Origin of the sequence: Vibrio sp. dhg (assembly GCF_003443775.1) — a bacterium.
In the GTDB taxonomy this organism is placed as follows: Bacteria; Pseudomonadota; Gammaproteobacteria; order Enterobacterales; family Vibrionaceae; genus Vibrio; species Vibrio natriegens.
Window position 1 is genome coordinate 2,018,249 of the sequence record NZ_CP028943.1, and the last position, 57,671, is coordinate 2,075,919.

Below are 57,671 nucleotides of genomic sequence, written 5' to 3' on the forward strand. Positions count from 1 at the left end.
GTTTCAATGCCTTCAAGTCCTGGTGAAGAGTTAACTTCCATCACAACAGGCCCGCGTTCCGCTCTTAGAATATCGACACCACACACTTTAAGCCCCATCACTTTAGCCGCAGCGATCGCAGTAGCACGTTCTTCTTTAGACAGTTTGACTAACGTTGCTGAACCACCCCGGTGTAGATTTGAGCGAAACTCACCTTCTGCGCCTTGTCGTTTCATTGCAGCGACAACCCTCTCACCGATAACGAAACAGCGAATATCAGCGCCACCCGCTTCTTTGATAAATTCTTGTATCAGGATATCGGCTTTTAGCCCCATGAATGCTTCAACGATAGCCTCTGCAGATTTTGCGGTATCCGCTAATACAACGCCAATACCTTGCGTCCCCTCTAAAAGTTTAATCACACATGGTGCGCCACCAACGTTTCTGATTAAATCTTTCACATTGTCTGGTCGGTTAGCAAACCCTGTACGTGGTAATCCAATACCCTTTCTTGAGAGAAGCTGCATAGAGCGTAATTTATCTCGTGAACGACTGATAGCGACGGATTCATTGACACTAAAACTACCCGTCATCTCAAACTGCCTGACTACTGATGTTCCGTAAAACGAAATGCTCGCACCAATTCGTGGAATAATCGCGTCGTAATGCGGTAATTGCTCACCTTTGAACCTCACTGCAGGTTTGCTGCTGGTGATATCCATGTAGCAGTGTAACGTGTCAATAACGTCTACTTCATGGCCGCGAGCCTCTCCTGCCTCTTTTAATCTGCGCGTGGAGTAAAGGTTCTTATTCCTTGATAAAATAGCGATTTTCACTTTTACATCCTTCTTCTTGTAGAAATTGATGATTTAAAGTCGACTCCAATAAACCTATGGTTAAACACCTTTTGAACTTTCCAAGACTGTGTACAATCAGCATAACCGACGTACAAATTTAAAAGGTTATATAAACAATAGCCCACCCACAGGAGCATACAACGTCGCAGATCAACCTGAGTTAGAAGATCTCATGCCAAATGTACCGCAATCACTACCCTTACGTGATATTCCGATCTATTTATTTACAAAAATCATTGAAAATTAAGTGATAAGCCAACGCCCACATCTTTTACGCTAGAGTATTTAGATAACTTAATTTTGTATTCCAGATTGGTGCAATGGCATGGATGTATAGCGTTGATTTTCTGATTTTTAAAATAATCCAGAGTCCCTTCCGATTGTATTGGACTTGGCTGAATCAAGTGAAAGCCACCGATAACATCTATGATTCGATTATCGCCACAAACTTTTTTTGAATACTCAATAATATTACAAATACCGGAATGGGAGCAGCCCGTTATAATCACTAAGCCTTCAGGCGATTTATATACTAACGCCGAGTCATCTTTCACATAGTCATCGCCCAGAGAGCCATCTCGTTCACACCTTCCTACCGGGTCGATATTCTCAAAGTCATTCGTTCTTTCGATTTCTCCTAAAAAAACGATGTTGTCAGTTATCCAGAATGGCTCTTTGGATATTTTAGTACCAAAATATCTACCTATTCTCGTTTCATCTAAGATAGAGCCGATGTCATCGCCTGAATACTCTTTATATGCAAAGGCATCTGGATGGGCGACAACTATTGGATTTACGTAGCTTTTCCCCTCAGCTTTCGCCTCAGAGTAATGCTTAACAAGTGGAACCAAACCTCCGGTATGATCATTGTGCCCATGTGAAATTACAACGTAATCTATATCCATTAGTGACTCAGCCATTTTCTTTGCATTTTGAATAAACACGTCTGAATAACCTACATCAAATAATATTTTTATATTCTCATCAGTAATCAGATAAGACACGGCTGGTTCGGCTAAAAAATAACGATCAATTATTGTGTTGTTATCAACTAATACTTTTAATTCCATTATTTTCCCTAGCTTTAAAATTATTTCTTAAAGTAAAACGTTTTTCATGTCTGGCGGTGGGCTCGATACGACTTTCCAATGGATACATGAGAAGAACTGACACACTAAAAACGCCGCGTGTAGGGAATCAAGACAATGCTGTACACTGGAATCTTAGAGACGCGCCAAGATGCTGAAATATAACACCAAACTTCAAACTCTGAAGCCAGATGAACCGCCACTAAACGCAAACCAAAATTAAAAATGCGAGTCGCCTAAAAGAATTAAGTGCAAACCACTCTATTTCACTATTTTAAAAATAAGGAAAAGGAGAAAAACTTCGATATTGAATACTCGCCGTTATTAAAGCGCCTTTCTGTGTAGAAGACATCGGCACCAAACAAGCTTTGCTCAAGAATTGCTCGAGAGTTAGAAACAGTAGAAAGTGGAATGACAGCAGACGCTAAACACATAGGTCGAACGTGTGGAGTCGCTCTAGAAGCGTTCTGGCTGGTGATTCTGAATCAGCAAGAACGCTTTCTAATTTAGCAACTCTAAATCGTCAGTATCTCAACACCGTTTGATTGCGACCATTGTGTTTAGCTTGATACAGTGCATCATCAGCATTTTTAAGCACTGCGTTGATTGGCTCATTCGTTCCATCCCAACGGGATATGCCAACCGAAATCGTTACATTCCCAACGGTGTCAAATTCGTGAGATTCAATCGATTTTCTTACTCGCTCTGCGACCATAAATGCCTGATCCAGATCGGTTTTGGTCAAAAAGACAATAAATTCTTCTCCGCCAGAGCGACACACGACGTCCCCCTTTCTCGCTTGATCCTGAATCAAACTCGCAACACTCTTTAATAACGCATCTCCCGCATCATGGCCGAAGGTATCATTTACTTTTTTAAAGTAATCAACATCCAGAGCCAGAACAGAAAATGGCGTATTTTGCTCACGCAGACTTTCTACCGCCTTGTCTAATCCTCTACGATTCAATAACCCCGTCATCGCATCCGTTAAGGTATCTAGATGAAGCTGATCAATGGTGTTAGATACAATATTCATTGCACTTAGAAAACTGCGTTTCAGATAACTCGCTTCAAAATACCATGGCTTAATCTGTGTAAAATCGTTGTCACTCGAAGTATGGTTCTCGAAGTTCTTTACAGCACTGGCTAACTGCCACAATGGCTTGGATATAAAAACGGAAGATACCCAAATAAGCAACAGTGTGAGCGCGCCAATAGGCAGTGTCTCAAGAAACACGGTCCACATTTGGTCATCGAGTACGGATAAGGTGAGATTTTTAGGCTTCTGTGCAACGATGCCCCACCCGGATTGATTTACTGGCGCATAACCGGCGAGCATTTCGATTCCCAGAGAATTTACAATGTCCTGCTGCCCTTTTTGGCCCTCAACAACCGCATTGATCGCATCATTGTTGACGATTTTTTGTCCGATTCTGCGCTTGTCTGGATGGTAGATCAGCGTGTGATTTTGGTCGACAACATACAGGTAAGACCCATCTTTGTAGCTATGTTGTCCCAATAAAGTATTCAGTATGTTTTTTTGTTCTAAATAGATGGTGCCCGCGACATAACCCAGATATTCCCCACTTTCAGAGAAAATAGGATATGACATACTGGTTAGATAGTTCCCTGCAGGAGAGACAAACGGGTCTGTAATTTTTGGCGCTTGCGAGTGCAGGGATTGCAAGAAACGCTTACCGCTTAGACGCATGCCTTTTATTTGTAGGGTTTCTGGCGAAACAGAAACGATAACCCCTTCTGCATTGACGATGAGCACAGAGTTAAAGTAATCGGTTTGGGTTCTTAAGCGATTAACTTCTTCTTCCAGGACATCAGGATCAGCCATTTTCGTGCGGAGGGTATTTGCACTGTATTCAAGCTGAGACATTGCAGAATCAATAAAAGCATCCGTCATTTCCGCCATCTTCTCAGCGTAAACACGGTTGGATTCCATTGTATTGCTGATAATCAGATTATGTTGCACTCGATAAATAGAGTAAAAAGCATTAAGTAATGTGACTACAACGCTGAACACACATAGGATCAGGATTAACTTTCTTAAATTCAATTTGTCCCACATCTGCCAACTCTCAACCACGCTTTTTAATACTGTTTTGGGTAATCTAAACGTTCAAGGCAAGCACTGCAACTGATAAACACAAAAGAATCAATACCTTAATTTTTGTAATGAATACTCAAACGAGTGAATATTCTTAGAAAAGATAGCAATGACCAGATTTATTCATGCGATTGCTCATAGCGACTAAACTCACTTTAGAATTATTAATCTTCCATGACTATGTAATTTCCGGTCTGTTATTTGCTTTTATTCTTATTACTGTCATGAGATAGATGCATGCTTATGCAATAAATAAAGAATAAAACTAATCAAAACAGGAACATCAAATCTCGCCGGTTTTTTCTTTGAACATCTAAAGTTGCTGCTAGGGATAAAAGTGAAGTACGGCCGGGAAGTGAGTTCAAAAGCAAGAGGATGGATCCCCGCTATGAGTAAATTAACCGAAGGGTACGACAGTGGAGAGTACTTTGACGAGCTGATCGACAGCTCAGGTAAATACAGAGACTCTTCATGCAGACTGCTGAGCTATATCGATAGCTTACCCCCAGAAGAGCTTGATAAACGTAAGCTGGCGGCGGAAGCTACAATTCAGGAAATGGGTATCAGCTTTACTGTCTATACCGAAGAAGGCAACATCGATCGCGCTTGGCCGTTTGATATTATTCCCAGAACAATAGATGCAAAAGACTGGGAAACTGCAGAGAAAGGACTCAAGCAGCGCCTTACCGCACTAAACCGCTTTATCGACGATCTTTATCACGACCAGAACTGTATTAAAGACGGCATTATCCCTGCTCATATCATTAAAGAATCGAAAAATTTTCGTCCTGAGTGTGTCGGTGTCTCGCCCCCTTTTGGTGTGTGGGCGCATATATGTGGCACCGATTTGGTGCGTGCCGATGATGGACAGTTTTACGTGCTGGAAGATAACCTCCGAGTTCCTTCAGGCGTATCTTATATGTTGGAAAACCGAGCCGTCACGAAAAGGGTGTTACCAGAGCTGTTTGAAAACGACAATATCAGAAAAGTGGACTCCTACCCTTCTCAGCTTCTGGATACGCTACAAGCGCTCTCACCAAGAGATATCCCGCGACCAGAAATCGTCGTTTTAACCCCTGGCATCTACAATTCAGCCTATTTTGAACACGCATTTCTCGCGCAGCAGATGGGCGCAGAGTTAGTCGAAGGCGGAGACCTCTATGTCGGTAAAGACGACTGCGTCTATATGAAAACCATCTACGGCCCTGAACGCGTGGATGTGATCTATCGCCGCATCGACGACATGTTTTTAGATCCTGAAGCATTCGACCCAGACTCTATGCTTGGTGTTCCTGGACTGATGCGAGCATGGAAGCAAGGCAACGTTGCGCTAGCGAACGCACCAGGTGCAGGTGTCGCAGATGATAAAGTGGTGTACGCCTATGTGCCACAACTTATCAAATACTATCTGGATGAAGAGCCAATCCTGCCTAATGTCGAAACCTTCTTATGTGAAGATAAAGATGACAGAGAATACGTGCTGAAAAACTTAGATAAGCTCGTAGTAAAACCTGCCAATGAATCTGGCGGCTACGGCATGTTAGTCGGCCCTCATTCCAGCAAAAAAGAACAGGCCGTGTTCGCCGAACTTATTAAGAACAACCCTCGCAACTATATCGCCCAGCCGACTCTTAAGCTTTCCACAGCGCCGACACTGATAGAAAAAGGAAAACTGGAGCCGAGACACTTGGATCTACGTCCGTTTATTCTTCAAAGCAAGAAAACCTATGTGACCGCTGGTGGCCTTACCCGGGTCGCGATGAAAAAAGGCTCTTTGGTGGTGAATTCCTCTCAGGGTGGTGGCAGTAAAGATACCTGGATCGTAAAAACAGAAGGAGATAAGTGATGCTATCAAGAGTTGCTGAACGACTGTTCTGGAGTGCCCGTTACCTGGAACGCGTTGAAAATATTGTCCGTCTGATCAGTGTTTACGATGAGCTATTGTTTGATTTACCAAAGGATGTACGTATTTCATGGTACAACCTGATAGAGATAAGCGGCAGTGCGCAGGAGTTTAATAAAAAGTACAAAGATAAGAACGAAAGAAACGTGGTGCGCTTTCTTCTTGCCAGTGAGGATAACCCATGCTCGATGTTATCTTCACTGAAAATGGTACGTGAAAATATCCGTACCACCCGAGATGTCCTTCCCGAAGAGATGTGGGAGCTGATTAATGAGCTGGACATCTATGCTCGCAAGAATCTACAAAAGGGAATAAATCGGGGTGAGCGCTATGACTATCTAAACAATGTGCTTGAAGGCTGCCGAAAGATCATTGGTTTGCTGAGCAACGCCATGAGCCGAGATGCCGCATGGAGCTTTATTATTATGGGACGTTATCTCGAGCGGGCGGATATGAATACGCGCATTCTGGATTCCGCTGTCAGCTTAAAGATAAAAGCCCTACCGGAAGAAGAGGTCTTGCTAGAACAGATTATCTGGCCGAAGGTGCTCAAGTCGCAAAGCGCTTATCAGAACTACCTGAGAACCATGCGCTGTGGTATCGATGGTGTCAATACCACAACCTTCTTACTTACTGACGAAGATTTTCCTCGCTCGCAAGCATTCTGTCTGAAGCAAATCAAAAGCGCGGCAATGTATCTGCCACGACACGAAGAGATCATCCTGCACATAGAACAGTTGTTGGATACCACCTACAGCATTGAACACAACGAAAGTATCTGTCAGGCGTTCAGTGACTACCTGAACGATATTCAGTTGGCATTGATTAGCCTGCAAGCAGAGATTGGTGAAACTTGGTTCCACTTTGATCACGGAGAAGCGGCATGACCATACGTGTAGCTATTCAGCACAAAACCTCGTATAAGTTCGACCGCGACGTGAAGGTATCACCTCACCTATTGAGGTTGAGACCGGCCCCTCACTCACGTACTCATATCCATGGTTACTCACTCAAAGTAGAGCCGGAAGAGCACTTTATTAACTGGCAGCAGGACCCGTTTGGCAACTATCAGGCCAGATTGGTCTTCCCGGAGAAAATGCGCGAACTGAAGTTTGAGGTCGAAGTTATCGCCGATATGACGGTGATTAATCCATTCGACTTCTTTATCGAAGAGTACGCTGAGAACTTTCCGTTCAAATACGACGATCTCCTACAGGAGGAACTTGCACCTTACCTATCGGTGACTGAATCGAGTCAAGAACTCGAAAAATGGCTGGCAGATGTCGACCGCAGCAAAAAGCGCATCGTCGATTTTCTGGTAGAGCTAAACAGCAAGTTGGCTGGACAGATTGAGTACGGCATTCGTATGGAACCAGGTGTACAAACCTGTCAGGAAACGCTAACCCTGAAAAAAGGCTCCTGCCGTGATACCTCTTGGTTGCTGGTTCAGATCCTTCGCAGTCTTGGGCTGGCTGCACGCTTTGCTTCTGGTTATCTGGTTCAGTTGACCTCTGACATTAAATCTTTAGATGGGCCATCCGGGCCGGAAGAGGACTTCACTGACCTGCACGCCTGGTGTGAAGTTTACCTGCCTGGCGCTGGCTGGATTGGCCTTGACCCAACCAGCGGGTTGTTTGCCGGAGAAGGACATATCCCCCTTGCCTGTACCGCTGATCCTGTCTCGGCCGCCCCTATTACTGGTGCGACCGACGAATGCGAATGTGAATTTGAATACAGCAATACGGTGATTCGAATCCATGAAGACCCGCGAGTAACCAAACCTTACACGGATGATGAGTGGGAAAACATCAAAGCGCTCGGTTGCGCGGTGGAAGAGCATCTGGATGAGATGGACGTGCGCCTGACTATGGGTGGTGAACCAACCTTTGTCTCGATTGATGATATGGACTCTGCGCAATGGAACACCAAAGCGTTAGGTGCGGATAAGCTCAAACTGGCAAAAGATCTGCTCATCAGCCTGAAGGACAAGTTCAACACCCACGCACTGTTGCACTACGGTCAAGGTAAGTGGTATCCCGGCGAAGAGTTACCACGTTGGGCGCTCGGCTGCTTTTGGCGTACCGATGGTGAAGCACTGTGGCACGATCCGTCTTTGCTGGCACGTGTGGACAAAGATTACCAACATACGATTGAGGATGCCGAGCGTTTCGGGCAGTTGCTTTGTGATGGGTTGGGCATCCATAACCAATATTTGCAACCGGCCTATGAAGACTCGCTTTACTATCTCTGGCTAGAACGTTCCTTGCCAGAGTCAGCGAATCCGAAAAAAGCCAAGCTGAGCGATGATTTGGAAAGACGTCGTCTGGCAAAGCTGCTAGGACGAGGCCTAGAAAGCATCAGCGGCTACGTGCTTCCGGTTTCATTTGACGAACAAGGCTGGCAGAGCTCGCTATGGCCAATGCGAAGTGACGTGATCACGCTTATCCCCGGAGACAGTCCAATGGGGTACCGACTTCCGCTGGACTCTCTGCCGCAGGTCAGCGAAGAGGAAATCCCGCCGGAACGTGACCCGTTTGAAGCCAGAGAGGCATTGCCTGTCTATTCGTTGACAGAGAATGTCGCGCAACGTCAGCAATCTCAACGATCTCCGCTCGAAGACAAGGAAAGTAGCAAAAAGACGGTTGATGTTATCCGTACTTCAATTTGTGTCGAGCCGAGAGATGGCCGACTACATCTGTTTCTACCACCAGTGACCCATCTCGAGCATTATGTTGAGCTCATCTATCAAGTAGAAGCGACGGCAAGCGCGCTCTCCATTCCGGTTGTCATTGAAGGTTACGAGCCACCGAAAGATTACCGTTTGCAGAAATTCCTTATCACACCCGATCCGGGCGTGATCGAGGTGAATATTCACCCTGCAAAAAACTGGCAAGAGTTGGTGGCGAATACCGAAACGCTCTATGAACAAGCGCACCAATGCCGACTTGGGACAGAGAAGTTTATGCTGGATGGCCGTCATACCGGAACTGGCGGTGGCAACCACATTACGCTTGGCGGCCTCACACCAGCGGACAGCCCTCTATTGAGAAAACCAGATCTGTTGAGAAGTCTGGTTAACTACTGGCAACACCATCCAGGTTTGTCTTACCTCTTCTCCGGCATGTTTATTGGCCCGACAAGTCAGGCACCACGCCCGGATGAAGGAAGAGACGAAGCCCTGTACGAAATGGAGATAGCCTTCCAGAACTTCCCGGATGGACTGGTCGATCAGCCTTGGCTGGCCGACAGACTGATGAGAAACCTTCTCGTGGACGTGACGGGGAACACCCACCGATCCGAGTTTTGTATCGATAAGTTATATGCGGCAGGTACCAGCAGCGGCAGACAAGGACTACTGGAATTCCGTGGTTTTGAAATGCCACCGCACGCCAGAATGGCATTGGTACAAACACTATTATTGCGCTGTTTAGTTGCACGCTTTTGGAAAGATCCTTACCACAAGCCTTTGATACGTTGGGGAACTACCCTGCACGATAAGTTCATGATGCCCTACTACGTCTGGCAGGATATCAAAGAGGTAGTGGACGATCTTCAACAGCACGGGTTCCCGTTTAAATTGGAGTGGCTGGCACCGTTTGAAGAGTTCCGCTTCCCTCATTACGGAAGGCAACAGATAGATGGTATTGAAATCGAACTGCGCTGGGCAATCGAGCCTTGGCATGTTCTCGGTGAGGAAGTCACGCAGACTGGCACCAGCCGCTTTGTCGACTCGTCGGTGGAGCGTCTGCAAGTTCGCCTGACGGGAATGACGGAAAGCCGTTATGTACTAACGTGTAACGGCCGTCGGATACCATTGAGACCGACGGGCAGACAAGGCGAATTCGTGGCTGCCGTGCGATACAGAGCCTGGGCTCCGCCTTCTGCGCTACACCCAACACTGGGAATAGATTCTCCACTGGTGTTCGATTTGATCGACAGCTGGAACGGTGTCTCGATTGGCGGCTGTACGTACCATGTCAGCCACCCCGGGGGAAGAAGCTATGAAACCTTCCCAGTCAACGGAAACGAAGCTGAGGCTCGGAGGGTGAATCGTTTCTGGGATCACGGATTTACTCAGGGAACGTTTAACCCGCCACCGGAGTTCAACGCTCTGCGCAAATTCTATGAAAACAAGACTGCGCCGCGCCCAATGGCACCACCCAAAGAGGAAATCTGCCACGAATATCCAAACACTTTGGATCTTCGCAAACGCAGTCGACGTATTGGATGAGATCATCGCGAAAATTGAATCGTATAAACTCTACTCAGCTGGTTGTCTTTTCCGAGTGGTATATACTAGGCAATAACTCACAAGGTAGTAGCAAAAAATAGTATGAGTCAATTCGTTTCAGACTTCGCTGGGGCGGGAGAAAACCCGCCCTTGATTGGTCCTTATCAGGCATCCAAAAAGGCCTACGATGAGGCGTATGATGACATCAAGCAAACCAGACTGCACTGGCAGCCTCTCTTTACGCATTTAGAGAAACTGGAAAATGGTAATCTGGAAGATTTACAAAAGCGTGCTCAGAGAATTCTGAGAGATGACGGTGCGACTTATGATCTTAAAAACGATCCACTTTCGCCTACAGTTTGGTCTCTGGACGTGCTGCCTAATATCATCGCTCAGAGCGAATGGAAAGATACAGAACAAGGTCTGGCACAACGCTCAGAGTTATTTGATCGGATATTAAAAGATATCTATGGCGAACAACGCCTTATCAAAGATGGTGTGATACCGGCAGAGATTATTTTTTCTCACCCTGGCTTTTTACGCCAGTGCTTTGGGATTGACATTCCAGGGCTAAAAAACCTTATCTTTCATTCCATCGATTTAGTGCGCGACTCAGACGGCTCTTACGTGGTCATCAGTGACAGAACTCAAGCGCCTTCAGGAGCGGGCTATGCGTTGGAAAACCGAACCGTCATCTCACGAGTGCTGCCATCCGTATTTCGTCATAGTAATGTGAGACGTCTTTCCAGTTTCTTCCAGACCATGAGAAACACTCTTAACCAACTTGCTGCACATAAAACCGACGAACCTAGAGTTGTTCTTTTAACACCGGGATCATCAAGTAGCACCTATTTTGAACACACCTATTTAGCCAACTATTTAGGATACCCGCTGGTGCAAGCTGGCGATTTAACGGTAAGAGGCGGAAAAGTTTGGCTCAAGTCCCTCTCTGGTTTAACGCCAGTTGATGTAATTTTGCGCCGTACGGACGACAACGACTGTGACCAGTCAGAGCTGCGACCTGACTCTCTTTTTGGTATTCCTGGACTGTTAGAAGCGGCACGCAGCGGCAATGTGGTATTAGCCAACCCGCTGGGAAGCGCAGTTCTTGAATCTCCAGTACTGATGGCGTTTCTTCCGAAGATATGTGAATACTTGCTGGGTGAGCCTTTAAAACTCCATAGCGTTGATACTTACTGGTGCGGTGTTGACGGAACCATAGAGTTTGTTGAACAAAACCTCGAAAACCTGATTATCAAGCCTTCATATCGAAAAGCTCGCAGCCAGACAATTTACGGCCACTGCTTATCGGCGGAAGAAAAGATAAAAACGCTGGAGATGATTAAGGCAAATCCAAAACAGTATGTTGCGCAGACTTATATCCCCGGCTCTACGGTGCCTGTCTGTTCCGGCTCAAAAATAAAAAACCGACATAGCCTGTTGAAAGCCTTTACTGTCGCTGACGGTGATCGATACTGCGTGATGCCAGGTGCATTAAGTCGGGTGACTCAATCCGATGACGACTACATCGTTACCAGTTTATCGGGTGCTCGCAGTAAGGATACCTGGGTAACAGCCAGCAAGCCTGATCTGACTCATCAGTCCCTGCTAGACGAGCCTGGTTTTCACGTTGCTCAGCACGGGAATATACCAAGCCGCGTAGTCGAAAACTTCTTCTGGTTTGGACGCTATGCGGAACGCGCTGAGTTAAGCATTCGCCTTATGCGGGTATTATTTAAGCAACTGAATGGTATCGAAGAGCTCTCACCTCAAGCAAGGACGACCCTTTTAAAGGCGATCTCTCTACAGACAAATTGCCTGCCGGGATTTGTTGAGGGGAATGCCGAACTGCTGGAAAATCCAGATACCGAACTGGCCGACTTGGTGGTGAATGGCAAACGAATTGGCAGTATAAAATCCAACTTACTGGCCATGCTTTCTTGCAGTGATAATGTGCGGGATCGCCTGTCTGCCGACACCCGAATAGTACTGAACAAGCTACGTGACCACCTTAACGAGCTGGATAGAGCCTACACCAGTGGCCTACCTGAAGCGCCAGAAGAATCACTGGATAATTTAATGACCATGCTGTTGGCACTGTCCGGATTGAGCAACGACAGCATGCTTAGAGGAGAAGACTGGATATTTCAGCAGATTGGCCAGCGTACCGAAAGGGCAATTCAGACCGCAAAACTGTTCCAGTCAACGCTAAGTATCAAGCTAGAAAGTTTGTCGCAGCAACAAGTGCTGGAGTCGGTACTCCTCAGCATGGAAGCGCTCATTTCTTTCAGAAGACGCTATCGCACCCGAGCTCGTGTAGCGTTTGGCTTGGATCTGCTCATGGTTGATCCTTCGAACCCGCGCTCATTGGTCTACCAGACCGAAAAGCTGAAAGAGTTCCTGGATATGCTACCGGATAACCATGCCTTTATTCCCGGCGGACTCACCAGCGAAACCAGGCTGATCCTACTCACGCTGAACGACATTCAACTTACGGATCTCGAACAACTCGCTAAGGCGAATCCAAATAACCAAACCAGAGAAGAGTTTGGCGCTCTGATGGATAAGATAATCGGCCAATTAGAGCAATTTACTTCACTGATAAGCGACAAATACTTTGATCACACAGCTGGACCGCAGCAGTTGATAAAACCCAAATGGAAATTGAATGTATGAGATATAAAGTCCAGCATAAAACGACCTACTCCTACAGTTCTCCAGTGACCCTGTGCTACAACATGGCTCACCTGTTGCCGAGGGATACTGAAAATCAGCGCTGCTTTAACCGAAAGATTAGAGTGACACCAAGGCCGTTGTACCAAAACGAAGGCCAGGATTATTTTGGTAACGAAACGTTTTACTTCTCTATTCAAGAGCCACATAAGGAACTCACCATTGATGTCACCAGCTTTTTAGAGGTAAAGCCTCACAACTGGGCCGACATCATCGAGAACCATCAGCTTACCTGCGGTGAACTCCGGAGTATCATGGCTAATGCTGAAAGTGCGGACATCAGGTTAGCGCAGGAATTTTGCCTCGACTCACTACAAATCAAACGCTCCGAAAATTTAAGGCAATATGCGCAAGAATTGTTTAGTGACAATCAGCCCGTGTTAAAAGCCGCCTTGGCATTTACCCATAAAATCTTTACCGAGTTTACTTTTGATCCAACCGCAACCGACGTAACAACGCCAACCGAACAGGTTCTGAAAGAGAAACGGGGCGTGTGTCAGGATTATGCCCAACTGGCGATAGGCTGCCTGCGCTCTGTTGGCCTAGCAGCACGTTATATGAGTGGTTATATAGAGACTCTGCCGCCTCCAGGTCAGGAAAAGCTCGTTGGTGCTGATGCTTCTCACGCCTGGTTTGCGATTTTTGTACCGGATCTTGGCTGGGTCGAATTTGACCCGACGAACGACCTCATCGCTAACGATCAACATATTGTTACTGGCTGGGGACGCGACTACGCCGATGTGCCACCCTTGCAGGGAGTCGTGTTTGATGGTGGTGAAACTCACAACCTGAGTGTTTCAGTCGATGTAGCTAGAGTATGAATCTGAAGTTCTTAAAATCAGATTACTCAAGCGCTAATTTACCGTAAATGTACGCCAGCTCTGCGACCGTTTTGGCGGAGAATTTTTTCAACAAACTGGCTCGATGTACCTCGACGGTTCTCATCGCAATACACAGTTCATCTGCGATACGGATATTGCGCTTACCTTCGATGATTAAACGTAAAATATCCCTCTCTCGCGGCGTTAGAGACTCATACGCCAACTTTGCTCCAGCCATATCGAAACTTGCTGCCGACTGTACCTGCCCCTGTAAAATAGCTTGCGCCAGTGCATCACCTTTGACGGGTTTTTGGAAGAAGTTCACCGCCCCAGCCTGCAATGCATCAACCGCCATCGGCACATCACCATGACCAGTCAGATAAATCACCGCAAGTGGGCTATTGGCATCGTTAAGAATTTGATGCACTTGCTGACCACGAAGATTGGGCATTCGGCTATCGAGAATCACACAACCCGCCTGATGAATGTCTACCGCATCGAGAAAGGCTTGCCCATCAGCGAAGGTCGTTACACTGAAGTCATGCTCTTCCAACATAAAAGCCAGCGAATCACGCACCGATTCATCATCGTCAACGACATAAACAGGTAACTGTTTTTCAGTACTACTCATGAATGCTCCTAGTACAGGTTAGTCTTGATATGGAAACACAAGCTCAACCAGACAACCGTGTGGCGTGGTCGATTGAATAAGAAACTCACCACCGTGCAATTCCATCACGTCACGACAAATCGCCAAACCTAACCCAAGTCCTTCTTCCTTTGTGCTCACAAATGCTTGAGTAGGGTTTTCTTGCTGTAACCCTGTCCCGTTATCCAATACACGAATAGAAAGCTGATGGGTCTGATAGTCACTGTGCAGGGCAATTTTACCTTGATAACCGGACGAGTGATATTTCCCCTGAAACAAAGCGCAAGCATCAATCGCGTTGTTGATCACATTAACCAAAACCTGTTGAACACCCACGGCATCGGCCAAAATGTGGCGAACCTCCCCTTCGCTACTGGTCACAACCGATACATTTTGCTTTTGCAGTCGGAAATGGAGCAACTCAACCGTGTCATCAATTAACGCTTGAATATCACAAGACGCTTTATCAACGCTACGCTTGCGGATTAAGGTTCTTAGACGTTGAATGATCGCGTCGGCTCTCTCTACTTGACCCTGTATCTTATCAAAAACAGGAACAATATCTTCGTAAGGGCGCTTCTTAGCTAAACGCAGCAAACCGCCCTCACTGTAATTTCGAATCGCCGCCAATGGCTGATTTAATTCATGAGCGAGACTGCTGCCGATTTCTCCGACAATGGCAACTCTCTGAGAATGCTCTAACTGCTCACTTTTCTCTTTCAGCCTCAGCGAAGTCTGCTCCAACGCCTGCTTGCTTTTACTAAAACGATATTCAAGCCAAAAGTGGTAAGCGTTCAACACAATCACAAAAATGAACAGCGCCCACGCCCATTCCTGATGGTTACGCAGCCAACGCAGTGCCTCCTGCCACCAAGGTTGCTGCAAGGGATGCAAATCTAAAGCTTGATAGAGTTTATCAATGCTCAACAAACTCACTGGTGACGTCCATCCTGATGCGCCAGCAGCAATAATCGCTGGATGTTCTGGCGGCATCGCAAGCAATACCTGAGCGACTTTTTTCGCCACAAGAGAAGAGCCTCGCTCTGTTTTGGCAAATGACCAGTTGGGATAAAGCGGAGTCGACACCGCACAGGAGGAGTGTTCATGCGGCTGTTGATTTAAGACTCTGAAACCGCCTTGCTGTAACAGACCTTCATCTTGCATCTTCTCCAATAAACAGGCGGGCACCACAGCGGCTTCGACATTGCCATCACGTAATTGATAGAGGTTGGCGTCAATAGGGAAGCCGAGAAAGCGAACGTCTGCAAAAAAGTCGTTCGGGTCAAACCCCATTTCAACTATCTGGTAGCGCAAAGTTAAGTAACCACCAAAAGCTTTTTCCGACACCGCGGCCACTGGCAACCCAGACACCGCTTTTAGTGTTTGATACGGAGAGTTTGCCCGCACCACCAGCGCTGACCCAATGCCATAGTTTGAGTTTTGTGGGGCGCGACTGGTCAAGGTCGCCATCCAGGAAAGCGCGTATTGTCTGCCTAATCGAACCGCTTGTCCGGGATTGGTTACGATGAAATCCATGGTCTGAAATTTCACCGCTTCTCCCATTTCATCTAAGTTCAGAGGATGAAGAACAAAGTGAACTTCAGAAATTTGCTTATTTAACCAATCAATAGTCGGTTGCCACCTCTGCTCCGCATAGAGATGACCACGTATTGCCAAAACACCGACGTCAACTGTCTGCTTAACCTCATTCTGCTCCAGTTCAGGCTGTTTCACGCTTTGTTGCTCAATTTGTACCGAAGGCGTTGCCTGAACCAAAGAGGAGAATACAGCCAAGAAAAGAATCCAAACCTGACACAGCAGCGATGTTTTTTTCATGATGAGGTTGAATATTCCCTAAGTAAATGATGGAACAAGAATAACAGCTACATTCCCTAAACCACATTTGTTTTAGATCAACTTTGATCTGGGTATGTGGAAATCCACTATATCGACCTCGCAGCGCATTTCTCACAATGGAATCAGTCAGTTCAAATTCAACTAAGCAGGTGAGTTATGGATTCCACCAAACGTCGCTTTCTCAGCGCTGTCACAGCCGGTGCCGCGCTGATCCCAATTGCAGGTATTGGCACTGCCACGGCGGGTAATGTCATTCGAAATAACCACTCCCCCGACCGAAAAGGACAGGTCGGGAAACGTTACGCTATGGTGATTGATTTACGCAAATGCATCGGCTGCCAAGCTTGTACTGTAGGTTGCAGTATCGAAAACCAAGCGCCTATCGGACAGTTCCGAACCACGGTAAAACAATACGAGGTGACGCTCGATGATGGTTCTACCGCCACTCAAGAGTCTAAATCCTTTATGCTTCCTCGGCTTTGTAATCACTGTGACAACCCGCCATGCGTGGCAGTGTGTCCCGTTCAGGCTACTTTTCAGCGCGAAGATGGAATCGTTATGGTGGACAACAACCGCTGCGTCGCCTGTGCGTACTGTGTACAAGCTTGCCCTTATGATGCTCGTTTTATCAATGAAGACACACTTACTGCTGACAAATGCACCTTCTGCGCACATCGATTAGAAAAAGGGTTATTGCCAGCTTGCGTGGAGACCTGTGTGGGCGGTGCTCGCGTGATTGGAGATTTGAATGACCCATCAAGTGAAATCCGCCGCTTAATTGCAGAACATCAAAACGACATCAAAGTGCTCAAGCCCAAACAAAGCACCAAACCGCACGTTTTTTATATCGGCATGGATGAACGCTTCACCGACCACATAGACGGACAACCAGCGATTTACGACCCACAAGGAGAACACGCATGAACATCACCGAAGTGTTAGTCCAACCTCAAGCGATGCCCTGGCTCCCGTGGGCAGTGCAGTATTTCTTCTATATCGGTTCTGCTTATGCGGCAGCCATTCTGTTTTTGATTGCTTTACTGTTTGAACAATACACCAGCCACCGGCTGCGCGCTGCATTGGCACTAACCTTGGCCATAGGCGCTATCGTGGGACCATTGGCGTTAACGGGCGATCTACACCAGCCGGGGCGCGCTTGGCATTTTTACGCGCATTTCACCCCGTGGTCGTGGATGTCTTTAGGCTCGCTGTTCCTGCCCGTATTTTCTGGTCTAGCCGTGATGACAGCCTGGCTGTACCTGCGTCAGGATCTGACCAATTTGCGTGAGCAACCGGGGAAAATACTGCCTTTATTATCGAAGTTATCGTTTGGTGAGTGGCAAATCTCCCGTAAAGCCATGCTGATGATATCTATGATCACCGTGTTTTCTGGCTTAACCATCGCACTCTATACGGGTGCAGAAATCGCCGTCGTTCAGTCACGCTCTTTATGGCATCAACCTGCTTCGCCTATTCTTTGGTTCGTCACTGCATTTATGGGCGCAGTTGGTTTTGCTCTGCTGATCTGGCTACTACTACCAAACTACTCAAAAAGCCTATCCTCAGGCGATACCAATTTAATGAAAAAGTCTGTGCTAATGAGCGGAGGCTTAACCCTGATTCTCATGCCAATTTGGGCATCCAATAACTCGACATTCTCACTTTATTCAAGCGACCAATGGGTACAAAACATAGCCCTGCTCACCTTGATAATTTTAGGCAGTGTGTTACTCGCGTTCATTACGTTGAGAGACAGTAAAACGTCCACATCTTCTCACTTTCGCCGCATCTTTGGGTTGTCTTGCATGTCATTAACCTCACTTGCAAGCGCGTGGCTGGTTCGCTGGTTCACCATCATGGAAGTGCAGACCATCGCCAAATTCGATGCCGGTCTGTATCCGTACCAATTGACCATGAATGGAAATGGCTGGCTCGGCATTATTGGCATGTTCGGGTTGTGGCTAGCGCTGGCCTTACTCGGCTCAGAACTGGTTCAGTCCAAACAAAACACCCATAGCAAAACGACTTCACTCACCTTAACCGAACGCTAATCAAAGAGGATTTCATTATGGATAACAAACGCCGTCAGTTTTTGAAATCAGGGCTTGCCGTTGGTGGGCTTGGCGCATTCGCTGCAGGTTATGCCACCACCACTAAACATATGGTAGAAGGTGCGCTTGAAGGCACTGCGGGTAAAAAGACTCGCGATAGTCACCACGGCAACTCTCTGGAACCTGAATACACAGTCAGCAACAAAGGCAATCTGATCCCGAATTCAAATCAGCGCGTTGCACCGTCAATGTGTTTTGGCTGCTGGTCACTGTGTGGATTGCGCGTGCGCATTGACAACCGTACTGACGAAATTTTGCGTATCAGTGGCAACCCATATCACCCACTCTCTCAACAGCAACATATTCCCTTCGAAACGCCAGTCAAAGACGCCTATTTAAGTTTGGCGGGAGAAGCAGGTCTTGAAGGTCGCTCGACGGCATGTGCTCGTGGCAATGGCATGCTAGAGATTCGTAACAGTCCGTACCGTATAACCCAGCCACTCAAACGAGCAGGAAAGCGAGGCGAAGGAAAATGGACTCCGATTAGCTACGAGCAGTTGATTGAAGAAGTCGTCGAAGGCGGTGATTTATTTGGAGAAGGTCATGTCGATGGCTTGCGTGCAATTCGAGATTTAAAAACACCTGTCGATCCTGATAATCCAGAATATGGCCCCAAAGCCAACCAACTATTAATGACGAATGCCGGAAACGAAGGCCGGGACGACATCTTTAAACGTTTCGCTTTTAACAGTTTTGGGACGCGTAACTTCGGTCACCACGGTTCATACTGCGGCTATGCATTTCGCGCTGGCAGCGGCGCATTCATGAATGATTTAGATAAGTACGCGCATTTGAAACCAGACTTTGACAACGCGGAATACATTATCTTCATCGGTATGTCACCCGCTCAAGCCGGTAATCCATTTAAGCGTCAGGCTCGGCAACTCGCCAATGCGCGAACCAACGGCAAACTGGAATACAACATCATCACGCCAAGCTTGCCTGCGGGTTCGTCAAGCTTGGCGGCGGGTGACAACAACCACTGGATTCCGATTAAACCCGGAACCGATTCTGCCCTTGTGCTTGGTATGATCCAGTGGATCTTGGAAAACCAACGCTACAATAAAACCTTCTTAGCGCAGCCGGGCGCAAACGCAATGAAACGCGCAGGCACCACGCACTGGTGTAATGCCACTCATCTGGTGATCAGCGATGAGCAGCACCCTAGGAACGGGACGTTTTTACGTGCGTCCGATCTCAACCTGCCATTCGATGGCGATGTGCTTTCTGACTCAGACCCATATGTCATTGTCGATACCCAGAGCGGTGAATTGAGTGTTCATACTCAGTCCGATGAAGCAGAACTGTTTGTCGATAAAACCGTGACACTCACATCGGGTGATGTTCGGGTAAAGTCGTCGCTGCAAAGACTCAAAGAAGAAGCGTTTAAATACAACCTGGAGTTTTACAGTCAGCAGTGTGAAATCCCTGTCGAACAAATTGTGGAATTAGCAACGCGATTTACCAGTCACGGTACAAAAGCAGTCGTCGATACCCACGGTGGCAACATGCACACTAATGGTTTCTACAATGCGTTTACCATCATGATGCTCAACGCACTGATTGGTAATATCAACATGAAAGGCGGCGCGATGGCGAAAGCGGGTGGCTATCCAACCTCCGCCAATGGTCCACGCTATGACTTCACCCAATTTCAAGGCAAAGTCGGTCCGAAGGGCGTTTTTCTCTCTCGCAGTAAATTCCCGTATCACAAGACCAGCGAATACAAGCGTCGTGTTGAAGCTGGTGAATCCCCTTACCCAACACGCGCGCCTTGGTATCCATTTGCGGCACCACTGCTTACTGAGCACTTGTCGGCAGCCATCGATGGCTACCCATACCGAGTAAAAGCCTGGGTCAATCATATGGCGAACCCAATGTATGGCATCCCAGGTTTAAAAGCATTGCTGGAAGACAAGTTAAAAGATCCAAAACAGCTTGGTTTAATTGTCTCCGTCGATGCGTTCATCAACGAAACCACCTCGTTGTCGGATTACATTGTGCCAGACACCGTCACCTATGAAAGCTGGGGTATGGCAACACCTTGGCATGGCGTACCCGTGAAAACCGTGACTGCTCGCTGGCCGATTGTGGAGGCAAGAACCGATAAAACTTCCGACGGCCGCTCAATTTGCTTAGAGAACTTTTTGATTGATGTCGCTAAGAAAATGCAACTGGGCGGATTTGGTGACAAAGCAATTCCGGACGCTCAAGGTAACTGGCACGCTCTCCATAGCGCAGAAGATTTCTACCTACGCTCTGCGGCAAACTTGGCTTATGTGAAAGGCGGCGTTCCCGAAGTGTCGGCAGAGGATATTGCATGGTCGGGCTTAGAGCGTTTGATGCCAGCCATGCAAAAAACACTCACCGCAGAGGAGATGAAACGCGTAGCCTTTATTTTTGCTCGTGGTGGCCGATTCGAAAACACGACAGAAGCCTATCAAGACGAGCAAATGAAACATAAGTGGACGCGTCCAGTTGCGATATGGAACGAGCGTGTTGGTAGCGCAAGAAACACCATGACGGGCGATTTCTATTCCGGATGTCCGACATGGCATCCGCAGAAACTGGCGGACGGTACGCCTTTGGAGGAAAAATACCCGAGTTCTGAGTGGCCTTTTAGCCTGACGAATTTTAAGTCCAACATTCACAGTGCAGTGTCAAATTTATCGCCAAGATTGAACTCGATCAAAGGGGTTAACCCGGTGTACATCCACCCTATCGATGCCGAGCGAGCAGGTCTTGAAACCGGCGATGAGTTTATTATCGAAACCCCGTCGGCAAGCACCAAAGCGCTCGCGATGGTAGTTAGCGGCATTCGTCCGGGAACTCTCGGCTTTGAACATGGATTTGGTCATACCGAGTTAGGACAACGCGCGCACTGGATTGGCGATAAGCAGCAGCCAGTGAAAACTCGCCGCCAGGATGGCGTCAACATCAATGACATTGGCTTGATAGATCCAACCCGGAAAGGAAAAGGCGTGTTATTGGATTGGGTGGTCGGCGCGGCGGCACGTCAATCCCTGCCAGCTAAGATAGTCAAAGCTTAACCTTCGGGGCTGTCCTTTTTGGGCAGCCCTCGCACGTTCTCAGCGTCAAATATGTGGAAATCCACAATACCGCCACTTATTGACAAGGAAGACAATATTGCGATTCTAAAAAAGACAAAGTGAGTCAGCATGTCAAAAGTTCTATCAGTGGTCGCAGCCAGTTTGCTGGCAACCACAATGAGCGTAAGCGCCTCGTCTATTCCTGAAAAAGCTGGTGTGTGTAGCGGTTGCCATGGTCAAGATGGTATGGGCCAGGCCAATATCGCCCCAATGATTGCCGGTTTAAATGCTAATTACCTCAATTCTCAAATAGAGCTGTTCCTTAGCGGTGAGCGACAAAATGCGGTCATGCAAGGTATGGCTCAAGAAGTGAGCGATCCGAGCGTTCGCAAAGAAGTACTCGAATACTACGCAAACTTACCAAGCTATGAGTTCACAAACCCAGAGAAACGCGGCGACCAAGCCAACATTCTCAGCCCTTATCGCAAGTTAATTTTCCAGGGAGACTGGGACCGCAACATTCCAGCCTGTGCAACTTGCCATGGTGCCAGCGGTATGGGGGTCGATAAGTTCCCTCGTCTCGCCAGTCAGCACGCCGATTATTTAAAAGCACAATTAATGGCTTGGAAAAACGGAACTCGCAGTGGTGACCCGCTCAATATGATGAGCACCATCGCGAAGAATCTCACCGATAAAGAGATCGAAAACCTTTCCTACTACTTTGCCTCACTGCGTTATTAGGAGCAAACATGAAACTTTTCTATTCTTTATTCGTGTTGCCTGTGGTTTCTGCTGCTGCGATAGCAAACGACCAACTGCCCGATCGCCAAAAAGAACTGCCAGCGGTTGAAAAAGAAAGCCACAATAAATACCTCAAGCCACGCGATCTCAGCACCATTGCCAACACAGAGTTTGGCGAGCAAGTAAAACGTGGCTATTCGTTGTTTGTGAACTCGCAACAGATGCGCGAAACGTACGTAGGCAATGAGCAAAACTGTGTGAACTGCCATATGGAAGCCGGACGCAAAGCCAATGCGGCACCTTTGTGGGCAGCTTACATGGCTTACCCTGCTTATCGTAAGAAAAACGATCGCGTCAACAGTTACGCCGACCGCATTCAAGGCTGCTTCGAATATTCCATGAACGGTAAAGCACCCGCTTATGATTCACCAGAGATTATCGCACTGAGTTCTTACGCCTACTGGCTAGCCATGGGTGGCTTGCTGGACCAGTATGGCATGAGCGATGAACCAATTCCTGAGATAGACGCCAAAACATTGCAAACGGGCGGAAAGGCGCCAGATTTCCCACTGCCAGAAGCCATTGCTCAGGCGTTACCTGTGGAAGAACGCGGCAACCTTGCCGGACGCGGTTACCCGAAAATACCGGCACCAGAGCAAACCCCATCACCAGAGCGAGGCGCATTGGTTTACGCAAAGAACTGTGAAACCTGCCACAGCGTTGATGGCTCAGGCATCAAAGGCAGCGATGGTCACTCTTACATCCCACCTCTTTGGGGGGCAAACGCGTACAACTGGGGCGCTGGTATGCACCGTATCAACACCGCGGCTTACTTTATTTACGAGAATATGCCGCTTGGCAAAAGTGTGCAGTTGACAGAGCAAGAAGCATGGGATGTGGCCGCGTACGTCAATAGTCACGAGCGCCCTCAAGATCCTCGCTTTAAAGGCAGTGTTGCCGCGAACGCTGAAAAGTACCACCAACACCAAGGCTACTACGGTAAAACGCTGAATGGTAAGCAAATCGGCGCTAATGCGTTTGAAAGCACTACTGTTAAATAGGTAACAATACCTGCTCCTTAATTGGGAGCAGGATTTCTATTCCACCAACTGAGATAGGGTTAGCCATTCGACAGGTAACCCCTTTCATACAAAGGTTAACCTTGAACACATCCTCTATTTTGCGCTCAATTTATTTGCGCGCAAAATAACTACCATGCTAGAAATCACCTACACCAATTAGTCACTAAAATGCAAGTAGAATTTGTGTTAAAATCTTTGCCTTATATAAGTATCTGCTGTAAAACAGAGTATTCTTTCGGGCAAATGATTTACAATCCTATTCCATGAGCACTCAACCAAACTCAAGTCAGTTAATAGCATGTGAAGAATGTGGTCTTGTTGTCCGTATTCCTAAGATAGAACAGGGGCAAAAAGCACAGTGCCCACGCTGTTCACATTCACTCACTAAAGTGAATGCGAAACCGTATCAAAGTGTCATTGCTATCTCGTCGGCATGTTTGATTATGTTAGTACTCAGCGTTTCGTTTCCATTTATGTCTTTCAGTGTGCAAGGCTTATCTCAAGAGATCACGTTACTGCACGCAGCCAAAATGCTGGCCGAATTCAAAAATGTCCTACTTGGCGTACTGCTGTTGGCGACTGTTGTTGTTCTGCCAACCATCTACGTGGGCTTAATTCTTTTCCTCCATCTTGAGGCACTGAAAACGCTCAAACACTCCCCCTCTAAAAAGCAGCAGAGGATGACAAAAGTCTTGTGCCGTATTCTGTTTAAGGTCGAGCCCTGGCTGATGGTGGATGTCTTTTTGATTGGTGTACTGGTTAGCTTGATCAAAATTGCTTCTCTCGCCGATATCGGTATGGGAACCTCTTTCTGGGCTTTCTGCGTTTACACCGTTTTAGTCGTCAAGTGCATTTCGATGGTCGATAGAAGCTGGCTATGGGGTCACTTTATTCCAGCCGTAGAGGTGCCTGGAGTAGCAGAAGGTGATACCCACCACAATCACAATCATATTGGCTGCCATACTTGTCATCAGATAAACCGCATCGAAGATAAAGCCTGCATTCGCTGCAAAAGCCCGCTCCACAGATACAATCCTACCGACAACTTACAAAAAGCGTGGGCTCTACTTTTTGCGTCGATAGTTTTTTATATCCCAGCGAACCTCTACCCGATGATGTACACCGTTAGCCTTGGGCATTCAGAAGGCTCTACCATTATGGAAGGGGTAATTTTGCTCTGGCACTTGGGCTCCTACCCAATCGCTATGGTAATTTTCTTTGCCAGTGTTTTCATTCCGATGGCGAAAATGTTCGCTCTGGCGTGGTTGTACATTCAAGCTCAGAAAGCGCGATACCTTCCACCGGAAGAAAGTATTTCACGCTTAAAGATATATCGCTTAACTGAATTTATTGGCCGCTGGTCAATGATTGATATTTTTGTCGTCGCTATTTTGGTTGCACTGGTTCAGTTGCAAAACCTGATGGCGATTTATCCCGGCCCTGCTGCGTTGTCATTTGCTGCAGTGGTTATTTTCACCATGCTCTCTGCCATGATTTTTGACTCACGCTTATTGTGGCAATCGCCACAGAATGATGTGCAAGAGCCGATGCCTGACTTAAAAGAGAAAGCCAAATATGAGTGATGAGAACAACACAACCGCTCAAATAAAACCGCAAAAGCAGGTTTCTGCTATTTGGATTGTTCCAATCCTTGCGCTAGTTATGGGGGCGTGGATGCTGTTTCAATACATCAACAGTACCGGCCCACAAATCACATTGCAGCTACCGACAGCCGATGGCATTGAAGCAGGCAAGACGGAGATAAGAGCGCTTAACGTAAAAGTGGGCGTTATTACCGAAGTCACACTCAGCGAAGATTATGATCACATCATCGCTAAAGCACAGATGAACAAAGACGCGGCGCGTATGCTGAGAGACGACACCATGTTTTGGGTCGTCAAACCTCGCATTGGCCGTGAAGGCGTTTCTGGGCTAGAAACCTTACTTTCTGGCGCTTACATTCAGCTACAGCCTGGTAAGTCAGATGAAGAGAAAGAAAAGTTCACGGTACTAGATGTTCCGCCCGTTGCAGCTCCCGATGCTGAAGGATTGAGACTGGTCTTAACTCACCGTGAAGCAGGAAAGCTGGGGGTTGGCGATCCGGTTATCTTTAAAGGTTTTACCGTTGGGCGCGTAGAGAAAACCAGTTTTGATGTTGATTCCCGTCAGGCGCTTTATCAACTCTTTATCTTTAAGCCGTATGACAATCTAGTTCGTACGCGCACCAAGTTTTGGCTCAATTCCGGCGTCGATTTACAACTCAATACCGAGGGCTTTGAATTAAAATTCGGCTCTCTTGAAAGCTTACTGACAGGTGGCGTAACTTTCGACTCCATTCCCGGTATGGACTCAGGTGAGCCACTCACGGAAGAAATGGCAAGTTTTCGCTTATACGATGATGCTAAACAGCTTCGTGAAGGCATGTACGACGAGTACATTGAATTTGTTATGTTGTTTGATGAATCCGTCCGTGGTCTAAAAGCGAAAGCACCTGTCGAGTACCGAGGTCTGCGAATTGGCACCGTCATGAGAGTACCACTGCGCTTCCCGACTCAAGAAGAAAGTTTTTCAGTCAAAAGAATTCCGGTATTGGTGCGTATCGAATTAGGCCGCCTGTTCGAGCACTTCCACACGGATTCGATGTCTGACTACAGCGAGAAATTGAAACTTGAGTTTGCCAAAGGCCTTCGTGGCACGTTGAAAACGGGTAGCTTAATTACTGGAGCTCTATACATTGATACTGACTTCTATCCAGATGCCGAGAAATACGTACCAGACGAGTTTTTGGGCTTAGAGGTTTTCCCTACCATGCGTGGCGGATTTGCCCAGGTTCAAAAGCAAGTGAATGATTTCCTGGATAAGCTCAACAAGTTACCAATGGAAGACACGCTAAACTCGTTAAATGAAACGCTGAAGACTTCAGAACGTACGTTGGCTTCGGCGGAGCGTGTGGCAAACAGTATCGATAAATTGTTAAGCCAGAACGATACTCAGCAGATCCCTGCGGACATTCGTCAGAGTCTGCAACAGCTACAGAAAACACTCGATGGTTACGGTCCTAACTCAACCATGTACAGCGAAATGGAATCTACGCTCAAAGAACTTGAAAGCGTAATGACCGAGTTTAAACCTGTACTCAAACAACTTAATGAAAAACCAAACTCACTCGTGTTTGGAGAAGAAGAAACCAGTGATCCGGTACCTGTCAGAGGGCAAAAATAATGAAGCGTGTATTTCTTTTAGTTTCTGCACTATTAGCAGGTTGTAGCAGCGCACCAGAACCAACCAGTTCGATGTATCTGTTACCGAAAGTAGAGTCTCAAACGTTGAGTAGCGCGGCAGTGGCTGAACGCCCTCTGTTGATTGTTCGCCCAGTTGAGCTGGCCAGCTATCTCAATAATAGTGGCATTGTGTATCGCACTTCTGAATCACAAATTATTCAGGCTAAACACAACCAGTGGGCGCAAAGCATTTCAGAGCAGATAACTCAGCGAATCATTGACGACCTGCGCCAAAAGCAAAGCCATTATTGGCCAGTTAAAGTACATAGCCTCATAGATCAAAGTAGCGAAAATAAGCTCCAGCTAAGTTTGAGTAAGTTCAATGGAAATTACCAAGGTAACGCCGAGCTTGAAGGCGAATGGATGTTGATTGATGCTAATGGCAAAGTGCAACATCGCTCGCCAGTCAAAATCCTAATGCCTTTACAGGATGAAGGTTACGATGCTCTGGTTGGTGCACTTTCGGCCGGACTGGAAAACCTTACAGACAACATCGCGCAACAACTGTAAGAGTTCAGTTAAAACCAAAAAGGGGAGCGTATTGCTCCCCTTTCCTATATATACCGACTACCTATCATGAGTAAGGCTCGACGACATGTAACTCATAACGTTTGATGGTTTTAGGTGGCTCACAATCGTCCAGCGCACTCTCTTCATTCAATAACATCCAGTCTTTACGATGTGCGTTACCAAGTGACTTCGCTTTATTGATATCAAAACAAAGCTTCTCATGACCATCATGGGTAAGAATGTAACGATTTGGCTTTTCATTTATCCATAGCCATGCATTGCGCTCTTGCTCTATATGATCAGATAAATAACTGAAGTGCGTTAATGATATTGGAGAGAATAGTAGAAACTGCTCTTTAAACTCAGTAAGCCCCAACTCCCCATCCTCACCAATCGCCTTATGAGCTTGCGCCATTATTTCTTTTGCTGGCGTACGGATTGGATTGAGCAGCATGTAACCCGCAAAGCTGTACCAAACCCATGTTAGTGACAGCGCTACCCAAAACGCGCCAATGGCAGGAACCGTACGAGATTTGAAGAAAGCTGTTACCCATATTATTGCCGCGACTAAAAAGAATGCCGCGAAAGGTAATGCCGAATCGTAATCGTCTAAATGTTTGGTGATTGCTTTCACCTCCAGCGCTACCAGCACTGCACCCACAAAAAGAACCACGCCAAGAACTAGCGTCAGAGCTTTTAGCACTTTACTTGCCCATGAAGGCCAAGACTGATGGCTAAAGGCATAGCCAGCTAAAATCGCCATCATTGGTAGTGCTGGCAAGATGTATACACCTCGTTTCCCTGGGCTGATACTAAAGAATACGATAACCAGTACAATCCACGAAAGCACACTGATAAGTGCAGGCGACAAACGTAACTGCTTCCAGAAGTTCTTGTTAAAGAAGATAAAGTAAAGCGGGAACCACATAACCGGAATGACACTGACGACGAAATAGTGCCAAGGCTTAATATGTCCCCAAGAATTTGCGTAGCGCTCTCCCGTTTGCTTAAACAAGATATTGTCTTTATATGCTGCAAAATCCGGGTTATGGCTTATCTCAACAATCGAAATCATAGGTAACAGCCAGCATGCAATGGTTGCTAACATAAACACGGGACCAAGCAGCAGCTTCCAGGAGACTGCATCATCGAATCGATGTTTGCCTGTAAAATGAAGCAACAAAACTGGCACTAAGAATAAGGCAGGCAGGAAACCAACGCCTTTCGTTATAATGCCCAACCCCATGAAAACCCACGCAACGCCGTACCATCCCCAACTGGTCTTTACAAAGAAATGTCGCAACAACCCATACATCGCAATGGTAATCCAAGCCGCGACCATAGCATCAATCTGAGCCGCTTTAGACTGGATAATAAATTGCGGAGCCAGCAGCAATAAAAAGCCGACACTCCGAGCGGTTTTCACATTCCACAGTTTTGCCGAAATGTCGTAACAACAAATTAATGCAACCAGGCTAACAATCGCATTGGGCAACATGAAGGTCGCTTTTATACTGCCAGTCAGCCAATAAAAGGCCGCCATTGACCACATAAATACTGGCGGTTTATCCGGGTAGAGCTCTCCTCCTCGCATCGGAAAAAACCAGTTACCTGATTGAACCATTTCACGAGCAACTTCGACAAAACGAGGTTCATCTGCAGGCCAAGGATCACGTAGGCCAATTCCAGAAAAAATGATGATAATAGCGAGGATCAATAAGAAGCAGAGCGTTTGATAATAGTCTTCGTTTTGCCAAACTTGCCTGGACTTCGCAACAACAGGATTCATAGTTCCTCTTCCATATTTAATAGTTCAACGCGGCTTTTAATATGATCTCTATACAGAAAACCAGTCAGTAAAGCACTGATCACACCAAAGAAAATACTGAGATATATCATTGTATTACTTGATGACTGAATACCTGCTCCCATTAGTGCGAATATAATCACTTGTGGGAGATAGCCAAGTACACTTGCAGAAAGAAAAGCAAAAAAAGGAACTCGCACACTGCCCGATAAAACGTTAGTGACAACATTATTTCCGATAGGGAATAAACGTAACAGCAAGATTTTATAAAATGGTTTTCGGCTGGCGAATGAATTGAATTTGATCATTTTCTTAGGGAAATGACGATATAACCAGTTGGCGAAGATAAACCTAGCGCAATAATAATTAAAAGTGGCACCGACAACACAAGCTAATAATGTCAAAACCACACCTAGGTTAATATTATATAAATACCCAAACACGAGCGCGATTGCTTGCTTAGGCCCACTTAAAGATAAAAATATAACGCTGAAAGTGAATACCACCAGCTCTCCCGTCATACCATTTTGTTGGATATAACCAACTAGCCAGTTTTTATCCGTTAAATGCACCAAGACGGGATTATCAAGCTGATTCGCAATCAGAACCCCGACAGCAATTAATAAAAAAAGCTTCAACCACTTCATTCTTGTTGTTCTGTACCTGCAACACTCACCGCTTTAACCAGTGGATTTTTAGTGCGTCTTTGTAACCAAATCACACCAAACAAATCAACGATACCAACCCACGCTCTATTCCAGGCATTATAGTTTGACGTCCCTGCTTCTCGGTCTCGGTGCGCGACTTGATGAACCACAATTTCACCATTAAGCGACTTAATCAATGCAGGGAGAAAACGATGCATATGATCAAAGTAAGGTAGACGTAAGTAAGTCGCTTTGGGAATAACTTTGAGACCACAACCGGAATCGGGCACACCATCACCCAATAAAGTATGACGCACTTTATTAGCGACTTTGGACTGAAAGCGAACCCAAGCCGTATCCAAGCGCTTCGCCCGGTAACCCGCAATACAAAAATGCGGATTAGTCACTTTAGCTGCGAGTTCTAACATGCTTGGCATGTCAGACGGGTCGTTCTGACCATCTGCGTCAGAGGTAATAATCCACTCACCTTTTGCGTGTTTAACCGCCGTCAAAACTGCGGTGCTTTGTCCGCAACTTTGCTCGTGACTAACAACTTGGAGGTTACAACCACACTCCTGCGCAGCATCAAGGGCTTCCTGCACTGTGTTATCTGTGCTTCCGTCGTCAGTAATCACAATTTCTACTTCTGGATAAGCCTTCAAGCTATCATGAATTTCTTTCACTAACTTCCCGATATTCCCTTGTTCATTTTTAGCAGGAATAACGACAGATATACTCGGCAACATTCACTCTAACCTTGTCATAGCAAGCTATAAAGACAAGCCTTATAGCCTTACTTTATTTTTACTTGTTATAAAACTCTCGGTACCAGGACACAAACTCTGCAATACCTTCTTGTATCGATACCGCAGGTCTGTACCCCGTTACTGCATAAAGATCTTCGGTATCTGCGTACGTTTGATAAACATCACCAGGCTGCATATCTCGAAAATTCTTTTTCGCTTCAATGCCGAGTTCATTTTCTATCCCATATATAAAGTCCATCAGGTTGATAGGTGACCCGTGACCGATATTGTAAACCGCAAACGGCGCAGAGCTACTCGCTGGCGAGCCTGTCTCTACTTTCCATTGAGCATTTTGGACAGGAATGACATCGGCTATGCGAACGATACCTTCAACGATGTCGATAATATGTGTAAAGTCTCTCCACAACTCACCGTTGTTGTTAATGTCTATCGATTCCCCTTCAAGTATCTTTTTGGTGAAGATAAATGGCGCCATGTCGGGACGTCCCCAAGAGCCATAGACAGTAAAAAATCGTAATCCAGTAGTAGGAATTTGATACAAATGAGAATAGCAATGCGCCATTAACTCATTCGATTTTTTCGTCGCGGCATATAGAGATACGGGATGGTCGACACTATCAGACGTTGCAAAAGGGACTTTACTATTCAAGCCATAAACGGAGCTAGAAGAGGCGTACACCAGGTGCTGAACACTATTCTGACGACAACCCTCAAGTATATTTAGGTAGCCGGTTACATTTGATTCAACGTAACAGTGAGGGTTTTCAAGTGAGTATCTAACGCCAGCCTGTGCAGCAAGATGAATGACCCGATCAAAGTTCTCCTTCTCAAATAAAGCTTCCATTTCCGCCCTATTTGAAATATCAATTTGTAAGAATCGAAATGACGGATTCTTGATAAAACTTAACCTTGCGTGTTTTAGCTCTACATCGTAGTAATCATTGATGTTATCAATACCGACGACTTCATGTCCCTGAGCATTGAGTTTTTTCACCGTTGCGCTACCAATAAAACCGGCGGCTCCAGTAACTAAGTACTTCATAAAATCAAACCCAAAAATCCATCTTTAAAAATTAGTCATAATCTATTGATATGTAAAGTTTATTAACAAAATATAACTTATGAGACAGATTAAATACTTTATGTTGTGATATTACTCTAGGTTATTCTGAAATAGTTAGTAACAAAACAAAATTAAATGTGTGACGTAGAAATATCCTAACCAAGACCACAATCTTGCCAAGATTCATATTTTTGTCATGCAGGCGCAACATTAAATCGAGTTGAAAAAATATAGTAAAAATGGGGATGACATTAGTAACTGGAATTAATATGAAAGATAGATTAAATGTCTATTTACTCATTTAAATAGCAAATATACGGAATAAGAATAAATATCATTATCCAACCAAATACACCGAGGTGATCAGAACACATTGATCTTCGTCAGTCCATCTTCAGCATGCTGATGCTACTCTAGCGGAAAATGTAGACCGCCAACAACGGGTTGGTGTTCAACCACGAATAAGAATTAGAGTAGCAATGTCAATCACAATCTCAGACCTAACCAATGCACTAAATAAGGTTGAGCATATTCATAAAGTTCAGCTAGAAAATGTGCACCATTTTTTTAAAGCCAATGAAGCTTTCTCGATTACAACGTTTGTTAACATCATCTCTAGTGATTCTATCGATGAACGTTTCAAAGCCATCGACCAAGCATTTTCTTCTTTAGGCGATGTAAAAACCTATCTTCTCGAAGCTTCTTATTTGGTTAGATAACAAGACGCTTAGCAAAAAGTAACAAGCCCTATCTCTTTGAGACAGGGCTTACATTTTAGTTGAAGCTAAAACTACAACTTGTAACGGTCATCAACAACGCTAACTTCAGGGAATGTTTTTCCGTCGTTCATCGCCTTTTCCGTTTCTTTTTTCACGTCAGGATCAATCCAGAAGTTACCAATATCCATTGGATGAAGGACCCATTCTGTCGCTTTTGTCATGCCATCTTTTGGAATTTTCACCCAACGCCAATGAGCCACACGTGAATAAGGCACCATGTAACCAGGGACAATAATATTTGCTTTGGTCACATAGTCTTGAATCTGGTGGGACAGTTCATAACGTTTTTGCTGATCAAACTCTGAGTCATACGCCTCAATCAACTTATCCAGCTCTGGGCTGCTGAAGTTAGTGTGTGCGTTCGTCTGAGGTTTGTTCGCATTATCTGAGTGGAGGTATTCCCAGTATGCTGGAATCTCACCCGACCCCATGTTCAAGAAAGCCAGTTGATGTTTCTTCTCCAGAATATATTTAAACGCAGATGAACCGTCTACCAGGTTTAAGGTAAATTCAAGACCTGCCAACTTCGCTTGCTCCTTGAGGTAAGCAATTCGTGGCGTCCAAGAGTTGTAGCCATAAGTAATCGCAAAGCTCAGGCGCTGGCCCTTGTCGTTCACACGAATACCATCCGCCCCAACAGTATCAAACCCGGCTTTCTCAAAATGTTTCACGGCTGCAGCCACATCAAACTTCGGTGGTGCATTATTCGGATCGTCATACTCACCATGGCCAAAACCAAGGCCATGTGGCTTACGCGAGTAGTCACCGCGCATGATATTCTCAATCATACCGTCAAAATCGGTCGCAACCATGATGCCTTTACGCACTTCAAGGTTATCAAGCAATGGCATTGCTGTGTTCATCCAAACACCACCAGCACCTTGTGGTGCTTGGTTGAAGCCCCAATATTTTTCGATATAACCGTTTTTATAAACATCGGTATTGGTCTTATCGTGCCAATAGTTAGGTAGCACCATTTCAAAGTAATCTAGATTGCCTTTTTCAAAGTGCTTAAGCGCGATATCCGGGTCACGAATGACGGTAATGCGTACTTTGTCTACGTTGTAACGGTTCTTGTAGTAACGGTTGTTGTAACCCCACCAGTCTTCACCAACATGTTTAAAGGTAACGCTTTTACCTTTTTTGATTTGATCCAAGTAGTAAGGGGCTGCGGTTGGTTCCGCTTTGAAGTTGTATTTGCGTACGAAGTTGTCTGGCATGCCATCGTTATTTTCGTCTTTTTCACCTTCGAAGAAATGTTTCGGACGAGGCTGGAAGCCATTACTAGGCATATTGATCATCACCATCAGGGAGTCATGGCTTTGAGCAACAGCAAGGTTCACTCGGATGGTGTAATCATCAATCTTTTCGACACTCACGATACTGTTGGTAAAGAAGTCATTGTACCAAGGGTCAATGATGTCTTTCGATGTGTAGTACTGCATCATAAAGACGTAATCGTCGGCAGTAATCTTCTCACCATCAGACCATTTTGCGGTTTCATCTAGCTGAAAATAAACCGTTTTATTGTCTTCACCAAACGCCCATGACTTAGCCAGTTGCGGAATCCATTTGCCCGTATTTGGATGGCGTTGCGCCATTTTTGGCGTACCATCCATCAGGTATTGGCGTAAGCCTGAGTTTGCATCAGGGCCAACACTACGTAATGTTTGTGGGAAGCTTTGAATATACGTGCGATAAGTGCCACCATGAACCGCTTCTTTTGAAGCGAACAGAGGCTCATTGTCGTTTGAAGTCCATTCAATATTGGCTGGCAATTCAGCCGCATTCAGCTGAAAACTGGTCGCCGTTAGTATTGCTAATACTGAAAATGGCAGTTTCTTGGTCATTTTTCTTCCTTGTTATGATTTGCGATCTAAGGTAGATACAAGGAAGACCGTGAGTGAAGCTCACAAGATCTGCGAGAATAGCCCTACGCAGACAGGAAAGTAAAAAAGTATAATACGAAGCGACGTCCTGCCAACTTCTGCATTAATTTCAAAGAGATTCACCAGGTCATCCTAGACCTTACAACGCAGTAAATGCATCTCCGTCATAGTATTAGTAACCTATTTGTAACGCAACCCATCAATAACACCCGCTTGCATTTTCTGTTTATCACAGCGCTTTATGTTATGAAATTGTGACCGACATAGTGTTATGCCCTAGTCCAAAGTCGATTGACCGTAGAGCATTAAACCTAAACACTCCAACTTAGGCTAGCAGATCCAATACCAATCGAGTAAATAGAAAAAGGTGGGACATCACTGCCCCACCTTTGGAATCAATAATACAATCATTGAGTTTAGTAATTACATGTTCGCTAAGCTGTCATTGATTGACTTCAATACCGCAGCAGGATCACTAGCCTGAGTAATAGGACGGCCAATAACCAAGTAGTCAGAGCCCGCTTGAATCGCGTCTACTGGTGTCATGATACGACGCTGGTCACCTTGCTCAGAACCAGCAGGACGAATACCAGGTGTCACCAGCTTAAACTCTTTGCCCAGCTCGCCTTTCAACATTGAAGCTTCCTGCGCAGAACATACTACGCCATCAAGACCCGAGCTTTTCGTTAGTGTCGCAAGGCGGATCACTTGCTCTTGAGGAGCGACATTCAAGCCTATACCTGCCAAATCACTCTGTTCCATGCTGGTTAGTACCGTTACACCAATCAGCAACGGGCGATCTTTTCCATATGGTTCCAGAATCTCACGAGATGCTGTCATCATACGTTCACCGCCGCTTGCATGAACATTCACCATCCAAACACCCAGTTCCGCGGCCGCACGCACGGCTTTCGAACAAGTATTTGGGATATCGTGAAATTTTAAATCCAAAAATACAGAGAAACCACGTTTGTGTAGCTCACGTACGAAATCAGGACCAAATAGTGTAAACATCTCTTTGCCGACTTTTAAACGGCATGACGCAGGATCAATGCGATCTACAAACGCAAGCGCATCAGCTTGGTTATCATAATCCAGTGCGACAATAACTTTTTGGTCGATCATTTCATCTCCTAAAATTTTCTTTTTTCTAAAAAAATGCAGCGGACAGAAAACCTGCCAGCTGCACTAAAATTACTCACCATCCAATCCACGGATTGGCTTGATCGTTCCCCATCCCTTACAAGACGGGCAATGCCAATACAGGGAATGAGTAGAAAAACCACATTTTCTGCATCGATAATGAGGTTTCACTTTTAGCTGTTCACCAACCATGGCTTGTAAGGTTGAAAGACTGTCTTTTGCACGACCGTCTTCCGCCTCTGCAATATGGTAATCAATCAGACGGTAGAAACCTTTCATGGTCGGATTTTTCAGTAGCTGCTTGGTCAACAGCTCCTGTGCTGCGCCCACACTTTCGTGATGCGCAACCAGCTGTGCCAGCATTAATTCTGCTGACACTCCGGCTTTCTTATCGATACAAGCCCGAAGGAATTCCACCAGCTCATCTTCTTGCCCTAAGTGGTGGTAGCACTCTGCAATCGTAGGCAAAACATCGCTAATAAAGTCTTTGTCTTGCTCCAGGATTGAAGTTAAGTATTTAATGGTTTGTTTGTAATCTTCCGACTCTAAATACATACGGCCCAAAGCAATACTGGCACGCACACATTTTGGGTCTTCCGAGAGTGCTTTTTTGAAATGCTGAACCGCTTTGCTCTTATTGCCATCAGCTTGATCTAGCATGGCAATTTCACACCAATAGTGAGCAATATTCGCTCGCATTCGAGAGCGCTTATTACTCATTTTTGCTAGCTGGTTAGCGTAGTGAATCGCTTTTTCCCATTCACGCGTTTGCTGGTAAATGGTCACAAGCTGTTGAAGTGCACCTTCTCGATGCTCTGGCTCTTCGACTAACTGTTCAAATATCTTTTCCGCACGATCCAGAAAACCAGAAACCATGTAGTCTTTAGCAAGTTGCTGAAGGGCGAGATTTTTCTGGTCAAGAGTCAGACCCGAGCGGGAAATAAGATTTTGGTGAATACGAATTGCGCGGTCGACTTCTCCACGAGAACGAAAAAGATTACCCAACGCAAGGTGGGTATCTATGGTTTCGTTATCTACTTGGAGCAATTCAATAAAGTGGTCTACTGCTTTATCTGATTGATCAGAAAGCAGTAAGTTCAGACCCGTCATATATTGACGAGAAATTTGATGTGATTGCTTCTGCTTGTCTTGTTGAGCGCTGCGATGCCCCATATACCAGCCATACGCAGCAGCTATAGGCAATAACAAGAAGAGTAGTTCAAGCATTAAAGTGAAGCCTTATCCTTATGCCTGTTTGTCGATAGCAGGCTTAGCAGCAGTTTCTGCGTTAGCTGGCTCGTACTTTTTCAGTTTCTTCTTAAGACGTCGAACTTGAAGTTGAGTCTTTAGTTGGATGCTAGCGAAGATAACCCAAGCCAAGCCAAAACCAACCACAAATACCACGCCTAATAGCGTTGATAGATGGAACTCTCCTTTTGCTAAAAGATAGTTAAAGGTCACAACCTCTTGGTTTTGTGAGCCTAATGCTAGTGCAATTAAAAAGAGAGCGAAAATAGCAACGATTTTTATAATTTTCATATTACATCACCCTTAGAGGAGTAAGTAGGTCAGATTATGCAGTAAAATGTTTCTTCAGACCACGTATATTAGCAATAATCTATACCCAAGTAACCTCAAGAAACCCGGTTTGTAGACACACAATCGAAGTTAATAGCAATCTGGATAGATAAACATTCAACTTATGGCACGATAAAACCGTCCAGAGTAAGGCAAGTTGAGATAATTGACACTAATACCAATAATTTAATTATCAGAAAGTTGTGTAGGAGAAATCGCTTAGAACAAGGAAGAACTTGCAGTAACCAGCGGTGTTAATGACAAAAGTTCTATGCAGTTGCCAGCGATTTGAACCAGCAATAACGATGAGATAATGACTGGAATTGGTCTTACTGGACATATTATAAAAAAGCGGCATACACAAAAGTATGCCGCTTTTTCAAACTAATCAGAGAGCATTAGCCAATATTTACGCGCTCACGAAGTTCTTTACCTGGCTTGAAGTGTGGGACGAATTTACCGTCTAGTTCCACTTTATCACCAGTTTTAGGGTTGCGACCTACGCGAGGCTCACGGTAATGAAGAGAAAAACTACCAAAGCCGCGGATCTCGATACGGTCACCACTCTCTAATGTAGAGGCCATGTGCTCTAGAATATCTTTTACAGCATCCTCTACCTCTTTCGCTGATAAATGCGTTTGCTCAGCGCAGAGTCTTTCAATCAGTTCAGACTTAGTCATAGTTGCCCTCTTTGAGTATCTTTCTCACTCATTATAGTAAGTAATACTAATTCCAACAAACACTTGCTCGTAATTCTAGACAATTTTTACGCAAAGTATGCATTGAAGAAATGTCTTTTATTAAGATAGTTTACCGATATTAGTATTACTACTTTTATTGCAATAAATATAAAAAAGGAGCCTTGCGGCTCCTTTTTTGCTTAAGCGAGTATATTATTCGCCTTTAGCTGCTTTGAAAGCGTCAGCCATTGCGTTACCGAATGCATTGTCATCTTGCTTGTTGATAGATGCCATTGCTTCTTGCTCTTCAGCTTCGTCTTTAGCTTTGATAGATAGGTTGATTACGCGGTTCTTACGGTCTACACCTGTGAACTTAGCTTCAACAACATCACCAGCGCTTAGGATTAGAGAAGCATCTTCTACGCGATCGCGAGATACTTCAGAAGCACGGATGTAACCTTCAACGCCTTCTGCGATTTCAACAGTAGCACCTTTAGCGTCAACAGCAGTTACAGTAGCGTTAACTAGAGTACCTTTCTTGTTGTCTGCAACGTAAGCATTGAATGGGTCATTTTCCATTTGCTTAACGCCTAGAGAGATACGCTCACGCTCTGCGTCTACTGCTAGAACAACTGCAGAGATCTCGTCGCCTTTCTTGTACTCACGTACAGCTTCTTCGCCAGCAACATTCCAAGAAATGTCAGATAGGTGAACTAGACCGTCGATGCCGCCTTCTAGACCGATGAAGATACCGAAGTCAGTGATAGACTTGATCTTACCAGTAACTTTGTCGCCTTTAGCTTGTGCTTCAGCGAATGACTGCCATGGGTTAGCTTTACACTGTTTCAGACCTAGAGAGATACGACGACGCTCTTCGTCGATTTCAAGAACCATAACCTCAACTTCGTCGCCAACATTAACAACTTTAGATGGGTGGATGTTCTTGTTAGTCCAATCCATTTCTGAAACGTGAACTAGACCTTCAACGCCTTCTTCGATTTCAACGAAGCAGCCGTAGTCAGTTAGGTTAGTTACGCGACCAGTTAGTTTGTGACCTTCTGGGTAACGCTTAGCGATTGCTACCCATGGATCTTCGCCTAGTTGCTTAAGACCTAGTGATACGCGAGTACGCTCACGGTCGAACTTAAGAACTTTAACTTGGATCTCGTCACCAACGTTAACGATTTCAGATGGGTGCTTAACGCGCTTCCAAGCCATATCTGTGATATGTAGAAGACCGTCAACGCCACCTAGGTCAACGAACGCACCGTAGTCAGTAAGGTTCTTAACGATACCTTTAACTTCAGAACCTTCTTGTAGAGTTTCTAGAAGCTCGTCACGCTCAACGCTGTTCTCAGATTCGATAACTGCACGACGTGAAACAACTACGTTGTTACGTTTTTGGTCAAGTTTGATAACTTTGAACTCTAGCTCTTTGTTTTCTAGGTGAGCAGTGTCGCGGATTGGACGTACGTCTACTAGTGAGCCAGGAAGGAAAGCACGGATACCGTTTAGTTCAACAGTGAAACCGCCTTTAACTTTACCGTTGATGATACCAACAACAGTTTCAGCTTCTTCGTAAGCTTTCTCAAGTACGATCCAAGCTTCGTGACGCTTAGCTTTCTCACGAGAAAGTTGAGTTTCACCGAAACCATCTTCAACAGCGTCTAGAGCTACGTCTACTTCAGCGCCAACTTCAACTTCAAGTTCGCCAGCAGCGTTCTTGAACTGTTCAGCAGGGATAGCAGATTCAGACTTAAGACCAGCGTCAACAAGAACGAAACCGTTCTCGATAGCTACTACAGTACCTTTAACGATGCTGCCTTGTTGGAATTCTGTTTCGTTTAGAAACTCTTCAAAGAGTTGAGCAAAAGATTCAGTCATTTATTTAATCTTCAATAAATTAAACGTCCACGGGTATCCTACCGCATGGGGTTATTAAATTCGCCAGTCATCATCCTTGCGACCAACGCTCTTAGCCTAGTTGAGTATCGTTACTCAACTAGCTTCGATTCGATATATTGTAGTGCCTTTTCTACCACTTCGTCGATAGTCATCGACGTAGAATCTAGCACAAGCGCATCCTCTGCAGGGCGTAGTGGCGCCACTGGGCGGTTACGATCGCGATCGTCACGCTCTTGGATCTCGCTTAAAAGGTCAGCAAATCTAACATCTAACCCTTTATCTTGCAACTGTTTAAGGCGTCTATTTGCACGCTCTTCTGCGCTCGCATCAAGGAAAATTTTTGCTTGTGCTTGTGGGAATACAACGGTTCCCATATCACGGCCATCAGCAACCAAACCTGGTGCTGTTTCAAAGGCACGCTGACGACGCAATAATGCTTCACGAACACGTGGTAGCGCAGCGACTTTAGATGCAGCCATACCCGTTTCTTCTTTACGAAGCTCACCGGAGACATCTTCGCCTTCTAAGATAACCTTGACCAAGTCACCTTCAGCGATAAATTGAACATCTAGGTGTGTAGCCAATGGGACAAGTGCGTCCTCAGACTCAGTATCAACACCATGGTGAATAGCAGCCAGTGCAAGTACTCGATAAATCGCGCCAGAGTCTAAGAGTTGGAAACCCAACTTTTTCGCCAGCAACATACACAAAGTGCCTTTACCTGCACCACTCGGTCCATCTACGGTTACAACCGGAGTTTGAGAGGACATGTTCTTCTCCACCTTTTATTTCTTTTAGCAAATTGCTCGGTTTTCGAGGCGCGCATTATAAGGGAAATTGCCCTTTCGGGCGAGGAAAAATGTCATTCCATGCATCACACTGCATGAGCAGCCTGATTTATAAGTAAATTTAAAAACTCAAATAAAAATGGCGAGAGCTCTCACCCTCGCCATGTTCAAATTAGATATCAGTTTTCGTGATTACACGATTGGCTTTTGACCACGCTCAGCCAATTTTAAGATGACACTGTCTGCCACTTTGCTCGCAACACCCGCTAGCTTATCAGCCAGTTTTTTCTTCGGTACGTAGTGAACGGCTAAGACTGTCTTGTCTTTGCATGCCGCAACAACGAGATCATCAGACGTGCAGATTTCGTCGACCAGCCCACGCTCTTTTGCCTGAGTACCAAACCAGTGTTCGCCAGTCGCTACTTTCTCTAGCTCTAAGCTTGGGCGGCGCTCACGAATGAAGTCTTTGAACAGTACGTGAGTTTCTTCTAGCTCTTGTTTGAATTTATCACGAGCTTTGTCGGTGTTTTCTCCAAACATCGTCAGGGTACGCTTGTACTCACCTGCGGTAAGTTGTTCGTACTCGATATCATGCTTCTTCAATAACTTATTGAAGTTTGGAATTTGTGCGATCACGCCAATTGAGCCAACAATTGCAAATGGTGCAGAGACAATTTTATCTGCCACACACGCCATCATATAACCACCACTTGCCGCAACTTTATCCACGGCGATAGTTAATGGCAAACCAGCGGCTTTAATGCGATCAAGCTGAGAAGATGCCAAGCCGTAGCCGTGGACCATGCCACCACCTGACTCTAAACGCAGTAAGATTTCATCGCCTTCACGAGCCACAGCCAAAATGGCGGTGATCTCTTCACGTAATGAATTCACTTCTTTCGCATCAATGCTACCTTTGAAGTCAAGAACAAACAGGTGTGGTTCGCGCTTGCTATCTAGCTCACCTTCTTTACTGGCTTGTTTGATCTCTTTCTCGCGGGATTTGTTCTTTTCTTTTTCTTCTTTCTTGATGGCTTTGTCACGAGCCTTGAGGAAAGCGTCATCGTGTAAATGATGCTCTAATTGCTCAACAGACTGTTTATGCTGCTCAGAAAGGTTGGTGATCTCAAGTTCACCTTTTGCAGCACCTGATTTACCACCTACCGATTTAACCAGGATTAGAATGACAATGATCGCAGCGACGACTGTGACAATCTTGGCCAAGAATAAACCGTAATCTAATAAAAATTCCAATGAGAGCTCCTTTATCTCACTCCAGAGAATATGTTGCTATGCTACACCGAAAAATCAGAGAGAAGGCAACGTGGTTTGTAACCACTTGTTCTGATTGATAGCATACCTAACCAACGTGCTGGAATTGGTATAACACATGAATTGGTGTATTGTAACCATCTTGTCACGATTACCAAGATTTTCCATTAAGAAAGCGGCGTAATTTGCGCCAATTAACTATCATGGACCCTCTTACAATAATAAGGATTAAACACCGTGGACTACTCCGTTTCAGCAGATGCCTTAAAAGATAAAGTCATTCTTGTTACCGGCGCAGGTAATGGCATTGGCCGTCAAGCCGCACTTTCATATGCAAAGCACGGTGCAACGGTGATTTTATTGGGCAGAAACGTTCAAAACCTTGAATCCATTTACGATGAAATCGAAGCTGCTGGTTACCCGCAAGCTGCCATTATCCCTCTTGATTTAAAAGGGGCGACAAAACAGAACTACATCGACATGGCAGAGACAATCGAAGGCCAGTTTGGTCGCCTTGACGGCCTGTTGCACAACGCTGGCGTTCTGAGCACACTTTGTCCATTTGAACAAATCAAGGAAGATGACTTCGACGACATCATGCAAATTAACGTGAAAGCCGAAGTTCTGATGACTCAGGCGCTGCTACCTGTGATGCGTAAATCTGAAGCGGGTCGTATTATCTTTACCTCTTCTACTGTTGGTCACTCTGGTCGTGCTTTCTGGGGTCCATACGCGATCTCTAAGTTCGCAGTAGAAGGCATGATGCAAACGCTGGCTGATGAGCTAAGTGATACAACAATGCGTGTTAATGCCATCAACCCAGGTGCCACACGTACTCGCATGCGTGAAAAAGCATACCCGGGTGAAGATTCTAACAAACTGAAAACACCACAAGATCTGATGCCACTGTACCTGCATCTGATGGATCCGAGTGTGACTGACGTGAATGGCCAGTGTATCGACGCGCAACCAAAGCGTAAGTGATTCCGTTCTCACTCCTTCGCATAACTGATTGAAAAGGCAGCCAACGCTGCCTTTTTTATTTTTCTCGCCACAAAAATCTTGCTACTTTTCACCACAGAAATATACTGTACATATATACAGGTATTTAGTTATGCAAGATATTATTCAGCACTTAAAAAGCCAACACCTTGTTTGGCAGGCAAATTTAACCAAAGCGGACTCACATCAGTTCCTCAACAGCTCTGCTTTTCCTGAGCTGGACGCTCTACTGGGCGGAGGTTTTCCACCTCACGGCGTGATCGAAATGGAGTCTGTGGGCAGTGTCGGTGAATTGCGTTTATTAGCGCCTTATTTGAAATCATCGCTAACTAAAGGCGTTACTGCGTTTATTCAACCGCCAGCGTTAATGAATCCACTCTTTCTGCACAGTATCGGCTTGGATATCAATCAAGTCTGGGTTATTACACCGGAGCATCAGCGTGATGCACTCTGGGCTGCAGAGCAGTGCCTAAAAAGTAGTGTGTGTAGCAATATATTATTGTGGCAAGACGAGCTTGAGATCCATCAAGTCAAACGTCTACAGGTCGCCAGTGAGCAGGGCTCTTGCCCTCTGTTTATGTTGAAGCCAATCCGAGCAAACCGTCTATCCCTGCCTGTCTCACTCAGCCTCAAAGTACAAGGGAGTGAGCAAGGCGTAAGCGTTGAGGTATTAAAACGTAAAGGCGGCTGGAGCAAAGGCCAGGTCGAGATTAACTACCAGCATCATTACCCACAACTGGTCATGCCGCTTAAGACTCATACTCCATCGACAGTCGTGAATTTCCCGATGTTAAATCAAGGGTAATAACAACATGTCTTTATGGATCTACTTACACTTCCCTCGTCTGCAATTGGATACACTTTTTAGTGGCAACCAAGAACAGCCTGTGGTGATAGTCGAAAGCCAGCGTTGTCGCATCATTCAATACAACGATGTTGCTGAGCAGCAAGGCATCAAGCTAAATATGGGATTGGGCAGCGCTGCGTCTTTATGTCGAGACTTACAAGTCCACCCTCACCATCCCCAAACTGAACTGAAGAAATTGCAGGAGGTTGCCCAGTGGCTATATCTGATCACGTCTGATGTGGTTCTGATGCCAAATCAGGGGATCCTGCTACGCGCAACCCCCATGCTCAGCCTCTATGATGGGTTGCAAAACTACTGGCACAAAGTCTCAGCCCACCTCGCCACACTAAAACTGAGTGTGCAGTTTGGCTGTGGGTTTTCTCCATTATCAGCCAAACTCATGGCACTGTCTGGAAGTAATCGGTTGATTGAAGACAAAGCGTCTATTCAACAATCACTCTCCACTTTGCCACTCACACTGACAGATTTATCCACTGTAACGGTGGATAAATTGCAGCGTGTTGGCGTAAGTACTTTACAAGACCTGCTTGAGTTACCGCTGCAGGATATCGCTCGCCGTTTTGATATTGATTTAGTGAACTACGTAGGTCGTCTGACTGGCCAATTTAAACACCCTGTCGATTTTTATCATCCAACAGAATCATTCAGGGTGTATTTGGAGTTGCTGTTTGAGCTAGAAAATGTTCAGTGGATTGAGAAGCCCTTGGCCAAACTGCTGAAGCAACTCGAAACCTTTCTAAAATTAAGAGACAAAGTTGCTTTTGAGCTTTGCTTAACGCTCCACCAGCGAGATAAACACACACAGTCGGTGCCGCTTACCTCAGCACAAGGCGATTACTTATGCCACCGCTGGCAGCAACTCGCCAGTTTGAGCCTGGAGTCTCTGACACTCAATGGCCCTGTGATTGGCCTGACTTTGCAGGTCATTCGCCAAGGCGAACCAATCAGCAGCGCTTGCGACCTCTTTGCAGGGCAGAAAGGCCAAATGCATCCGTTAGAGCTGCTCTCTTTGTTGCAAGCAAAAATGGGAAAACACTCCGTACTCAAGCCTGATATTGCTTACGACCCAAGGCCAGAAAAAGCCTGCCAATACCGTTCGGCCGATGAACCCGATGTCGCGCTTTCTTCGATTCCTCAGTTGCTGCGTCCGGCAATGCAGTTACCGAGACCAGTGCCGCTCCAAGAACAGGTCTCTCTGGTACACGGACCAGAACGAATTGTTTCAGGGTGGTGGGATGGCGATGAAATCATGCGTGATTACTACATTGCACACACCAAACAAGGTCGCTGGTTATGGGTGTTCCGCGATCAATACAAACATTGGTTTCTTCATGGATTTTTTTGTTAAGTCGTTATGAATTACGCAGAGCTGTTTTGTCAGTCCAATTTCTCTTTTCTTACCGGAGCTTCTCATGCAGAAGAGCTGGTTCTGCAAGCTGCTTTTTACCGCTATCAAGCCATTGCAATCACCGATGAATGTTCCGTCGCAGGTGTTGTAAAAGCCTATTCCACGATCCAGCAACATAAGCTCGATATCAAACAAATCGTAGGAAGCATGTTTTGGCTCAATGATGAATGCCAAGTGGTCTTATTGTGTCCATGCCGTAAAGCTTATGCAGAATTGTGCCGAATCATCACCAACGCAAGACGACGCAGTGAAAAAGGCAGCTATCAACTCTCTGAATGGGATTTGATGTCGATTCGTAACTGTTTTGTTTTATGGCTCCCAACCCACCAAAACAGCGATCATTACTGGGGACGCTGGTTAAACCAACATCATCCAAACCGCTTATGGGTTGCCATCCAGCGTCACCTTGGTGGCGATGATTCGGCATATACCAACCATTGTGAAAAGCTCGCCCATGAACTTCAGTTACCTATCACAGCTTGTGGTGGTGTACTCATGCACTCGGTCGAACGCCTGCCATTACAGCACGTGCTTACGGCAGTGAAACACGGTTGCAGCGTCGATAAGCTAGGGTTTGAACGACTATCCAACGCAGAGCGTGCACTACGCCCACTAAGCAAAATAGCCCGAGTCTACAAACCAAAATGGCTTGCAGAAAGCCAGCACATCGCTAATTTGTGTGAATTTAAGCTGAGTGACCTGAAATACGAATACCCTGCTGAGCTCATACCCGACGGTTACACACCCGATTCTTACCTACGTATGCTGGTTGAACGCGGCAAGAAAAGACGTTTTCCTGAAGGTGTTCCAGAAACGATCCAGCAAACGATCGAGAATGAGCTCGCATTAATCAAAGAGCTGAAATACCACTATTACTTTTTAACTATTCACGACATCGTGATGTTTGCAAAAAACCAAGGCATTCTCTATCAGGGACGCGGATCTGCGGCAAACTCTGTCGTGTGCTATTGCCTGGAAATCACCTCCGTGGATCCAAGGCAAATCGCGGTACTATTCGAACGTTTTATCAGCAAAGAACGAGATGAGCCGCCAGATATTGATGTCGACTTTGAGCACGAGCGCCGGGAAGAAGTCATTCAATACATCTATAAGAAATATGGTCGTGAGCGAGCAGCTCTGGCTGCAACCGTGATCAGCTATCGCTTCAAAAGTGCAGCCAGAGAAGTCGGTAAAGCACTGGGGATTGAAGAAACCCAGCTCGACTTTTTCATTAAGAACGTGAATCGCCGCGATCGTAACCAAGGCTGGCAAGCGCAGATTGTCGAGCTCGGATTGCATCCGGAATCACTCAAGGGGCAACAATTTATTCAACTGGTGAACGAGATCATCGGCTTTCCTCGCCACTTGTCTCAACACGTCGGTGGCTTTGTGATTTCTTCCGGACCGTTATACGAATTAGTTCCGGTGGAAAACGCGGCGATGGAAGATCGTACTATCATACAGTGGGATAAAGATGATTTAGAAAGCTTAAAACTGCTCAAGGTCGATGTGCTCGCATTAGGCATGCTGAATGCGATCAGAAAGTGCTTTCAGCTGGTCGAAAAGCACCACCAGCGATCACTTACCATTGCTGAGATCACCCGACTTCAGGATGATCCCAATGTGTATCGCATGATCCAGAAAGCAGACACCGTCGGGGTATTTCAGATCGAATCCAGGGCACAAATGAGCATGCTCCCTCGCTTAAAGCCTGCCTGTTATTACGACTTGGTGATTCAAATAGCGATTGTACGTCCGGGTCCTATTCAGGGTGATATGGTTCACCCCTTCCTGAAAAGACGCAATGGTGAAGAACCCGTCAGCTACCCTTCAGAAGCCGTGAAAAGTGTCTTAGAGCGAACCATGGGTGTTCCTATTTTTCAGGAACAGGTCATCAAGCTCGCAATGGTTGCTGCGGGCTTTAGTGGCGGTGAAGCCGACCAACTACGCCGGGCGATGGCTGCCTGGAAAAAGAATGGCGATCTCGCAAAATTCAGACCTAAGCTTATCGATGGTATGCGTGAGCGAGGCTACGATTTAGCATTCGCGGAACGTATCTTCGAACAAATTTGTGGTTTTGGCGAATACGGCTTCCCGGAAAGTCATTCGGCTTCATTTGCGGTGCTGGCGTATTGTTCGTCCTGGCTGAAATTCTATTACCCTGCTGAGTTTTATACAGCGCTATTGAACAGTCAACCTATGGGCTTTTACAGCCCTTCTCAATTGGTGCAGGATGCTCGCCGCCATGGCATCGAAGTCTTGCCAGTCTGCGTCAATCTTTCACACTATCAGCACCACCTAATCCAGCGCCCTAACGGTCGGTTGGGCGTGCAGCTTGGATTTCGCTTAGTCAAAGGGCTCAGTGAAGAGAGCGCGAACCAACTCCTTAAGCGCCGCCCTCAAAACGGCTATCGCTCTATTCAGGAGGTAAAGCAGGTGTTGAGAAGTCGCCGTGATATCGAGCTGTTGGCATCCGCGAATGCGTTACAGATATTATCTGGCAATCGCTACAGTGCTCGTTGGGCAGCCATGGACTCCCTATCAGACCTACCTCTGTTTCAGGATGTACAAGAGCCTGTTGCTGGCTATCAAACCCAACCTTCTGAGTACGAAAACCTGATTGAAGATTATGCCAGTACCGGGCTTTCTCTCAATCGTCATCCGATTACTTTATTGGATCAAGCAGGTAAGCTGCCTCGCTTTACTCGCATGCAGCAGTTAGTCGAGAAAGAACATAAATCACTGGTGACCGTTGTCGGGCTCGTCACCGGACGTCAGTCTCCCGGTACCGCTGCGGGTGTTACCTTTATCACTTTAGAAGACGATACCGGGAATATTAATGTCGTGGTTTGGAGTGCGACGGCCCGAGCCCAAAAGCAAGCTTATCTCACATCCAAAGTGATGATGGTAAAAGGAATTTTAGAGAGAGAGGGAGATGTAACACACGTGATCGCAGGCAAACTGATTGATTGCACTCATCACTTAGCGGCGTTACAAAGCAAATCACGAGACTTTCACTAGTGTTTAGAAAGCTTACCAACCGCAGTCAATAACAAAAAGGGATGAGAACCCAAGTCTCATCCCTTTAATAGGTCGGCAATAAAGTCTGTAAAAGAGATTAACCCTCTACCACTTTCATCAACAGTTGTCCGTCATACAACGCTTGTTTTACCAGTGCTGCACCCGGCATTGTCGCTTGTTTGTAGAAACGAGACTCTACCAGTTCCAGATCCTGGTGATAAACCGGCAAACTTTGCTCTTCGATACAACGACGAATAGCTGGGTAAAGAATGTCTTTCGCTTGGTTGATGACGCCACCAATCAAGATCTTTTCTGGGTTAAACAGGTTAATCACAATCGCAATCGCAGAACCTAGATAACGGCCTAGTTTTTCAATCACATCCACAGCTAGGGGATCACCATTAGCGGCTGCTTCACAGATGCTCTCGATACTCATCTCTTCTTGCTCAGCAAGGCTGGACGCCTCACCATCAGCAATCCGTCTGACGACTTCTTCACGAATAGCCTGTGAGCTTGCTACCGTTTCCAAACATCCAATATTGCCACAGTGACAGCGTTTACCATTTGGATCGATTTGAATATGACCTAATTCACCAATGTTACCGTGACGGCCTAACAACACGCGACCATCGAGAATAATACCGGCACCTAAACCATGGTGAATCGAAATCAGAACTGAGTTTTCATTCTCTTTAGAGTGACCAAACAGTTTCTCCGCTAATGCCCAAGCTCGCGTGTCATTAGCCACAAAGACGGGTAAGCCGGTTGCCTTATATATTTCAGGCCCCAGAGCTAAATTTTCTACGTTGTAATGCGGCATTTGTAACACGATGCCTTGCTCTGAGTTAACGAGGCCAGGCAGCGTAATTGCGATACTGGTAACACGATCTAGCTGATCAGCATAGGTTTGAAAAAACTCATCAATTTCATAAAGCAGGCGCTCAAGCACATCGTCTTGGTCCAGCTCATGAATTTCGATTTTAGTATCAATTAATACATCGCCGCCGAGCTCATGGAGCGCGATTGTTAAATAACCACGGCCTAAACGCATCGACAGGAACTGCCAACCTTCATTATTAACCTGCAAACCGACAGCGGGACGACCACGACTGGTGGCCTCTTGAACGGTTGTTTCATGAATCAAGTGTGCTTCAATTAATTCTCGAGTGATTTTAGTAATACTTGCAGGTGCAAGCTCACTTTGCTTGGACAAATCAATTCGAGATATTGGACCCTTTAAGTCAATTAGTTTGTATACCCGACCAGCATTGATCTGTTTGATATGATCAATATGGCCCGGTTGAGCCATGTACATTGTGCACTCCAAAATTCTATAACACGGCAATTTTTTTACTTTGCGAACTAATTGTGAAGTGAATTAATAGATCCCCGTGACAAGCATCACGCAGAAACCTGTTTGTTTGTGTATTTAGTCAAATAACGGAAAATTTACACCTGTTAAATTGTGTAAAAAATAACTTAATTTTTTGACCAAATTAGTCATCCACTCCACGCGAGTGGCTATCACTAAAAACATCAAGCGAATCTATGCAGTTGGTTTTTTATAAAGATGGAGAACTTTTTGCTCGTGTTCATCTTAACCAAAGCATTCTGTGCATATACTTAAATACAATTCGAGTTACCTTGTCCCACACTAGCATTCTTCGGAGAATCTATGACATCCAAATTGAGAAGAACAAAAATCGTTACCACACTTGGGCCTTCAACTGATAAAGACAATGTACTTGAGGAGATCATCAAAGCTGGCGCTAACGTTGTGCGGCTGAACTTTTCACACGGTAGCAGCGAAGATCATATTCAACGTGCAAACAAAGTCCGTGCAATTGCCGCAAAACTAGGACGACAGGTTGCTATCTTAGGCGACTTGCAGGGGCCGAAAATCCGCGTATCTACATTCAAAGATGGCAAAGTGATGCTCAAAGTCGGTGACAAATTCACCTTAGATAGCGACTTGCCAAAAGGTGAAGGCAACCAAGAAACTGTCGGTTTAGACTACAAAGAATTGCCACAAGACGTCGCACCTAATGATGTTCTGTTACTCGACGATGGCCGCGTTCAGTTACAAGTCACCAGCGTAGAAGGCAATAAAGTACATACTCGCGTCACGGTTGGTGGTGCCCTGTCGAACAACAAAGGCATTAACAAAAAAGGCGGCGGGTTATCCGCAGAAGCCTTAACGGAAAAAGATAAGGCAGACATTCTTACTGCCGCAGAAATCAAAGTCGATTATTTAGCGATTTCTTTCCCACGTAATGGCGAAGATATGCACTATGCGCGACGCTTAGCGCGAGATGCAGGCCTGGAAGCAAAATTGGTCGCCAAAGTAGAACGCGCCGAAACGGTAGAGAGTAGTGAGTCAATTGACGATATCATTATGGCCTCTGATGTGGTCATGGTCGCTCGCGGAGACTTAGGGGTAGAGATCGGTGACCCAGAGCTTATTGGTGTTCAGAAGAAGCTCATTCGTCGTGCACGCAGCTTAAACCGAATCGTCATTACGGCAACCCAGATGATGGAATCGATGATTACAAGCCCAATGCCTACCCGTGCTGAAGTCATGGACGTGGCAAATGCTGTTTTAGATGGTACCGATGCGGTCATGCTGTCAGGAGAAACCGCGGCAGGTGAATACCCCGTTGAAACCGTTAAATCGATGGCTGAAGTCTGTATGGGCGCAGAGAAAATGTCTGAAGCCAGTCTGTCGACCTATCGCCTTGAACGCTCCTTCGAAACCGCAGAAGAAACCATTGCGATGGCAACCATGTATTCTGCCAACCATATGGAAGGTATTAAGGCAATGATCTCCTTAACCGAGTCTGGCAGAACCGCTTTAATGATGTCTCGTCTGAGCTCAGGGTTGCCTATTTTTGCCTTATCAAGAAATGAATCGACACTGAATCGTGCTGCGTTATACCGAGGCGTCACACCAGTCTATTTTAATTCTAAAGGCGATGCAGGATTGCCAACCGCGCAGGATGCGATTAGCTGTTTAAAAGAACAAGGATTTTTAAACGACGGAGATTTGGTCATCATTACTCAAGGTGACGTAATGGATGTCGTTGGTTCAACCAACTGTATGCGTATTATGCCTGCATAATATATCAGTACAAAAATCTAGGGCTCCAATCGGAGCCCTTTTTACTTTCATCTGAAGCGAATGAAAACACTACGCGCTTTCACGCCCATCTAAGTCAAGATCAATATTCAGTTGGTCATAAAGCTGAACGAAGTTATAGCCAGCCTGCAAACCTAACTGATAGTCATGTTCTAAATCTTCAGGGTCGCTTAACAAAGAAGAGGACCGAAGCACTTCTCTGGGTGCAATCTGTAGAATAAAAGTATCATCTGGTGGCGTAGAGAGAAACGCCTGTGTCAGCTCGAATGTTTGATAATGGATCATCAACATATCAGCCAAACCGGAGTCGAAGTTTTCCCCGATAAGATGACTCAATCGATACAAGTTATCCGCCCCAAAAAGCCATCGCCCGCCATTCAAAAGCATTTCGCCAGCCAGCTTAGATTGATGGGCCGTGTTAATCTTCTGCTGAAAAAAGGATGCCCAGTCTGACTTCCACTGGCTCACTTTCTGTTGCCAAGACTGCTGCACAGAGTTTATCGACTCTCGATACCACTGGACAGACTTATCCCCGACTTCACTTTGTACTCTTGCGTCGATTTCTGAGTAAGGCTCCGTTCGGATAACAATAATATTGCGCGCATTCTGTCTCCACGCTTCCTGCGCAGGGATTGAGGCGGAAACGCCACCATCGACAAACTTACGCCCGCCAACATCGACTGGCCCAAGGTATAATTTGGGAATCGCGCACGTTGCCAACATGGTTTGGAACCAGGAATCGCCCAGCATAGGAAGGTACTGATCGGAAAGCGTCTCTACATCAGTCACGGCAGCAAAAGCCCCTCTAGTGCCCAGTGCTTTGCGCCCCATGTCGAGGTCCAGTTTGTAGGGGAAATCCTGAATTCTTTCCAGCGCCCATTCCAGCCCCAAATATTGCTGCTTACGAATGTAACGAAAAAGGTTAAAAAACTCAGGCGAGGTGGTCAATTCGGTAATAAACGCCTTGCCCATCCCATGCTGACGGCATAAATAAGGGCAAAGGTTTAGAGCACCGGCTGAGGTACCATAGAATTCATCGAAGGGATCAAAGTTGGAAAGTAAAAATGCATCAAGCACTCCAGCGGTAAAAATTCCTCGCTGCCCTCCTCCTTGCGTGACAAGAGCAGTTTTGCCATGTCTGAAATGTTCGTAAACATTGATATCGAGTTCAGTATGGCTATCGGTGATTATACCGCTGTTACGTATCATCGGCTTAAGCCTTCTAATAAAGCTAAACTTAGATTAAGCCGAAGTAATCGCAATAATTCCGTATGACAAAAGAACTGCGAAAACAGCGGCAACGATGATTAGTGCGGATTTAAGATCGTGTTCCATAAACACCTCCTTGAACTGTAACAAATTAATAACACCAGCGTGAAACATGTTCAAGATTTGCTTAATTTGTTCGCGCGGTTTTGACTCATCCATCACAATTAGCTTAGGCATAATAAGGAGATAGGGCATGAAGAATAACGTCGGCTATTTGATTGGAACTATTTTGATGAGCGTTGCTTTCAACGTCCAAGCACATGTAATCGTCACACCATTTATTGGATATACCGCTGGCGGCAAAGTGGAGGACACGAATGCCAATACCTACGACATCGATGCAGCGACGAGTTACGCGTTGGCAATCGAAACACCTTTTCTTCAGGGGCGAGTCGGTCTTTTTTATTCCTATCAACCGACAGAACTAAAATCACTGTCCAACTCAGCAGACATTCATTACCTGCAGTTTCAAAGTAGCCTCGCCTATCCCATTGCACAGGGTTGGCAGACATACGCCGGATTGGGGTTAGGCGGCTCTTATACTGATGTGAACTGGGCGGATAAAAAAGTGGGGTTTTCTGCGAGTGCGTTTGCCGGTATTGAATATGAATACTCTCAAGCAATTGCTTTAACGGCGCAACTACGTTGGCTAGGCACAGTCGTCGACAATGACACTTCAGGTTCATGCACATTGCCGTCTGAAGGTTCCAACTGCATCATCAAGTATGACACCGATTGGATGAACCAATTTCAATCTAATGTCGGAATTAGTTTTCGCTTTTAACTGCAACACAATGACGAAACATCGTCTAGATGGTGTACAAAAGCTAGACGTACACCCTAAATAATCAAAATAGTCCTTATAACCATGTAATCGACCTCATTGCAGTCATTTGTTTTGAGATCAAGCTTACACAACTCAAATAAACTCCAGAAAAACGAATATTAACCATATTATAACCAGACAAAATACTATTATTAACATTTAGAATCTGTTGCGCTTGTAATTATTAGAAGTTAGTCTGAATAGCGAAAACAGATAAATATTTCAGTTTTATCAAACACACATCATAAATTTAAGAGTTAAACTCTAAATTCTTTCATGTGAAGCAGAATAAAAAACGGTAAATCAATAAGTACTTAGAATTTAGGCCATAAAAACTGATGGATAGCAGTTTCCCTAACTTTTAATAAATTGCCCTGCTTTACAGAAAGAGCTTCATTCCTTAGGGAGTTGTACAGGAGTCAAATATGAAGCGAGAACAATGGGGATCCCGCGCGGGGTTCATCTTAGCAGCAGTAGGTTCAGCGATCGGTCTGGGTAACATTTGGCGTTTCCCATACATGGCCTACGAAAACGGTGGCGGCGCATTTTTTATTCCTTACCTTTTTGCCATGATCACTGCAGGTATTCCATTCATGATCCTAGAGTTCAGTATGGGTCAAAAATACCGTGGCTCAGCACCAAAGACACTAGCAAAGATTCATTCAAAATTTGAGTGGCTTGGTTGGTTTCAGGTGGGTGTCGCAGCAGTCATCGCCGTTTACTATGTAGCCGTGATCGGCTGGTCTATTTCTTACTTTGGTCTGTCGTTCAGCCAAGGTTGGGGAGCAGATACAAACGCGTTTTTCTTCAGTGAATACCTAAAGTTAGGTGATAATTCACCAACGAATCTAGGTAGTATCCAATGGAAGATTGCGTTGTCTATGGTGATAGCTTGGGCCATTACTTATGTTGCGATTGCAAGCGGCGTGAAGTCAGGAATCGAGCGTGCATCTAAAATCATGATGCCAATTCTTTTCTTGATGGTGCTGTTCCTTATCGGGCGCATGGTGTTCTTACCAGGTGCATTGAACGGCGTGAACTACATGTTCGAACCAGACTTCAGCAAAATTTGGGACGTTAAAGTATGGGCAGCCGCTTATGGTCAGATCTTCTTTACCCTAAGTATTGGTTTTGCCATCATGCTGGCCTACTCTAGCTACTTGCCAGAGAAATCAGACATCACAAACAATGCGTTCATGACGGTATTGATTAACTGTGGTTTCTCTATCCTATCCGGCATCATGATCTTCTCGGTATTGGGCTACATGGCTCAGGAGCAAGGTAAACCTTTAACAGAGGTGGTTTCTGCGGGTGTTGGTCTTGCGTTTGTAACGTTACCAGCGGCAATTAACTTATTGCCAGCACCTTACATTCTTGGTCCACTGTTCTTCTTTGCTCTAGTTGTAGCGGGCTTAAGCTCTCATATCTCAATCATGGAAGCAGTAACCTCAGCAATTATCGACAAATTAAACTGGAGTCGTAAGAAAGCCGCAAACGTGGTTATCGGTACTGGTTTCGTTGTATCCATGGCATTCGCAACCAATGGTGGTCTGCTATTGCTCGACCTGGTCGATCATTTTGCAAACAACGTCGGTATCATGGTCGGTGGCTTAGTAGAAATCGTATTGATGGCATGGCTACTAAACCGTGTATCAGAAGTTCGTGGCTACGTTAACGAGCGTTCGGACTTCTCAATCGGCCAATGGTTTGAAATCTGCTTGCGTTTCGTAACACCAATTATGCTAGCTGTAATCTTAGCGACCAAGCTTTATGCTCTATTTACCGACGGCTACGGTGGTTACGATTTGACATTGGGCTGGGCATTGATCGCAGCACTCTTTATCTTCGGGCTATTAATTAACGCAGTAAACCGCAAGGAGAAAACAAAATGACAATCAGTGCAATCATCATGATGGTTCTTGGTTTAGGTATTACTTGGGGTGGTGCCGCCGTTTGTATCAAACGAGCGATGAATAAACAATAACGGTAACGTTAACAATAAAAATGCCGGCTTACTTAGCCGGCATTTTTTATTGGACGTTAATCAAATTGGTATTAGAAGCTGTATTTCACGCCCACTGCACCACCAAGCTGTAAGTCTACACCTTTGTACAGGTCAAGCTCTGGATGTAGCTGTGCATACACATCCCAGCCCTGAGATAGGTCCCAATTGACACCTAGTGGTACGCGCACACCAAATTCATCGTCCCACTCATACCAACCACCAACACCGACATACCAAGTCACTGGCACGTTTTGGTCGAACGTACCACGTTTAGCAATGTAGTCAAAAGCCATGCCGTCGTTACCGATAATCCCACGGTACGTATTATCTATCTCAACAACAACGCTCAATTGCTGATCGACTGCCATACCAACAGCTAAATCAGATGTTCCATTAGCCGCCATTGCAGCGCCAGACGTCAGTCCTGCTGCCAGTATTATTAGTTTCTTCTTCATAACCATTATCAATTCTTAAAAAAACATCGTGCATAATTCAAACACGACTGGATTTTATAATGTCAATGAAGGGTAAGAAGGATGTAGGGATACGCTCAAAAAAGTAAGGATGAGTTTATTGTCACATGAATACAGCAAAGCACTTTAAGGAAGAAGTGTCGATATAGGAAGTTTGTACAACTATGAGGTGATTCACGTATGAGGTTAGAGCACGCAGACATTAAAAAGGAGGCCGAAGCCCCCTTTCACATAAGTAATGGATAACTGAGATTAGCCGTGGTTACGAATCCACTCATCCATTTCTGTTTTTAGATTATCAGACTTAGTACCGAAGATAGCCTGAACACCACCAGCTACAACAACAACACCTGCTGCGCCTAGCTGTTTTAGTTTGTCTTGGTCGACAGCTGCAGTATCAGCTACTGCAACACGCAGACGAGTAATACATGCATCTAAACCTGTGATGTTCGCTTTGCCACCGAATGCTGCTACGAGTTCACCGCCCATGTCTGAGCCAGAAGTTGTTGCAGCTGCTTCAGCTTCATCTTCACGGCCCGGTGTTTTTAGGTCAAGAGCAGTGATTACTGCACGGAACACAACGTAGTAGATAACCGCGTAAACCAGACCTACACCAATCATCAGAACCATCTTCTGAGCATTACCAGACAACACTAAGAAGTCGATAAGACCGTGAGAGAAAGAAGTACCGTGAACAAAGCCTAGCGTGTTCGAAACAACGTATGCAGAACCAGCTAGTAGCGCGTGGATTCCGTATAGTAGCGGAGCAACGAATAGGAACGAGAACTCGATTGGCTCAGTAATACCAGTAAGGAATGATGTTAACGCAGCTGACGCCATGATACCCATTACCTTCGCGCGGTTTTCAGGCTTAGCACAATGAGCAATAGCAATAGCTGCCGCTGGTAGACCGAACATTTTGAACATGTAACCACCCGCTAGCTGACCGAAGCCATTACCAGCAGCACGTGATGCTTCATCAGCAACAAGGTAACAAGTTAACACGCCGTTTTGAGCTTGGCCTGCAGCGTTGACACATTTACCTGCTTCGAAGAAGAAAGGTACGTTCCATACATGGTGAAGACCGAATGGAATCAGTGAACGCTCAACAATACCGTAGATACCAAATGCTAGCTGTGGGTTTTGATCCGCCGCCCAGTGAGAGAACGCGCTGATACCGCTACCAATTGGTGGCCAGATTACAGAAAGGATAACACCAAGAATGATCGCACCAAAGCCAGTGATGATTGGCACTGCACGTTTACCCGCGAAGAAGCCAAGGTATTCTGGTAACTGAATCTTGAAGAAACGGTTGAATGCCCAGGCAGCCAAACCACCACTTAAGATACCGCCTAGTACACCAGTATCGATTTTTTCAACACCCATGACGCCAGCCATTACACCAAGCGTCGCTGTCATAATACCGTAACCAACGATTGCAGCCAGACCTGCAACACCATCGTTATTTGTGAAGCCTAGAGCAACACCGACAGCAAATAGCAAGGCCATTTGGCCAAATACAGAACCACCAGCTTGTTCCATTAGGTTAGAAACAATCTCTGGAATGAAACTCAGATGGGCAGCACCAACACCCAGAAGAATACCTGCAACCGGCAATACCGATACTGGAAGCATCAGTGATTTACCGACTTTTTGCAGGTTAGCAAAAAGGTTTTTGAACATGTTCAAGCTCCTGATAAGTATATAAGTATTATTTGGGTACTAACGGCCACCCCCCGTAGCCTAAATGTTAGCACCCAATTAAGATGTAACCACAAATTGAGTATATTTTATGGCTCAAAATATATTATTGATAACCCTCAAAGTTCGATGACAATAATCCTTTCAAGATCACGAAAACAACAAATTGATTGGCAAATTACTCTAAAAAATGCGACTCATACCACCTATCAATACCTTATTATTAAATATAAATACGGCGAATATCACTAAAAGAATAAAGTAGACAAAATCGCAGCGTCAATTATGAGTTCAATAAACACCAGATCTATAAATTGACGAAAAAATCTATCAGAAGCATAGGCGATAAATAGCACTTAGGATGCTGAAATCGAGAATAAATTAAAAATGAAGGGATGATGAGTTTAGGCTTTTTAGAATATAAAAAAGCCCGCTGACTTATCGCGGGCTTTTACTAGAAAGAAATGTTACTTCTGAGCTTGCTGGGCGTGGACCTCATGCAAAGGTTCTCTGTCATACATGTAAAACTGTATCGCTGAGTACGCGGCATAAAGCCCTAGCGTTGCAAGAAAATATACAATCTTCTCTCTTTCACGAGATAAATATGATGACAAATCAAGTTGCGCAATCCC

45 protein-coding genes (2 of these 45 running past the window's edge) are annotated in these 57,671 nt (G+C 45.6%); 22 read left to right on the top strand and 23 right to left on the bottom strand.

Going from position 1 to position 57,671, the window contains the following annotated elements; genetic code table 11:
* The 3 genes from rimK to DBX26_RS09325 form a co-directional block, all read right to left on the bottom strand.
* Nucleotides 1-815, bottom strand: partial view of a 30S ribosomal protein S6--L-glutamate ligase gene (rimK, locus tag DBX26_RS09315; protein WP_020335591.1) — the 5' portion only. 91 nt of this gene lie to the left of the window's left edge; 815 of the gene's 906 nt are visible here — the first part of the coding sequence; the start codon lies at nt 813-815; its stop codon lies off the left edge, out of view.
* Between the two features lie 254 nt (nt 816-1,069).
* Nucleotides 1,070-1,906 carry an MBL fold metallo-hydrolase gene (locus DBX26_RS09320; protein WP_118118899.1) on the bottom strand — a complete coding sequence of 279 codons (837 nt, stop codon included), beginning with the start codon at nt 1,904-1,906 and terminating at the stop codon, nt 1,070-1,072.
* A 541-nt stretch (nt 1,907-2,447) separates the two neighbouring features.
* Nucleotides 2,448-4,004 carry a sensor domain-containing diguanylate cyclase gene (locus DBX26_RS09325; RefSeq protein ID WP_118118901.1) on the bottom strand — a complete coding sequence of 519 codons (1,557 nt, stop codon included), beginning with the start codon at nt 4,002-4,004 and terminating at the stop codon, nt 2,448-2,450.
* A gap of 427 nt (nt 4,005-4,431) precedes the next feature.
* Here DBX26_RS09325 and DBX26_RS09330 point away from each other — a divergent pair, with 427 nt between their 5' ends.
* The 5 genes from DBX26_RS09330 to DBX26_RS09350 all read left to right on the top strand — a co-directional run bounded on the left by DBX26_RS09330 (nt 4,432) and on the right by DBX26_RS09350 (nt 13,731).
* The gene (locus tag DBX26_RS09330) at nt 4,432-5,889 is read left to right on the top strand and encodes a circularly permuted type 2 ATP-grasp protein (protein ID WP_065297052.1); all 1,458 of its coding nucleotides are present in this window, start codon (nt 4,432-4,434) and stop codon (nt 5,887-5,889) included.
* Entirely contained in the window at nt 5,889-6,833 is a 945-nt protein-coding gene (locus DBX26_RS09335; RefSeq protein ID WP_014232443.1) for an alpha-E domain-containing protein, read from the top strand. The genes DBX26_RS09330 and DBX26_RS09335 overlap by 1 nt, the downstream gene beginning before the upstream one ends.
* Nucleotides 6,830-10,177, top strand: a complete 3,348-nt coding sequence (locus DBX26_RS09340; protein ID WP_118118903.1) for a DUF2126 domain-containing protein — start codon at nt 6,830-6,832, stop codon at nt 10,175-10,177. Before DBX26_RS09335 ends, DBX26_RS09340 begins: the two co-directional genes overlap by 4 nt.
* 102 nt (nt 10,178-10,279) lie before the next feature.
* Nucleotides 10,280-12,853 (top strand): circularly permuted type 2 ATP-grasp protein, encoded by a 2,574-nt coding sequence (locus DBX26_RS09345; RefSeq protein ID WP_118118905.1) that lies wholly within the window; start codon nt 10,280-10,282, stop codon nt 12,851-12,853.
* Complete coding sequence (locus DBX26_RS09350) at nt 12,850-13,731, top strand: transglutaminase family protein (protein WP_118118907.1); 882 nt, start codon at nt 12,850-12,852, stop codon at nt 13,729-13,731. Before DBX26_RS09345 ends, DBX26_RS09350 begins: the two co-directional genes overlap by 4 nt.
* A gap of 22 nt (nt 13,732-13,753) precedes the next feature.
* Here DBX26_RS09350 and DBX26_RS09355 read toward each other — a convergent pair whose 3' ends face one another.
* Both DBX26_RS09355 and DBX26_RS09360 read right to left on the bottom strand, forming a co-directional pair.
* A complete protein-coding gene (locus tag DBX26_RS09355) occupies nt 13,754-14,362 on the bottom strand; it encodes a response regulator transcription factor (protein ID WP_118118909.1) in 609 nt (202 codons plus the stop codon).
* Between the two features lie 18 nt (nt 14,363-14,380).
* Nucleotides 14,381-16,216, bottom strand: a complete 1,836-nt coding sequence (locus DBX26_RS09360; protein WP_118118911.1) for a sensor histidine kinase — start codon at nt 16,214-16,216, stop codon at nt 14,381-14,383.
* 177 nt (nt 16,217-16,393) lie between these two features.
* Here DBX26_RS09360 and dsrO point away from each other — a divergent pair, with 177 nt between their 5' ends.
* The 8 genes from dsrO to DBX26_RS09400 all read left to right on the top strand — a co-directional run bounded on the left by dsrO (nt 16,394) and on the right by DBX26_RS09400 (nt 27,012).
* Complete coding sequence (gene dsrO, locus DBX26_RS09365) at nt 16,394-17,161, top strand: sulfate reduction electron transfer complex DsrMKJOP subunit DsrO (protein ID WP_118118914.1); 768 nt, start codon at nt 16,394-16,396, stop codon at nt 17,159-17,161.
* On the top strand, nt 17,158-18,288 hold the full coding sequence (gene nrfD, locus DBX26_RS09370; RefSeq protein ID WP_118118916.1) for an NrfD/PsrC family molybdoenzyme membrane anchor subunit: 1,131 nt from the start codon (nt 17,158-17,160) through the stop codon (nt 18,286-18,288). Before dsrO ends, nrfD begins: the two co-directional genes overlap by 4 nt.
* Nucleotides 18,289-18,305: 17 nt before the next feature.
* Nucleotides 18,306-21,398: a tetrathionate reductase subunit A gene (locus DBX26_RS09375; protein ID WP_118118918.1), complete on the top strand. Its 3,093-nt coding sequence runs from the start codon at nt 18,306-18,308 to the stop codon at nt 21,396-21,398.
* A 129-nt stretch (nt 21,399-21,527) separates the two neighbouring features.
* Entirely contained in the window at nt 21,528-22,139 is a 612-nt protein-coding gene (locus tag DBX26_RS09380) for a c-type cytochrome (RefSeq protein WP_020335607.1), read from the top strand.
* A gap of 8 nt (nt 22,140-22,147) precedes the next feature.
* Complete coding sequence (locus DBX26_RS09385) at nt 22,148-23,200, top strand: c-type cytochrome (protein ID WP_118118920.1); 1,053 nt, start codon at nt 22,148-22,150, stop codon at nt 23,198-23,200.
* 284 nt (nt 23,201-23,484) lie between these two features.
* Nucleotides 23,485-24,804 (top strand): paraquat-inducible protein A, encoded by a 1,320-nt coding sequence (locus DBX26_RS09390; RefSeq protein ID WP_118118922.1) that lies wholly within the window; start codon nt 23,485-23,487, stop codon nt 24,802-24,804.
* On the top strand, nt 24,797-26,443 hold the full coding sequence (gene pqiB / locus DBX26_RS09395; RefSeq protein WP_065297064.1) for an intermembrane transport protein PqiB: 1,647 nt from the start codon (nt 24,797-24,799) through the stop codon (nt 26,441-26,443). Before DBX26_RS09390 ends, pqiB begins: the two co-directional genes overlap by 8 nt.
* Complete coding sequence (locus DBX26_RS09400) at nt 26,443-27,012, top strand: membrane integrity-associated transporter subunit PqiC (protein ID WP_118118924.1); 570 nt, start codon at nt 26,443-26,445, stop codon at nt 27,010-27,012. The genes pqiB and DBX26_RS09400 overlap by 1 nt, the downstream gene beginning before the upstream one ends.
* Nucleotides 27,013-27,076: 64 nt before the next feature.
* On the opposite strand, the gene DBX26_RS09405 is transcribed toward DBX26_RS09400, so the two are convergent.
* Genes DBX26_RS09405 through DBX26_RS09420 form a run of 4 tightly spaced genes read right to left on the bottom strand, consistent with a single transcriptional unit; the run spans nt 27,077 to nt 31,275 of the window.
* Nucleotides 27,077-28,801 carry a glycosyltransferase family 39 protein gene (locus DBX26_RS09405; protein WP_118118926.1) on the bottom strand — a complete coding sequence of 575 codons (1,725 nt, stop codon included), beginning with the start codon at nt 28,799-28,801 and terminating at the stop codon, nt 27,077-27,079.
* Nucleotides 28,798-29,466 (bottom strand): TVP38/TMEM64 family protein, encoded by a 669-nt coding sequence (locus DBX26_RS09410; protein ID WP_118118928.1) that lies wholly within the window; start codon nt 29,464-29,466, stop codon nt 28,798-28,800. The genes DBX26_RS09405 and DBX26_RS09410 overlap by 4 nt, the downstream gene beginning before the upstream one ends.
* The gene (locus DBX26_RS09415; RefSeq protein WP_014232459.1) at nt 29,463-30,212 is read right to left on the bottom strand and encodes a glycosyltransferase family 2 protein; all 750 of its coding nucleotides are present in this window, start codon (nt 30,210-30,212) and stop codon (nt 29,463-29,465) included. Before DBX26_RS09415 ends, DBX26_RS09410 begins: the two co-directional genes overlap by 4 nt.
* A 58-nt stretch (nt 30,213-30,270) precedes the next feature.
* Complete coding sequence (locus DBX26_RS09420; protein ID WP_118118930.1) at nt 30,271-31,275, bottom strand: NAD-dependent epimerase; 1,005 nt, start codon at nt 31,273-31,275, stop codon at nt 30,271-30,273.
* Between the two features lie 500 nt (nt 31,276-31,775).
* Here DBX26_RS09420 and DBX26_RS09425 point away from each other — a divergent pair, with 500 nt between their 5' ends.
* Nucleotides 31,776-32,015 (top strand): hypothetical protein, encoded by a 240-nt coding sequence (locus DBX26_RS09425; protein ID WP_118118932.1) that lies wholly within the window; start codon nt 31,776-31,778, stop codon nt 32,013-32,015.
* 71 nt (nt 32,016-32,086) lie between these two features.
* Here the strand turns inward: DBX26_RS09425 and DBX26_RS09430 are convergent, their stop codons facing one another.
* The 8 genes from DBX26_RS09430 to sohB form a co-directional block, all read right to left on the bottom strand.
* Nucleotides 32,087-33,925: an extracellular solute-binding protein gene (locus DBX26_RS09430; protein WP_118118934.1), complete on the bottom strand. Its 1,839-nt coding sequence runs from the start codon at nt 33,923-33,925 to the stop codon at nt 32,087-32,089.
* A 462-nt stretch (nt 33,926-34,387) separates the two neighbouring features.
* A complete protein-coding gene (pyrF, locus tag DBX26_RS09435) occupies nt 34,388-35,089 on the bottom strand; it encodes an orotidine-5'-phosphate decarboxylase (RefSeq protein ID WP_118118936.1) in 702 nt (233 codons plus the stop codon).
* 69 nt (nt 35,090-35,158) lie between these two features.
* Nucleotides 35,159-36,334, bottom strand: coding sequence for a lipopolysaccharide assembly protein LapB (lapB, locus tag DBX26_RS09440; RefSeq protein WP_014232464.1), 1,176 nt, complete (start codon nt 36,332-36,334; stop codon nt 35,159-35,161).
* Nucleotides 36,335-36,352: 18 nt separating this feature from the next.
* Nucleotides 36,353-36,646 (bottom strand): LapA family protein, encoded by a 294-nt coding sequence (locus DBX26_RS09445; protein ID WP_014232465.1) that lies wholly within the window; start codon nt 36,644-36,646, stop codon nt 36,353-36,355.
* A 437-nt stretch (nt 36,647-37,083) separates the two neighbouring features.
* On the bottom strand, nt 37,084-37,365 hold the full coding sequence (gene ihfB, locus DBX26_RS09450) for an integration host factor subunit beta (RefSeq protein WP_014232466.1): 282 nt from the start codon (nt 37,363-37,365) through the stop codon (nt 37,084-37,086).
* Between the two features lie 213 nt (nt 37,366-37,578).
* Nucleotides 37,579-39,249: a 30S ribosomal protein S1 gene (gene rpsA, locus DBX26_RS09455; RefSeq protein WP_014232467.1), complete on the bottom strand. Its 1,671-nt coding sequence runs from the start codon at nt 39,247-39,249 to the stop codon at nt 37,579-37,581.
* A 110-nt stretch (nt 39,250-39,359) separates the two neighbouring features.
* Nucleotides 39,360-40,040, bottom strand: coding sequence for a (d)CMP kinase (cmk, locus tag DBX26_RS09460; protein ID WP_065297070.1), 681 nt, complete (start codon nt 40,038-40,040; stop codon nt 39,360-39,362).
* 210 nt (nt 40,041-40,250) lie between these two features.
* Nucleotides 40,251-41,312, bottom strand: coding sequence for a protease SohB (sohB, locus tag DBX26_RS09465; RefSeq protein WP_020335618.1), 1,062 nt, complete (start codon nt 41,310-41,312; stop codon nt 40,251-40,253).
* 255 nt (nt 41,313-41,567) lie between these two features.
* On the opposite strand from sohB, the gene DBX26_RS09470 reads away from it, so the two are divergent.
* The 4 genes from DBX26_RS09470 to DBX26_RS09485 all read left to right on the top strand — a co-directional run bounded on the left by DBX26_RS09470 (nt 41,568) and on the right by DBX26_RS09485 (nt 47,629).
* Complete coding sequence (locus DBX26_RS09470) at nt 41,568-42,314, top strand: YciK family oxidoreductase (RefSeq protein ID WP_065299925.1); 747 nt, start codon at nt 41,568-41,570, stop codon at nt 42,312-42,314.
* A gap of 130 nt (nt 42,315-42,444) precedes the next feature.
* A complete protein-coding gene (gene imuA, locus DBX26_RS09475) occupies nt 42,445-43,137 on the top strand; it encodes a translesion DNA synthesis-associated protein ImuA (protein ID WP_118118938.1) in 693 nt (230 codons plus the stop codon).
* Nucleotides 43,138-43,144: 7 nt separating this feature from the next.
* On the top strand, nt 43,145-44,548 hold the full coding sequence (locus tag DBX26_RS09480; RefSeq protein ID WP_118118940.1) for a DNA polymerase Y family protein: 1,404 nt from the start codon (nt 43,145-43,147) through the stop codon (nt 44,546-44,548).
* A gap of 6 nt (nt 44,549-44,554) precedes the next feature.
* A complete protein-coding gene (locus DBX26_RS09485) occupies nt 44,555-47,629 on the top strand; it encodes an error-prone DNA polymerase (RefSeq protein ID WP_118118942.1) in 3,075 nt (1,024 codons plus the stop codon).
* A 97-nt stretch (nt 47,630-47,726) separates the two neighbouring features.
* Here DBX26_RS09485 and DBX26_RS09490 read toward each other — a convergent pair whose 3' ends face one another.
* Nucleotides 47,727-48,944: an ROK family protein gene (locus tag DBX26_RS09490; protein WP_014232474.1), complete on the bottom strand. Its 1,218-nt coding sequence runs from the start codon at nt 48,942-48,944 to the stop codon at nt 47,727-47,729.
* Between the two features lie 360 nt (nt 48,945-49,304).
* Between DBX26_RS09490 and pyk the strand changes: the two genes are divergently transcribed.
* Nucleotides 49,305-50,747, top strand: a complete 1,443-nt coding sequence (gene pyk, locus DBX26_RS09495) for a pyruvate kinase (RefSeq protein ID WP_065297075.1) — start codon at nt 49,305-49,307, stop codon at nt 50,745-50,747.
* A 69-nt stretch (nt 50,748-50,816) separates the two neighbouring features.
* Here pyk and DBX26_RS09500 read toward each other — a convergent pair whose 3' ends face one another.
* A complete protein-coding gene (locus DBX26_RS09500; protein ID WP_014232476.1) occupies nt 50,817-51,974 on the bottom strand; it encodes a patatin family protein in 1,158 nt (385 codons plus the stop codon).
* Nucleotides 51,975-52,007: 33 nt separating this feature from the next.
* A complete protein-coding gene (locus DBX26_RS09505) occupies nt 52,008-52,100 on the bottom strand; it encodes a YnhF family membrane protein (protein ID WP_020335625.1) in 93 nt (30 codons plus the stop codon).
* 127 nt (nt 52,101-52,227) lie between these two features.
* On the opposite strand from DBX26_RS09505, the gene DBX26_RS09510 reads away from it, so the two are divergent.
* The 3 genes from DBX26_RS09510 (at nt 52,228) to DBX26_RS09520 (ending at nt 54,844) form a co-directional block, all read left to right on the top strand.
* Nucleotides 52,228-52,818, top strand: a complete 591-nt coding sequence (locus DBX26_RS09510; RefSeq protein ID WP_118118943.1) for an outer membrane beta-barrel protein — start codon at nt 52,228-52,230, stop codon at nt 52,816-52,818.
* A 467-nt stretch (nt 52,819-53,285) separates the two neighbouring features.
* Nucleotides 53,286-54,752, top strand: a complete 1,467-nt coding sequence (locus DBX26_RS09515) for a sodium-dependent transporter (protein ID WP_065302636.1) — start codon at nt 53,286-53,288, stop codon at nt 54,750-54,752.
* The gene (locus DBX26_RS09520; RefSeq protein ID WP_014232480.1) at nt 54,749-54,844 is read left to right on the top strand and encodes a MetS family NSS transporter small subunit; all 96 of its coding nucleotides are present in this window, start codon (nt 54,749-54,751) and stop codon (nt 54,842-54,844) included. The genes DBX26_RS09515 and DBX26_RS09520 overlap by 4 nt, the downstream gene beginning before the upstream one ends.
* A 71-nt stretch (nt 54,845-54,915) precedes the next feature.
* On the opposite strand, the gene DBX26_RS09525 is transcribed toward DBX26_RS09520, so the two are convergent.
* The 3 genes from DBX26_RS09525 to DBX26_RS09535 form a co-directional block, all read right to left on the bottom strand.
* Nucleotides 54,916-55,326, bottom strand: coding sequence for a hypothetical protein (locus tag DBX26_RS09525; protein WP_014232481.1), 411 nt, complete (start codon nt 55,324-55,326; stop codon nt 54,916-54,918).
* Nucleotides 55,327-55,590: 264 nt separating this feature from the next.
* Complete coding sequence (ptsG, locus tag DBX26_RS09530) at nt 55,591-57,021, bottom strand: PTS glucose transporter subunit IIBC (RefSeq protein ID WP_020335630.1); 1,431 nt, start codon at nt 57,019-57,021, stop codon at nt 55,591-55,593.
* Nucleotides 57,022-57,506: 485 nt separating this feature from the next.
* Nucleotides 57,507-57,671, bottom strand: partial view of a hypothetical protein gene (locus DBX26_RS09535; RefSeq protein WP_014232483.1) — the end only. Its footprint extends 294 nt past the window's final position; only the last 165 of its 459 coding nucleotides appear in the window; its start codon lies beyond the right edge, outside the window; its stop codon occupies nt 57,507-57,509.

What these genes read in the sequence shown, in the direction of transcription:
- DBX26_RS09525 (WP_014232481.1), bottom strand. Translation starts at nt 55,326, where the DNA reads ATGGTTATGAAGAAGAAACTAATAATACTGGCAGCAGGACTGACGTCT.
- DBX26_RS09385 (WP_118118920.1), top strand. Translation starts at nt 22,148, where the DNA reads ATGAAACTTTTCTATTCTTTATTCGTGTTGCCTGTGGTTTCTGCTGCT.
- DBX26_RS09350 (WP_118118907.1), top strand. Translation starts at nt 12,850, where the DNA reads ATGAGATATAAAGTCCAGCATAAAACGACCTACTCCTACAGTTCTCCA.
- ihfB (WP_014232466.1), bottom strand. Translation starts at nt 37,365, where the DNA reads ATGACTAAGTCTGAACTGATTGAAAGACTCTGCGCTGAGCAAACGCAT.
- DBX26_RS09520 (WP_014232480.1), top strand. Translation starts at nt 54,749, where the DNA reads ATGACAATCAGTGCAATCATCATGATGGTTCTTGGTTTAGGTATTACT.
- lapB (WP_014232464.1), bottom strand. Translation starts at nt 36,334, where the DNA reads ATGCTTGAACTACTCTTCTTGTTATTGCCTATAGCTGCTGCGTATGGC.
- imuA (WP_118118938.1), top strand. Translation starts at nt 42,445, where the DNA reads ATGCAAGATATTATTCAGCACTTAAAAAGCCAACACCTTGTTTGGCAG.
- DBX26_RS09410 (WP_118118928.1), bottom strand. Translation starts at nt 29,466, where the DNA reads ATGAAGTGGTTGAAGCTTTTTTTATTAATTGCTGTCGGGGTTCTGATT.
- DBX26_RS09355 (WP_118118909.1), bottom strand. Translation starts at nt 14,362, where the DNA reads ATGAGTAGTACTGAAAAACAGTTACCTGTTTATGTCGTTGACGATGAT.
- ptsG (WP_020335630.1), bottom strand. Translation starts at nt 57,021, where the DNA reads ATGTTCAAAAACCTTTTTGCTAACCTGCAAAAAGTCGGTAAATCACTG.
- DBX26_RS09335 (WP_014232443.1), top strand. Translation starts at nt 5,889, where the DNA reads ATGCTATCAAGAGTTGCTGAACGACTGTTCTGGAGTGCCCGTTACCTG.
- DBX26_RS09490 (WP_014232474.1), bottom strand. Translation starts at nt 48,944, where the DNA reads ATGTACATGGCTCAACCGGGCCATATTGATCATATCAAACAGATCAAT.
- nrfD (WP_118118916.1), top strand. Translation starts at nt 17,158, where the DNA reads ATGAACATCACCGAAGTGTTAGTCCAACCTCAAGCGATGCCCTGGCTC.
- DBX26_RS09510 (WP_118118943.1), top strand. Translation starts at nt 52,228, where the DNA reads ATGAAGAATAACGTCGGCTATTTGATTGGAACTATTTTGATGAGCGTT.
- DBX26_RS09320 (WP_118118899.1), bottom strand. Translation starts at nt 1,906, where the DNA reads ATGGAATTAAAAGTATTAGTTGATAACAACACAATAATTGATCGTTAT.
- rpsA (WP_014232467.1), bottom strand. Translation starts at nt 39,249, where the DNA reads ATGACTGAATCTTTTGCTCAACTCTTTGAAGAGTTTCTAAACGAAACA.
- dsrO (WP_118118914.1), top strand. Translation starts at nt 16,394, where the DNA reads ATGGATTCCACCAAACGTCGCTTTCTCAGCGCTGTCACAGCCGGTGCC.
- DBX26_RS09390 (WP_118118922.1), top strand. Translation starts at nt 23,485, where the DNA reads ATGAGCACTCAACCAAACTCAAGTCAGTTAATAGCATGTGAAGAATGT.
- DBX26_RS09375 (WP_118118918.1), top strand. Translation starts at nt 18,306, where the DNA reads ATGGATAACAAACGCCGTCAGTTTTTGAAATCAGGGCTTGCCGTTGGT.
- DBX26_RS09480 (WP_118118940.1), top strand. Translation starts at nt 43,145, where the DNA reads ATGTCTTTATGGATCTACTTACACTTCCCTCGTCTGCAATTGGATACA.
- DBX26_RS09325 (WP_118118901.1), bottom strand. Translation starts at nt 4,004, where the DNA reads ATGTGGGACAAATTGAATTTAAGAAAGTTAATCCTGATCCTATGTGTG.
- DBX26_RS09415 (WP_014232459.1), bottom strand. Translation starts at nt 30,212, where the DNA reads ATGTTGCCGAGTATATCTGTCGTTATTCCTGCTAAAAATGAACAAGGG.
- cmk (WP_065297070.1), bottom strand. Translation starts at nt 40,040, where the DNA reads ATGTCCTCTCAAACTCCGGTTGTAACCGTAGATGGACCGAGTGGTGCA.
- DBX26_RS09430 (WP_118118934.1), bottom strand. Translation starts at nt 33,925, where the DNA reads ATGACCAAGAAACTGCCATTTTCAGTATTAGCAATACTAACGGCGACC.
- DBX26_RS09405 (WP_118118926.1), bottom strand. Translation starts at nt 28,801, where the DNA reads ATGAATCCTGTTGTTGCGAAGTCCAGGCAAGTTTGGCAAAACGAAGAC.
- DBX26_RS09380 (WP_020335607.1), top strand. Translation starts at nt 21,528, where the DNA reads ATGTCAAAAGTTCTATCAGTGGTCGCAGCCAGTTTGCTGGCAACCACA.
- pyrF (WP_118118936.1), bottom strand. Translation starts at nt 35,089, where the DNA reads ATGATCGACCAAAAAGTTATTGTCGCACTGGATTATGATAACCAAGCT.
- DBX26_RS09445 (WP_014232465.1), bottom strand. Translation starts at nt 36,646, where the DNA reads ATGAAAATTATAAAAATCGTTGCTATTTTCGCTCTCTTTTTAATTGCA.
- DBX26_RS09515 (WP_065302636.1), top strand. Translation starts at nt 53,286, where the DNA reads ATGAAGCGAGAACAATGGGGATCCCGCGCGGGGTTCATCTTAGCAGCA.
- DBX26_RS09340 (WP_118118903.1), top strand. Translation starts at nt 6,830, where the DNA reads ATGACCATACGTGTAGCTATTCAGCACAAAACCTCGTATAAGTTCGAC.
- DBX26_RS09360 (WP_118118911.1), bottom strand. Translation starts at nt 16,216, where the DNA reads ATGAAAAAAACATCGCTGCTGTGTCAGGTTTGGATTCTTTTCTTGGCT.
- pyk (WP_065297075.1), top strand. Translation starts at nt 49,305, where the DNA reads ATGACATCCAAATTGAGAAGAACAAAAATCGTTACCACACTTGGGCCT.
- DBX26_RS09425 (WP_118118932.1), top strand. Translation starts at nt 31,776, where the DNA reads ATGTCAATCACAATCTCAGACCTAACCAATGCACTAAATAAGGTTGAG.
- DBX26_RS09505 (WP_020335625.1), bottom strand. Translation starts at nt 52,100, where the DNA reads ATGGAACACGATCTTAAATCCGCACTAATCATCGTTGCCGCTGTTTTC.
- DBX26_RS09500 (WP_014232476.1), bottom strand. Translation starts at nt 51,974, where the DNA reads ATGATACGTAACAGCGGTATAATCACCGATAGCCATACTGAACTCGAT.
- DBX26_RS09485 (WP_118118942.1), top strand. Translation starts at nt 44,555, where the DNA reads ATGAATTACGCAGAGCTGTTTTGTCAGTCCAATTTCTCTTTTCTTACC.
- pqiB (WP_065297064.1), top strand. Translation starts at nt 24,797, where the DNA reads ATGAGTGATGAGAACAACACAACCGCTCAAATAAAACCGCAAAAGCAG.
- DBX26_RS09345 (WP_118118905.1), top strand. Translation starts at nt 10,280, where the DNA reads ATGAGTCAATTCGTTTCAGACTTCGCTGGGGCGGGAGAAAACCCGCCC.
- DBX26_RS09400 (WP_118118924.1), top strand. Translation starts at nt 26,443, where the DNA reads ATGAAGCGTGTATTTCTTTTAGTTTCTGCACTATTAGCAGGTTGTAGC.
- DBX26_RS09420 (WP_118118930.1), bottom strand. Translation starts at nt 31,275, where the DNA reads ATGAAGTACTTAGTTACTGGAGCCGCCGGTTTTATTGGTAGCGCAACG.
- DBX26_RS09330 (WP_065297052.1), top strand. Translation starts at nt 4,432, where the DNA reads ATGAGTAAATTAACCGAAGGGTACGACAGTGGAGAGTACTTTGACGAG.